Source organism: Undibacterium sp. Di26W (genome assembly GCF_049340265.1).
Lineage (GTDB): Bacteria > Pseudomonadota > Gammaproteobacteria > Burkholderiales > Burkholderiaceae_D > Undibacterium.
Genome location: NZ_JBMPOR010000013.1, coordinates 1 through 57671, shown reverse-complemented (window position 1 = coordinate 57671; position 57671 = coordinate 1). Strand labels below are relative to the sequence as shown.

Genomic DNA, 57671 nt, shown 5'->3' with positions numbered 1-57671 from the left:
GTATTGTGAAATGAAACTGTGTATCTGCACAAAATATTTTTCTCATTCTAAGGGGTGTTATTTCACATCGCAAAAAACATATTTTAAGTATTTGATTTTAAACGATTAAATATTTGTTATATGTCTTATATAAGACCTTGTTGCTACGCAAAAAATACCCTATTATTTCTCTCAACGGATTCACTTTTTTATTTGATTTGCCCACAGGAGAGAAACATGACAACTCGCGCACAACAAGTAGCAGAATTGCAAAAAGACTGGGATACCAATCCACGCTGGAACGGTATCAAGCGTAACTACACGGCGGAAGAAGTAGTTCGTCTGCGTGGTTCCATGAAGGTTGAGCACACCATCGCCAAAAACGGCGCGATCAAACTGTGGGATCTGGTCAACAACGAGCCTTTCATCAATGCTCTGGGTGCACTGACTGGTAACCAGGCTATGCAACAGGTAAAAGCTGGTTTGAAAGCCATCTACCTGTCCGGATGGCAAGTCGCAGGTGACGCCAATGTTGCTGGCGAAATGTATCCTGATCAATCCCTGTATCCAGCCAATTCTGTACCACTGGTTGTCAAACGCATCAACAACACACTGACACGCGCTGACCAGATTCAATGGTCTGAAGGTAAAGACGACATCGACTTCTTCGCCCCTATCGTGGCGGATGCGGAAGCCGGTTTCGGTGGGGTATTGAATGCCTTTGAATTGATGAAAGCCATGATCGAAGCAGGCGCATCTGGCGTTCACTTTGAAGATCAACTGGCTTCCGTCAAAAAATGCGGCCACATGGGCGGCAAGGTCCTGGTGCCTACACGTGAAGCAATTGAAAAATTGAACGCAGCACGTCTGGCTGCCGATATCATGGGTACATCCACCGTGATCCTGGCCCGTACCGATGCTGAAGCAGCTGATTTGCTGACTTCTGATGTGGACCCCAACGACCAGCCTTTCTGCACAGGTGAGCGTACTGTTGAAGGCTTCTACAAAACCAAACCAGGTCTGCAACAAGCGATTTCACGCGGCCTGGCTTATGCAGAATATGCAGATTTGATCTGGTGTGAAACCGGCAAACCTGACCTCGAATTCGCCAAGGCATTTGCTGATGCTATCCATGCCAAGTTCCCAGGCAAATTGCTGTCTTATAACTGTTCCCCATCATTCAACTGGAAGAAAAACCTGGACGATGCAACCATCGCCAAATTCCAGAAGGAGCTGGGCGCAATGGGCTATAAATTCCAGTTCATCACACTGGCAGGTTTCCATGCATTGAACTACGGCATGTTCAACCTGGCCCACGGCTACGCCCGTCGCCAGATGTCTGCCTTCGTTGAATTGCAAGAAGCTGAATTTGCAGCGGCAGAAAAAGGCTTTACCGCCGTTAAACACCAGCGTGAAGTTGGTACTGGTTACTTTGATGCAGTCACACAAACCATCCAGCAAGGCAAGTCTTCCACCACAGCTTTGCATGGTTCTACAGAAGATGAACAATTCTTTGATGCAAAAAAAGTAGCGTAAATACCAGTAGTAAATTCAGTAGTAAATAAGCTCCCCAAAAAAACCGCGCAGACAAGAAACTGCGCGGTTTTTTTATCGTCTAGCCTGTTGTGTTCCGGGATTACCTGTATCGATGGTTCAGCGCATCTGCTTTTGTATTTTTCTCTCGCGCAGCAAGAGTCCGACAAAGCGCCAGGCTTGCGTCGTGTAACGTTGCCACAGACGGCGTGGTTCACTGGCCAGGCGCCAGAACCATTCCATGCCTATCTTTTGCATCCATAGCGGCGCACGTTTTTTCTGCCCCAGCGCAAATTCCATGGCAGCACCGACGCACAATATCAGCGGTACATTGTCGCTAGTAAATTGCTCGCGATAGCGAAACGCCAGTTTTTCCTGCTTGGGCATGCCCAGGCAAATGAAAAGGATATTTGCTTGCGCTGCTTGTATACGCTGAATTGCCAGATCACTTTCCGTACCGTCAGCAGTAAACTGCATGGAGGGGCAGAAAATATCAAGCTTTAGTCCGGGGTAAGTTTTGGCGAAGGATTCCAGCAACAGGCTTTCTTGCCCAGGCATGCCACCCAGCACAAAAATAGATAAATTTTTCTCTACGCAGCCACGGCACAGCGACACGAACAGATCCGCACCTGTCACACGTTCCGGCAAGGGCAGGGCGCACATCTTGCTGGCCCAGACGATGGGCATGCCATCGGCAAAAATATAATCAGAAGTGGCGTACAAGGTCTTGAATGCAGGTTCATATTCCAGCTTGGTCATATGATCCACATTTGGCGTCACCACTACTCGACTGGGGTGGTCACGACTGACGGCCACATCCAGCAAATGCTGATTGGCTTCTGCAAAGCGCATATTGCAGATATCTAATCCAAATAGACGAGTGATGAGCGGTTTTGTCACAGATGGATCCATGGCGTATATGACTGAAACGGTAATTGATTATCGCATGCTTCAATAGCTTGATTGGGTGATGATGACGAATTCAGGCATGGCTGGCAAATCGGCAGGCCATCATTTTAAAGGCATGGCAGCGTAGCATGATAGCAAGTATTTGCGATATTATCTGCATGTGTTTGCATCGCTGTTCTCACAGATATTCTCACCGATATTCTCACCAACAACACCATCACCCAAGGACCATATGGAAAATCATCACGCCAATAATGCTATCTACACCAGCGCCACCGAGCTCAATGCCATCGTCAAGACCAATCTGGGCGGTGGCGACAGTTTGCGGGTTATCGTGGCCGATGCAAAATCACCACGCGGCATCGCCTTTGATGCGGCAGGCAATCTGTATTTTGCTGATTCTGGTTCACATAGCATACGCATTATTGATGACAATGGCGTCAAGACTTTTGCCAGCGGTTTGCGCTATCCGAATGGGTTGGCAATAGACGGTGCAGGTAATATCTACGTCGCAGACAGGGGTTCGGATACGATCAAGGTGATCGACCCGCAGGCGCGGGTGCGCGATTTTGTCAGCGTTGCCAAACCCCAAAGCCTGAGTCTGCAGGGCGACAAAATTATTGTCTGTTCAAGCGATGGCATCATCAGCAAATTCAAGCTGAGCGGTGAAGGAAGTGTTTTTTACAAAATGGATCGCCCATCAGATGGCATGGCTTGCGATGCCCAGGGCAATATCTACGTAACTTCTGGCTGGGATCAACACGATCGCGCCCTGATGAGTAAAATCGATACGCAGGGCCGTCCATCCCATTACCTGACCCATGGCTCACGAGGTGGCAAATACACCATTCTTGGTTTTACTGACAATGGTTACCTGCTGTACTCAGAGTTTCCTAATTCCATCACCGTATGGAAATCGAAGGAAGATTGCATCGTCAGAGCCAGTGCTTTTCCTGCTTATTCTGCAGTGACACGGAATTTTGTGCTGGGGTAATGTGTAGGGCCTTGCTATTGACCAAAGCTTGAAAAATAGAACTTACGCAAAATCTTCCCGTAGCGTTGCAGCTCCTGCATTTACCAAGACCATGTACTACAGTACTGTCTTCGTCGCTGAGACCTTGCTGGGATAATTTTGCGTAAGTCCTAAAAAAGCTTGTTTGGATCTTGCACCAGGTTTTAAAAAATATAAAAGAGATATCAACGCATCCCGGATCAGGGTAAAGTCAGTGAAACGTAGTAACTTTCTTTAAAGTTCAAAGGTAGTTCAATGCATTCCAGAACCAGAATAAAAATTTGCGGTTTAACCCGGGCGCACGATGTGCGCTTCGTTGTCGCGGCTGGGGCTGATGCCCTGGGTTTTGTGTTTTACCCACCCAGCCCACGCTATGTCACGCCAGAGGCTGCCGGTGCCTTGTTGCGTGAAATTCCTCCTTTTGTGATGTCGGTTGGGCTGTTCGTGAATATCGATGAAGCAGGCTTGCAGGATGTCATCAGCAAGGCTTCCTTGCAATTACTGCAATTTCATGGTGATGAAACACCTGAGCAATGCGCCCGCCTGGCTGCCAGCGTGAATCGTCCTTTTATGCGTGCTTGTCGCGTCAAACCTGACACAAGTGCAGCGGATTTGCTAGAATGTGAGCAGTCTTATCGTAAGGCTAGTCCTTTATTCAGTGGTTTATTGCTTGATACCCATGTTGATGGGTATGGCGGTAGTGGAAAGGTTTTTGATTGGTCTCTCATCCCAAAAGAGCTCGCGCCTCGGGTCGTTTTAAGTGGTGGCTTGAGCGTACAGAACGCGACTGGCGCAGTTAGTCAGGTTCGCCCGTTTGCGGTCGACATCAGCAGTGGTGTGGAAGCGGCAAAGGGTATCAAGGATGAATCCAGCGTGCGTGCATTTATAGCTGCAGTGCGTCTGGCAGACAATCAGGAATAGGGTGTCACCTGGGGAAGTATTCCCTCGGGGCATTGCTTCCAAGCCAGTTTGAAGGAATGAAAATGAAAGAACTCCAGTCTTTGGATGCTCAGTTCGAGCGCCAGCCTATCGCCAGCCAGGCAATTTATCAGTCAGCCGACTACCATTTACCCGATGCGCGTGGTCATTTTGGTCAGTTTGGGGGCACTTTTGTGTCCGAAACCTTGACCCATGCACTGACAGAACTCAAAGAGGCCTATGCCAAGTTCCAACATGATCCCGCGTTTCTGGCCGAGTTCCGCAATGAATTGAAGTACTTTGTCGGCCGTCCATCGCCTGTGTATCACGCCAGGCGTTGGTCTGACCTGATGGGTGGCGCGCAAATCTATTTCAAGCGCGAAGACCTGAATCATACCGGTGCCCACAAGATTAATAATGTCATTGGCCAGGCTTTGCTGGCCAAGCGCATGGGCAAGCCGCGTGTCATCGCCGAGACTGGTGCTGGTCAGCATGGTGTCGCTACCGCCACTATCTGCGCCCGTTTTGGTCTGGAATGCGTGGTCTACATGGGTTCTGAAGACGTCAAGCGTCAGGCACAAAACGTGTATCGCATGAAGTTGCTGGGGGCAACCGTGGTGCCGGTGGAATCCGGTTCCAAAACTCTGAAGGATGCCTTGAATGAAGCCATGCGTGACTGGGTGGCGAATGTGGATAATACGTTTTACATCATAGGCACCGTGGCTGGCCCGCATCCTTACCCCATGATGGTTCGGGATTTTCAATCGGTCATTGGTGAAGAATGCTTGTGGCAGATGCCAGAGCAAACCGGGCGCCAGCCAGATTATGTGGTGGCTTGTGTCGGTGGTGGCTCGAATGCCATGGGTATTTTTTACCCGTATATTGATCACAAACAAGTGCAACTCATCGGTGTGGAAGCCGCAGGCGAGGGGCTGGAAAGCGGCAAGCATTCGGCGTCGCTGACGGCAGGCTCGCCCGGTGTCTTGCATGGTAACCGGACCTATTTGCTGCAGGATGAAAATGGTCAGGTCATAGAAACCCATTCTGTTTCGGCGGGCCTGGATTATCCTGGTGTGGGGCCAGAACATGCATGGCTGAAAGAAAGTGGCCGGGCACAATACGTGACCATTACCGATGATGAGGCACTCAAGGCTTTCCACGATTGCTGTCGCATCGAAGGCATCATTCCGGCACTGGAATCCAGTCATGCCCTGGCTTACGCAGCCAAGCTGGCAGCGACTTTGCCCAAGGACAAGATCGTTTTGGCAAATCTGTCTGGCCGGGGTGACAAGGACATGCATACCGTGGCCGAGCGTGCCGGGCTGAAGTTCTGATTCGCCATCGCCGGTAATACAGGCATACGGACATACAGGCAAAGCTGTCTGTATGTCTTCCCTAGCAAGAATTGAGATTGATGCCATCTGATTGCAGACAGCGCATCAAATGAGGACCGACAAGATGTCAAGAATTCAAAATACCATGGCTGCTTTGGCGGCCAGCAATAAAAAAGGTTTGATCCCTTTCATCACCGCAGGTGACCCTGCACCTGATTTAACAGTACCTTTGATGCATGCCCTGGTCGAGGGCGGGGCCGATATTATCGAGCTGGGCGTGCCGTTTTCTGACCCGATGGCGGACGGCCCTGTCATTCAGCGTGCCTCTGAAAGGGCACTGCAATTTGGAGTTGGTTTGCGGGATGTATTACAATTCGTCCGCGAATTCCGGCAAAGTGATCAAAAGACACCGGTGGTGCTGATGGGCTATGCCAATCCCATAGAGCGCATGGGGCAAGATGCCTTCATCGCCAAGGCAGCCGAAGTTGGTGTGGATGGTGTGCTGGTAGTGGATTACCCGCCGGAAGAATGTGAAGAATTTGCAAGAAAAATGCAGCAACAGGGCATGGATACCATTTTCTTGCTGGCACCGACATCGACCGATGAGCGTATTGCCCAAGTTGGCAAAATTGCTAGTGGTTATGTGTATTATGTGTCGCTGAAGGGGGTTACCGGGTCTGGTGCATTGGATCTGGATGCTGTGGCGGCCATGATCCCGCGTATCAAAAAGCATGTCACCGTGCCGGTGGGAGTGGGGTTTGGCATACGCGACGGGGCCACGGCCAGAGCCATTTCCACAGTGTCGGATGCGGTGGTGATAGGCTCGCGCATCATCCAGGAACTGGAAAATACCCCGCGTGAAAACGCTGTTGCTGCAGTGAAAAGCTTTATTTCTGGTGTCAGACAGGCGTTGGACGAGTAAAATACGCGCCTGACTGGTTCTTTTACCAGAATGAACCTGATGCCAGGTTGTTAAAAAGATAGCCTGGCGGACATAAGGAGAAAACATGAGTTGGTTAGAAAAACTGTTGCCACCGCGTATACAACGCTCGGAATCTGCAAATCGTAAATCGATTCCCGAAGGTTTGTGGGTCAAGTGCCCGTCTTGCGAAGCGGTGCTTTACCGTTCTGATCTGGAAGCCAATATCCATGTTTGTCCCAAGTGCAGCCACCATTTGCGCATCGGTGCACGTGAACGTCTGGATGCCTTGCTCGATGCAGGTGGCCGTTATGAAATCGGCCAGGAAGTCTTGCCTATCGATACACTGAAGTTCAAAGACAGCAAGAAATATCCTGATCGCCTGAAAGACGCGCTGGAAACCACAGGTGAAACGGATGCCATGGTTGTCATGGGCGGTTCCATCATGGCGGTGCCGGTCGTCGCAGCTTGTTTTGAATTTGAATTCATGGGTGGTTCCATGGGTTCCGTAGTGGGTGAGCGTTTTGTTCGTGGTGTGCAGGCAGCGCTGGAACAAAAAGTGCCGTTCCTGTGCTTTACCGCGACCGGCGGCGCCCGTATGCAAGAGGGCTTGCTGTCCCTGATGCAGATGGCCAAGACCACTGCCATGCTGACCAAATTGTCAGAAAAGAAATTACCCTTCATCTCCGTCCTGACTGACCCTACCATGGGTGGCGTATCCGCTTCTTTCGCCTTCCTGGGTGATGTGGTGATTGCAGAACCCAAGGCCCTGATCGGTTTTGCCGGTCCGCGCGTGATTGAAAACACTGTGCGTGAAAAATTGCCGGAAGGCTTCCAGCGTTCTGAATTCTTGTTGCAAAAAGGCGCGATAGACATGATTGTCGATCGTCGCAAGATGCGTGAAGAGATTGCGCGTTTGCTGGCTTTGTTGCAAAACCAGCCCGCTGAAGCAGTATCCTCCTGATTTATAGTGAATAGCCAATAAGCCCGAAGCATTTTTTGTTCGGGCTTTTTTTATCTTATGACAAACTTACCTGCCACTATGGCTGCCTGGTTGGCCGTACTTGAAACCCGCCATTCCAAAGAAATCGATATGGGCCTGGACCGCGTTGCTGCGGTCAAAAACAAGCTGGGGATTCACTACGATTGCCCTGTCATCATGGTCGCAGGTACGAATGGCAAAGGCTCTACCTGCGCCATGCTGGAAGCCGTGTTGATGCAGGCTGGTTACCGTGTCGGCTTGTACAGCAAGCCACATTTCCTGGATTTTAATGAGCGCGCCCGCATCAATGGCGAAATGGTCAAGGATGATGTTTTCATATCCACCTTCAATGCCGTTGAAGAAGCGCGTGGCGACATTTCGCTGACGTATTTTGAATTTACCACGCTGGCAATTTGCAAATTACTGGCCGATGCCAAACTCGATGTCGTGATACTTGAAGTCGGCCTGGGCGGACGTCTGGATGCTGTGAATGTCATTGATGCCGACGTGTCCATCGTTACCAGCATTGATATCGACCATATTGATTACCTGGGGGATACCCGCGAAAAGATCGGTTTTGAAAAGGCCGGTATCTTCCGCGCCGGCAAGCCGGCAATTTGTGGCGACCCTTTGCCGCCGCAATCGCTGATTGATCATGCACAAGCCATAGGCGCTGATCTGTGGCTGTTTGGGCGTGATTTCAACTATAACGGCGACAAGCAGCAATGGAATTTTGCCGGACGCAGCCAGCGCCGCAATTCCCTCGGCTACCCCAGCCTGCGTGGTGCCAACCAGTTGTTGAATGCATCTGCCGTACTGGCAGCACTGGAAGCCTTGAAGCTTGAATTGCCGGTAGGTGCGCAGGAAGTGCGTACCGGCCTGGTGATGGTGGACTTGCCGGGTCGCTTCCAGGTCATGCCAGGCCGCCCGACGGTGGTGCTGGATGTGGCGCATAATCCGCATGCGGCGGCCACCCTGGCGCAAAATCTGGACAATATGGGTTTTCATGCCTATACCTATGCCGTGTTCGGTTCCATGCTGGATAAGGATATCGACGGTGTGATTGCAAAATTGAAAGATAAAGTGGATCACTGGTGTGTCACGGCCTTGCCTTTGCCGCGAGCGGCCCCAGTTGATGTATTGAAAGACAAGCTGATTGCTGCGGGAGTGCTGGCTGATGCTGAAAAAACAGTCACCAGTTTCGATACGCCAGAGCAGGCCTATGCGGACGCCATCAGCAAAGCGGGCGAAAATGATAGAATAGTGGTCTTTGGATCCTTCTTGACGGTCGCAGGTGTGATGCGCGCCCGTCGTTCGGCACTCCATTGATGTTTTTTGCAGGCCGGTTTGGTCGTCATGGACCGGTTTGCTAACCAACCAGAAATTTGCACATGGGTTTGCTCTCGCGTTTTACACAGAAGCAGGAAACATCCGAACCTCAGGATAGTGGCGAATTCCGCTCTCGCGCCGAAGAAGAGAGTATTCAGACGCGTTCGCGCACTAAAAAGACTGAATCCAGGCGTAAGACCAAGACAGATGATCCCATCCTGCCTGAGAAAAAGCGTGCCAGACGGCGCCTGATTGGTGCGGTTGCGCTGGCCCTGGCAGCCATCATTGGCTTGCCCATGATCCTTGATTCTGACCCCAAACCGCTGGCTGACGATGTCAACATCCGTATCCCGTCAAAAGACAAAGCTTTTGATGGCAATGCAGCGGCTTCCGCCCAGACAGTGACGCCAAGAGCCAAGAATCTTGCCGCCAATGAACCGGTGGAAGAAATTATTGAAGTGGCACCGTTGCCCAAGAACAAAACAACAAACAATGCGGCCAATGTGCCTGCGGCCCCTCCGCTAGTTGCTGCGAAACCGGCCAAGCCAGAATTAAAGCCAGAAGTCAAAACTGAAGCAAAAGTTGACACTAAGCTTGACAATAAACCTGACAATAAGCTTGTCGCCAAATCAGACACTAAACCTGAGTCAAAAACTGAGGTCAAACCTGTCACCGTTACGGCAAAACCTGCGGAAAAAGATTCGGCAACTGCAAAAGCTGAAGTGAAAACAGAAGCCAGGGCGGTCGTTGCCAAGCCCGGTAGTGCCGATGACGAAGCCGCACGTGCGCTCGCCATACTGGAAGGAAAAACACCGCCCAGGCCGCCAGTCAGCAAGCCGGCGGAGGCTGTTGCCAATTCATCGTTTACGGTACAGGCAGGCGCTTTTTCTACACAGGCCAAGGTGGATGAAGTGCAGGCCAGGCTGAAAGCTGCTGATATCAAGTCCTATACGCAAAAGATAGTGACGACCAATGGCGAAGTGACGAGGATACGGCTGGGGCCCTTTGCTTCGAAAGAAGAAGCAGATAAAATGCGCGCCAAATTGAGCAAGCTGGGTATCAATGCCAGCATACCGACGAACTAGGCTAGATCTGCAATGACCCTGTTTGATTATCTCGTCATACTGGTGCTGGTTTGTTCTATCGTCATCAGTACCTTGCGCGGATTGATCAAGGAAATTTTGTCGCTGGTGAGCTGGGTAGTCGCTTTTGTGGTGGCAAATGCCTTCAGTGAAACACTGGCCGGCTGGCTGCCAGATGCAGTGCCCGGGCAGATATTGCGCCTGATCGTGGCCTTCATTGCCCTGTTCATCGGCGTGCGCCTGATGATGGCGCTGATCATCATGGCATTTGATGCCGTGATCAAGGCTAGCGGTTTGACGCTGGCAGACCGTGGCCTGGGTGGATTGTTTGGCCTGGCACGCGGCTGTGTGCTGGTGTTGGCGGCTGTATTGGTATGCGGAATGACATCCATTCCCAAGCAGGCATTCTGGACCGGGGCAGTGCTCAGCCCGATAGCAGAAGCCGCTGCCCGTGCCATTCTTCCGCTATTGCCCGAATCCATATCCGGGCACGTAAAGTTTTAATTGTTTTTTTTAGGAGTCCACCATGTGTGGCATCGTAGGCGTATTCTCAAATAATCCTGTCAATCAATTGATTTACGACGCACTGCTGTTATTACAGCACCGCGGTCAGGATGCTGCCGGTATCGCAACCAATCATGGCAATAAATTCGCCATGCATAAAGCGAACGGTCTGGTACGTGACGTTTTCCGTACCCGCAATATGCGTTCCCTGCCGGGCAATGTCGGTATTGGCCAGGTACGTTATCCAACTGCTGGCTCCACCAGTGAAGAAGAGGCGCAACCTTTCTATGTCAATGCCCCATTTGGTATTGTGCTGGCCCATAACGGCAACCTGACCAATGCGGTAGAGCTGAAAATCGAATTATTTAAAAATGACCGTCGTCATTTGAATACTGATTCTGACTCTGAAGTCTTGCTGAATATCCTGGCGCATCAGATTCAGGAAGTCACCAGTGGTTATTCGCTGGACCCGGAAGGCTTGTTCCGTGCAGTTTCCATGCTGCACAGGCGCGTGCGCGGGTCGTATGCCGTAGTCGCTCAAATCTCTGGCTATGGCTTGCTGGCTTTCCGTGATCCTTTTGGTATCCGTCCTTTGTGTATCGGTGTTTCGCAAACCGACAGCGGTGCTGAATACATGATCGCAAGCGAATCGGTCGCTCTCGAAGGTCTGGGCTTCAAGTTCTTGCGTGATGTTGAGCCTGGTGAAGCCTTGTTCGTCGACATGGATGGCAAATTGCATACCCAGCAATGTGCTGATAATCCTAGCCTGAACCCTTGCGCCTTTGAATACGTCTACCTGGCCCGTCCAGATTCCATTATCGATGGCGCATCGGTTTATCTGACACGCCTGAAAATGGGTGAATACCTGGCAGAGAAAGTACGCAACCAGTTCCGCGATGGCGAAATTGATGTGGTCATGCCTATCCCTGATTCTTCCCGGCCATCAGCGATGGAACTGGCATTGAAATTGAATCTTGATTATCGCGAAGGCTTTATCAAGAACCGCTATATTGGCCGTACCTTCATGATGCCCGGTCAGGCCGTACGTCGCAAATCGGTGCGCCAGAAGCTGAACGCCATCGTTTCTGAATTCAAAGGCAAGAGCGTGTTGCTGGTCGATGATTCCATCGTCCGTGGCACAACCAGCCGTGAAATTGTGCAAATGGCGCGTGAATCGGGTGCCAAGCGCGTGATTTTTGCTTCAGCAGCACCGCCAGTACAATTTCCTAACGTCTACGGCATCGACATGCCGACACGCAGTGAATTGATTGCCTATGGACGCAGCGAAGAAGAAGTCTGCCGTGAAATCACAGCCGATGCCCTGGTGTATCAGGATGTCGCTGCCATGAAGCGTTCCATCTCTGATGTGAATCCTGTATTGAAAAATATAGAAGCATCCTGCTTTGATGGTTTCTACATCACAGGTGATGTGACAGCCGGTTATCTGGACAAGCTGGAAACCGCACGCAATAACCCGCGTGCAGAACCAGAAGATTTGTTGCGTTCACAGTTGAATTTGAACCTGGCGACTGCTGACTAAGAACGTGATTGAGCAAAAAACCTGCCCGTCTGAACAGCGGGCAGGTTTTTTTACGCCTGATTTACATCTGATGGCAAGCAAGATTGTGCCAGTAAGCCACAGTTTTGTTTCATGCTTGCTGAAAAAGCATCGAATGAATTACCATTGCCGACATCCGTAATCTCTACTTCAAGGATGTCTGCCATGACCACACCCCTGCTGGATGTGCGCAAGCTGAGTAAGACCTTTGGTACGCGCAAGGTTGTTGATGATATTTCTTTTTCGATTGCACGCGGCCAGACCCTGGGCTTGCTGGGCCCCAACGGCGCTGGGAAATCGACGACCGTCGGCATGATCTGCGGCTTGTTACAGCCGGAGCAGGGTAGTGTGCAGCTTGATGGGCAAACCATGGGGCCGGGCAATAATGCCGTGAAATTCAAGATTGGCCTGGTGCCGCAAGATCTGGCCCTGTATGAAGACTTGCCTGCCAGGGAAAACCTGAAACTCTTTGGCGCGCTGTATGGCATGTCGGGCAGCAAGTTGCAGCAACGCTGTGATGCAGTGCTGGAACTGGTCAACCTGTCTGATCGTGCTGCCGACAAACCATCCACTTTTTCTGGCGGCATGAAACGGCGTTTGAATATCGCCGCCGCCTTATTGCATGATCCCGAATTGCTGATTCTTGATGAGCCTACTGTTGGCGTCGACCCGCAAAGCCGGAATGCCATTTTCGACAGCCTGGAAGTGCTGAAAAGCCAGGGGCGAACCCTGATCTACACCAGCCACTACATGGAAGAAGTGGAAAGACTGGCTGACCATATCGTCATTATTGACCACGGCAAAGTCATTGCCAATGAAACCCCGGCCGACCTGTACCGGCGTCTGCCTGCCAAGGCGGCCCTGTCAGTCGATCTTGCCAGGGAAGTGAGCGAGCTTGATGTGGCAGCGCTCAGCGTCCTGGACGGTGTCAATAGCGTACTGGTGGCAGATCAGGGCAAGCGTCTTGAAGTGACCCTGGTTGAGCATGATGTGGCACTGGTCCTGCTGGACTGGCTGGCCAAGCAGGGTTATAAAACCACCCATTTTGCGACAGCCAAAACCAATCTGGAAGGCGTATTTTTAACCCTGACTGGTCGCAGCCTGCGTGACTGATGCGTGTCTGGTTTCTAAATAAGCTCTCCTTGCTTCAATTTTTAAGGAATAAACATGACCGCTTTGCTCGCTCTGATCAGGAAAGATCTGATACTGTTTATGGCAGATCGCCGTGCCTTGATGCTGAATTTGCTGATGCCCATTTTGTTAGGTGCTTTCTTTGGTTTTATCACTGGTGGCACCGGCTCAAAAGATGCAGCCAAGATAGAGGTGGCATTGGTCGTGCAGGACAACCATCCCATCAGCCAGAAGATCGTCAAAGGACTCAAGGAAGAAGCATCGCTGTCAGTCAAGGAAATGCCGCTGGAAGAAGCAAAGGCGATGGTGCTCAAAGGCAAGATCAATGTCGCCATCGTACTGCCTGAAAAGTTTGGTGAGCTTGCTGGTGCTGCCTTGTTTGGTGCCAGAGCCAAACCGGAATTGCCGGTATTTTATGATCCATCGCAGAGTGCTGTTTTGGCCATGGTCAAAGGCATGTTGACGCAGCAGGTCATGCAAAGTGTCAGTGCCGAAATGTTTGCCGGCAAAAGCGGGGTGAGCTTCCTGGATCAGAGCATGCAGGAACTGGAAAAAAGCAGTCAGCAGAGCCCCGACAAGGCAGAGTTGCGCGATTTTCTCGGTAGTGTCAAAAAGTTCCAGTCACGTCAGCAAGCGGAGCTTGCAGCAGGAAAAGACGGCAAAACAGAAAAGGCTGACATGCCAGCAGGGGGTCTGAGCATGCCTTTCACCACCAAGGATGAAGCCATGATCGCGGGTGATGCCGCTACCAGCAAATACAATGGCTATGCACATTCCTTTGCCGGCATGAGTGTGCAGTTTATTTTGTTCATGGCGATTGACGCTGGCATCGGTGTTTTGCTGGCCAGGCGCCTGGGTTTATGGAATCGCCTGCTGGCTGCACCCGTGGGGCTGAATACGCTGTTGATTGCGCGTGCCTTGTCGTGTGCATTGATTGCTTTTTTTCTCATCAATTTTATTTTTGCTGTGGCTGTCGTGGTGTTCAAGGTGAATATTGCCGGCAGCTTGTCGGGATTTATTGGTGTCGCGATTTCATTTTCCCTGATGACAGCCAGCTTCGGTTTATTGATCGCAGCCTTTGGTAAAACGCCAGAAGCTGCGCGTGGTATTTCAGTTTTTGCGACGCTGATCATGGTGATGTTAAGCGGTGCATGGATGCCATCTTTCCTGTTTCCGCAATGGCTGCAAAGCCTGACCCTGATCGTGCCAACCCGCTGGGCCGTTGATGGCCTGGATGCCATGACCTGGCGTGGATTGGGCCTGGAGGCTGCTTTGCCAGCCATCGGCGTGCAATTGATTTTTACACTGTTGTTCGGTGCGCTGGCTTTGTGGCGTTTTCGCAAAGCCTGAATCAATTCAATCAAATATTTGATCGGATCTGCATCTCTAATTCGTATCTCTAATTTGTGTCTCACATACCCGCGTTGCGTCATGGTCTTTGGTGACTGTGGCGCAAGCCCGGATTCCCTCCATTTCTCTCTGCTCGCGTCGGGTATCGCAAAGTAACGGAAATGCCTTCCTGTTTCATTTCAATACAATAAATGCACGGCCATTGCTAGCATTCAGCCTTGCTTAAAAATACAATCTGCCCAGAGTGCAAAATTCCTTGTGCCATGGCAGTAGCTTATTTTTATATGTTTGAAACTTATGTATCCCAAATTTAAATGTAGTAGTTTGACGCTGGCGATTGCAGGTGTGTTTTCTATTGCACCTTTTGCTTATTCGCAATCAACACCGCCGGAACCACAAAAAAATACAGAAGAAACAAATCCAAACGCGAACGCCAAGGAAAAGGCCGCAGTAAAAAAAACGGAAGCTGCCAGCAAGGATAATGTCCAAAAAGTAACCATCAACGGTGGCCGTACTGATCTGGAGGAGCGTCGTCAATCTACCGCTGCCAAGATGATTTTTGGTCGCGAAGAACTGGATCGCAATGGCGACAGCAGCTTGGGTGAAGTCTTGAAAAGATTGCCTGGCGTAACCGTCGGTGGCCGGCCGGGTCGCGGTGGTGATATCCGCATGCGTGGCATGGGTAACGGGTATACCCAGATATTGATCAACGGTGAACGTGCACCGCGTGGTTTCTCCATGGACAGCCTGACACCTGATCAGGTGGAACGCATAGAAATCATGCGTGGCCCGGTGGCGGAATTCAGTACCCAGGCGATTGCTGGCACCATCAATATCGTGCTGCGTGAAGAGTACAAGCAAAAAAATATAGATCTTAAAACTTCGCTGGGGTTTGAACAGGGGCGTATTGCCCCGAACGTGTCTGTGACCGTACCGGGTGAAATTGGTAGTTTGTCGTATGCCCTGAGTGGTTCTGTATTCCAGAACCGCCAGCATGATGATGGCAGCACTTTTACCAATTCTTATGATCACGGTCCACAGCGTGATCCTAAGACTTTATCTGAGACTTTAATACAGAATCAATATGATCAAACCAACCGAAAAACTACGGGCATCCATTTAACGCCGCGTTTTAATTATAAGTTTGAAAATGGCGACACCTTGACGGTGCAACCATTCCTGATGAATTCGCGCAGTGATTCCAGCACCCGAAGTGATGTCAATTTGATCGATCACTACGTAACTAAATTAGATAACACTAAGGAATCTGTCAATAACGGGGATTTTGCAGTGGCGACAGGATCTGCGCATGCGGAAACAACATTCTTGCGCGGCTTTGGTAATTGGCAGCATAAGTTTGAAGGTAACGCCAAATTGAATATCAAATTTGGTGGCGGCCTGGGCAAGATGGATAGCAATTCCTTGCGCTATCAGTTTGATAAAATTGGTAACCAGATCGACGTGATCAGCGATGTCAATAATACCCGCGACAGCAGTCTCAATACCGGTGGTAAATTTACTATGCCTTATGGTGAAGGGAACACGCTAGCCGCGGGTTGGGATCTGGAAATGGGTAAGCGCAACCAGACCCGTATTTCACTGGATAATGGAAAGTCGCAGTTCGCCGAATCTGGCGATAACCTGGATGCAAATACCCGTCGCGTGGCTGTTTTTGCTCAGGATGAATTTGATATCAATCCACAATTCTCCGCTTATGCAGGTTTGCGCTGGGAAGGCATCAGAACCAGCAGCACTGTAGGGGGCAACCCAATAGAAAATACTAGCAGCGTCTGGAGCCCGCTTTTGCATGGCGTCTGGCGTATTCCTGGTGCTGGTAAAGACCAGGTCAGAGCCAGCCTGACTGAAAGTTACCGTGCGCCAGCGTTGAATGATTTGATCGCTGTGACCAGCGTTTCCAATCAAAATAGTTTTTACCGCCCTGACCGTACAGGCAATCCGTTTTTGAAGCCGGAATTATCTAAAGGCATTGATCTCGCCTTTGAACATTATCTGACGCGTGCTGGCATCATCAGCGCCAATTTCTTTGTTCGTGATATCAATAATCTGATACGCAGAAAGACAGAGAACGTGCTGCAACCTGATGGTGTAACTAAGAAGTATGTGTCTTCTCCTGTCAATATCGGCCACGCAAATACCAAAGGCATAGAGCTGGAAGCAAAATTCCAATTGCAGGAATTTTTCCCTGATGGCCCGGCTCTTGATGTGCGCAGTAACTATAGTCGTTTTTGGTCTAGTGTGGATGATATTGTGGGACCAAATAATCGCCTTGATCAGCAACCAAAGCAGACTGCAAATTTTGGCCTGGATTATCGTCCAGCCGGTATTCCGCTGACTGTCGGCGGCAGTATTAACTGGACACCAGCCTACGTTATACAAAGTAGTGATGCGCAACTTAATTTGACAGGTATTAAGCGCCAGCTGGATTTTTATGGCTTGTGGAAATTCAATCCGAATTTGCAAGTGCGTCTGTCTGCCAACAATTTGCGAGCCAATGACTACCAGAGCGGTAGCATAGTTAATTCTGACTCACTCAACCGTATTGATTACAACACATCCAAAACCTACACCACCTGGACCTTGCGCGTAGAGATGAAGTTGTAAGGAAATAAACGGGAAGGGCAGGTGATCGTGCAGTGCAGCACGATCACGATTGCCGGAGTACAATAGCTTCACAGGTCGATGTTTGCCTGGTTCGCTGGCTCGCCCGCACCATTTCCTTTTTGTTTATCATGTTATCTTCAGAACTCAACGCCGATCTGCATAGTCATTCCATCATTTCTGACGGCGTGCTGGCACCGGCACAACTTGCTGCCCGTGCCAAATCCAATGGGGTGGAGCTGTGGGCGCTGACAGATCATGATGAAGTCAGGGGCATCCCCGAAGCGCGTGCCGCTGCCCATGATCTGGGCATGCGGTATATCCCTGGCGTCGAGATTTCCGTTACCTGGGCTGGCAAGACCATTCACATCGTCGGCCTGAATATTGATGAAACCAGCCAGGGCCTGGTAGATGGCCTGGCAAAAACCCGTTCTGGTCGTGAAAGCCGGGCGCGCGATATGGCCGCAGAACTGGCCAGCCGTTCCGGTATTTTGAACGCCTATGAAGGCGCGCTGAAATATGTGGGTAACCCGGACCTGATTTCACGTTCCCATTTTGCCCGCTACCTGGTTGAAATAGGTGCCTGTGCCACTGTATCGGATGTATTTAAACATTATCTTGCCGAAGGCAAGCCTGGTTATGTACCGCATCGCTGGGCCACATTGAGTGATGCAGTGGGCTGGATACGCAATGCCGGTGGTACAGTGGTCGTCGCCCACCCGGGTCGTTATGACTTGACCCCGCTAGCATTTGATGCTTTCTTTACAGAATTCAAGAATCTTGGTGGTCTGGCAATTGAAACGGTCACAGGCAGTCATACTGTTGATCAGTACGAGGAATACACTAAAGTTGCTGCCCAATACGGGTTTTTGTCATCGCGCGGGTCGGATTTCCACTCCCCGCAAGATGCGGAAATTGATATTGGACACTTGCCCGTCTTGCCATCCATGGCGAAACCGGTTTGGGAAACATGGGTGTGACTTGAATTTCCCGGGATTGGCCTTATTTGCAGGACATGAATTTTGCAGTTTCCTGAGTGAGGTGAGTCATGAAGCGTATCGTACTATTTTTAGTGACTAATCTGGCGGTGATGGCCGTCATGTCTATTGTGTTGTCCTTGCTGGGCGTGAACCGGTTTTTGACGGCGAACGGCCTGCAACTGAGCACGCTGATGGCGTTTTCCCTGGTAGTCGGATTCACAGGCGCCATTTTTTCCCTGCTGATCAGTAAACCCATGGCAAAATGGTCAACCGGGGCCAGGGTGATAGACACGCCGTCGAATTCCACCGAACTATGGCTGCTGAATACGGTCAAAGCCTTGTCTGGACGGGCTGGTATCGGTATGCCGGAAGTTGCGGTATACAATGGCGAGCCAAATGCTTTTGCCACTGGTGCCTTCAAAAATTCTGCCCTGGTTGCGGTTTCCACCGGTTTGCTGGAAGGCATGACCAAAGAAGAAGTCGAAGCCGTACTGGGTCATGAAGTTGCGCATATTGCCAATGGCGATATGGTCACCATGACGCTGATACAGGGTGTGGTGAATACTTTTGTGGTTTTCCTGGCCAGGGTGGTAGGCTATGCAGTGGACAAGGCAGTATTTCGCAATGGCGATAATGATCGCCCCGGCATCGGTTACATGATTACGGTTTTTGTCTGCGAAATCCTGTTCGGTATAGCGGCATCGATGATCGTTGCCTGGTTTTCGCGCCAGCGCGAGTTTCGTGCAGATGCGGGTTCGGCCCAGTTGCTGGGTAATCGCCAGCCCATGATACATGCACTGGCCAGACTTGGTGGTATGGCACCTGGCGAATTGCCAAAGTCTATGGCGGCTTCCGGCATCAGTGACAAACCGGGCTGGGGCGCTTTGTTTTCCACACATCCACCAATGGAAGAGCGTATCGCTGCATTACAGAGCATGCGCTGATTGATTGAACCAATGTTAGTGGCGGTAGCACAGCTACCGCCTTTCTTATTTTTATGAGCCAATTTTTTCAAATTCATCCTGACAATCCGCAACTGAGATTGATCAAGCAGGCAGTGCAGATTATCGACAATGGCGGCATCGTGGCCCTGCCTACGGATTCCTGCTATGCGCTGGTTTGCCATCTGGATGACAAGGATGCGGTAACGCGTTTGCGCAAGATTCGCAATGTCGATGAAAAACATCATCTGACCCTGTTGTGCCGTGATCTGTCCGAAATCGCGCAATATGCCAAAGTTGATAATCGCCAGTATCGCCTGCTGAAAGCAGCAACGCCAGGACCGTACACTTTTATTCTGGAAGCGACCAAGGAAGTGCCGCGCCGCCTCAGCCATCCTTCCCGCAAGACCATAGGTTTGCGGGTGCCGGAAAACAGTATCACCCATGCCTTGCTGGAAGAATTAAAGCAACCCTTGCTAGGGACAACTCTGATTTTGCCGGATGAAGCAGAACCTTTGACCGATCCCGGGCAGATACGTGAGCGTCTGGAAAAGCTGATTGATCTGGTGATTGATGGTGGTGCCTGCAGCCTGGTGCCTACCACGGTGATCGATATGACGGCAGACTCTCCCGAACTGGTGCGCCAGGGCAGGGGAGATGTGGCCCTGTTTGGTCTGTAATACCTGTTTTCCCTTTATTTGCCAGTGACCTCTTAGAGCTAATTCATGAATGAACTTATACAAACCGTATTGATTTACGCCCTGCCGGTGGTGTTTGCCATCACCTTGTATGAGGCAGCGCGTGGATATGCGGCGCGTCATTTTGGCGATACCACCGCACAGGCACAAGGGCGTCTGAGCTTTAACCCCCTGGTGCATATTGACCCTCTGGGTACCATCGTCATTCCCGCGGTGCTGTATCTGGCGACCGGCGGTGCCTTTCTGTTTGGTTATGCCAAGCCCATGCCCATTAATTTTGGGCAGTTGCGGGATCCCAAGAAAAACCTGAAGTGGATCGCCTTGTCCGGGCCGGCGGCAAACTTTGCCATGGGTTTTGCCTGGCTGTTGCTGTTGGTGATTTTGCAGGCAATGAAGGTGGAAGAAACTTTCTTTTTGCAAATGGCGCGCGCCGGCACATGGACTAACCTGGCCATGTTCGCTTTCCACCTGATTCCTATTCCACCGCTGGCAGGCGGGCAGATTTTGCTGAGTGTGCTGCCGCATCAAATGGCGTATAAATTTGCCAAAGTAGAGCCATATTGCTTTTTCATCGTCATGGGCCTGGCTTTGCTGCATTTGCTGCAATACTGGATGTTGCCCCTGATGGTGGTGGGCAATATGATCTTGCAGGTCCTGATTACACCGTTTCTGCTGTTGCTGGGCTAAGTGGATGGCATCATGAGTCAGCCTTCTGCCTGGTTGCACAGACATATAGGCTTATTGCCTGCCGGACTGGTGCTGGACCTGGCTTGTGGTGCAGGCAGGAACAGTTTGTTCCTGCTGGAAAAAGGCTGTCAGGTGCTGGCGCTCGACAAGGATGCTCAAGGCTTCGTCGCGCTTGAGGCTGCCGGTGCCCGCACCATGCGGCATGATCTGGAGGCGGACATTGAACACGGCAACTGGCCATTTGCAGAAAATGCTTTTGCCGCGATCCTGGTCTGCAATTACCTGCACAGGCCCTTGTTTCCGGACATGCTGGGCAGCCTGGAGCCGGGTGGTTTGCTGATCTATGAAACCTTTGCTGCCGGTAATGCGCAGTTTGGCAAACCGTCAAATCCTGCCTTTTTATTACGGCAAGGCGAACTTCTTGAGCAAATCCGGTCTAATCCCCAGGTGGCAATGCAAGTGATTGCCTATGAAGAAGGCTATGTCGAACAGCCCAAACCAGCAATGATCCAGCGTATTTGTGCCAGAAAAACCGGAAAAACCAATGTTTTGGACAGGCTTTGAAACATTCTCCTACAAGTTTAAAGGCTTATTCCAGCTATTTGCGCCCAGATTATCAGCGTATCCGCTACAATCAGGGTTTTACTTTTTTCTTGCATTAACATGACAAAGATTCAGGGAAGTCTGGTTGCAATCGTAACCCCCATGCATGCAGATGGCAGTCTCGATTTGCCTTGTTTGCGCAAATTGATAGACTGGCATATCGCCGAAGGTACGGATGGCATTGTCATTGTCGGGACAACTGGTGAATCACCGACGGTTTCTGTAGAGGAACATTGCGAATTGATACGTGTGGCGGTAGAGCATACCAACAAGCGTATTCCCATCATCGCCGGTTCTGGCGGCAATTCGACGGCAGAAGCCATAGCTCTGACCAAATTTGCCAAGCAAGCAGGTGCTGATGCATCCCTGCAGGTGGTGCCTTACTACAACCGTCCTACCCAGGAAGGCATGTACCAGCATTTCAAGAAAATAGCGGAATCGGTAGATATTCCTGTCATTCTGTATAACGTGCCTGGCAGAACGGTTGCCGACATGTCGAATGAAACCATACTGCGTCTGGCCCAGGTTCCCGGCATCATCGGCGTCAAGGACGCGACTGGCAATATCGCCAGGGGTACCGACCTGATCCGTCTAGCACCTGAATCTTTTGCGGTCTACTCGGGCGACGATGCAACTGCCATGGCCCTGATGCTGTGCGGTGGCAAAGGTAATATTTCGGTGACTGCCAACGTCGCACCGCGTGCCATGCATGAGCTGTGCGTCGCTGCCATGGGCGGTAAAATCAAGGAGGCGATTGCGATCAATAACCGCATGCTGCCCCTGCATAATAAATTGTTTGTAGAACCTAATCCTCTGCCGGTAAAGTGGGCGATGATTGAAATGGGATTGATCCCTGCCGGGATTCGTTTGCCGCTGGTTCCCATGGCTGCGCAATATCATGAAACCGTTCGTGCTGCTTTGCGCGAGTCAGGTGTATTACAATGATCTCCCCTGAACCGGCAGGTATCCTGTCAGTTTGCTTCATGCAGTTTTAATTGATAATAATTCGTAGGGACTTTCACATGGCAAAAAGCTTTGTTGCTAAAAACGGGATCATCGGCGCGGTTGCGCTGGTAGGTTTGACTGGCTGTAGTTCAATCAGCAACATCCTTGAACCGAATCGCATTGATTACAGAAGTGCCAGTAAGGCAACGGCTGCATCCCTGGAGGTGCCGCCAGATTTGACCCAGATTCGTCGTGATAACCGTTTTTCTATCCCTGAAGCCAATAAGAGTAGTGCAACAGCATCCGGCTACAACCTGGAAAGAGGCAACAAGGCCGCTGCCAGTGCAGGTAGTGGTGCCGTTGCTGTCAAACAAGTACAAAACATGCGCATAGAGCGCAACGGTACGACGCGCTGGCTGGTGGTCAAGGATACACCTGAAGCCCTGTGGCCACAGTTGAAGGATTTTTGGCAAGAGCTGGGTTTCCTCATCAATGTGGAAAACCAGGAAACCGGTGTAATGGAAACCGACTGGGCTGAAAACCGCGCAAAAATTCCTCAGGATATTATCCGTAATACGCTGGGCAAAGTATTGGATTCCCTGTATTCAACCGGTGAGCGTGATAAATTCCGTACCCGTATCGAACGTGGTGCGAATGGTGAAGTAGAAATCTACATCAGCCATCGCGGCGCGCAAGAGGTGCTGGTTGGCTCACAAAAAGAAAGTACAGTGTGGACGCCGCGTCCAGCTGACCCGGGCCTGGAAGCTGAATTCCTGTCGCGCCTGATGGTGCGTCTGGGTTCGGATGGTGAAAAAGCCAAAGTCGCAGTAGCGGCAGCGGCACCAGGCACGCCAGCCGTTGCCCATGCTAAATTGCTGAAGGCAGATGGCTCCACTTACGTGGAAGTGGATGAAGCCTTTGATCGCTCATGGCGCAGGGTTGGTCTGGCACTGGATCGCATCGGCTTTACAGTGGAAGACCGGGATCGCTCGCAAGGCCTGTATTTTGTCCGTTACATTGATCAGGACATCGATGCCAAAACCAAAGGTGCCAGCGAAGGCTTCTTCTCCAAATTGTTCTCGTTCGGTTCTTCCAGCGATGCAGCCAAGAATGCACAGAAATACCGTATTCTTGTGAAGAATGCACCGAATGGCGAAGTCAGTCATGTATCGGTACATGGCAATGACGGCAAGGTCGATACTTCTGCTGTTGCAGAGAAAATCCTGCAATTGCTGAATGATCAGTTGAAGTAATTCTGCTGTACAGACATGAAAAAAGCGAAGCTGATGCTTCGCTTTTTTTATTTGCTCCCGGTTTTACCCGAGCCTGTTTGCTTGCGGGATGTCGGATAGGCGCTTAGCTGCAGCGCTTTTTCAGCGCATCGATATACGCCTGCCCATCCGGTGGCAGGCCGGTTCTTTGTGAGTTCCATATCATTTCGCCCAGGCATTCCATGATTTCATGATGGGCTTCATGTTCGGAATTGTTTCTTCTGGCCAGTATCTGAAACGCCTGCCTGATGCCGGGTGGCTGGTCCACCGAGATTTGTTCGGCAATCGACAAATGCATGGACAGATGCAGGAAGGGATTGGTTTGTCCCTGGTCAACGCTGTAATTGGTTTCCAGGGCCGCTTCGACGTCACTCAGAGCTTCGGTATATTCCGGGTGCTGGCTGATCCAGTCGGCAGCAATGATTTCCAGTGGTGTCAGCACCAGGCTTTCACGGCTTTTACGAAAGGTTTCACAAAAAAAACGGCGTACATCGTGCTGGCTGGGGGTGAACATGAACAGGTCCGAAATAGTAAGTGCCACTATTGTAAAAGGTATTTTATTTTGCTGCCCTGAAGCTTTTGGCTACTTCGGTTATGATCCACGCATTATTTGAAAGGAAATCCCATGCTTAGCAAAGAATCACTGGATCAACTGTTCACCAATGCCCGTACCCACAATGCCTGGCTGAACAAAGCTGTCACTGACGCACAGTTGCAAGACATTTATGATTTGATGAAGTGGGGTGCCACTTCTGCCAACTGTTCTCCTGCGCGTGTCATTTTTGTAAAGTCGGCGGCAGAAAAAGAAAAACTGCTGGCTTGTGTATCCCCAGGCAATCTGGAAAAAACCAGAGCAGCGCCCGTGACTGCCATCATCGGCATGGACATGGAATTTTATGAAAAATTGCCACAACTGTTTCCTCATGCAGATGCGCGTTCATGGTTCGTGGGTAACCAGCCTATGATCGATGATGCGGCTTTCCGCAATTCATCGTTGCAGGGGGCATACCTGATGCTGGCAGCACGCGCAGCAGGCCTGGATTGTGGCCCCATGTCAGGTTTTGATGCCGACAAACTGAATGCCAGCTTTTTTGCCGGCACCAGCGTCAAGGCCAACTTCATTTGCAACCTGGGCTATGGCGATGCACAACAATTGTTCCCGCGTTCACCGCGCCTGGCTTTTGATGAGGCTTGCAAGATAGTCTGATCATCTTATCTGGTGAAGAGTCCCGCAAGGGGACTCTTCACCGTGTACTTGTTTCACGGGTGCTTCAAACGGTGTCGGGCACGGGTGTTTTTTGCTTGAATTCACACAGATCGGCGATCATGCAATTCCAGCACTTGGGTTTTCTGGCGATGCAGGTATAACGCCCATGCAAAATCAACCAGTGATGGGCATCCTGTTTGAATTCTGCGGGAACAAACTTCAGTAATTTTTCTTCGACAATATCCACATTTTTGCCAGGCGCAATGCCGGTGCGATTGGACACGCGGAAAATATGCGTATCGACCGCAATGGTAGGTTCGCCAAAAGCCGTATTCATCACCACGTTAGCAGTTTTTCTGCCTACGCCTGGCAGCGCTTCCAGTGCTTCGCGCTGGCGTGGAACTTCACCATGATGTTCGGCCATCAGTAGGCGGCAAGTCTCGATCACGTTCTTGGCCTTGGTGCGGAACAGGCCTATCGTCTGTATATACGGGATCAGACCATCCACGCCCAGTGCATGTATCTTGGCAGGTGTGTTGGCGACCGGGTACAGCCGCCGCGTGGCCTTGTTGACCGAGACATCGGTTGCCTGCGCTGACAGCAGGACGGCGATCAGCAATTCAAACGGCGTGGTGTATTCCAGTTCGGTGGTCGGATGCGGATTTTGCTGCTGCAGGCGGGTGAAAATGGCGTGACGTTTAACCGCATTCATTCTTTATTGTCCTCGGAGTCGGTTTGCAATTTTTTCAGGCGCGCTCTTTCGATGGCGGCAGCGATGATGGCCTTTTTGCGTTCCTTGCTGGCGATTTCTTCTGCGCTCAGAGCCGGTTCTGCTTCCAGCGCAAGCAGTTTGGCGGTGGCCTTGGCTGTTAGCCGTTCGTCATTTTCCTGTTTTTCCCTCAACAGGCGCTGTTGCCGGAGATGGAATTGCTGGCGTGCCTGGCTGGCCAGGTCTTCACTCCAGGCGTCCCAGCCGGTTTTTCCTGGTGTCACCGGCAGCATGCTGATGCAATCGACCGGGCAGGGTGCCACGCACAGGTCACAACCTGTGCACAATGCCGGGATAATGGTATGCATTTGCTTGGGTGCACCGATGATGGCATCTACCGGGCAGGCCTGTATGCATAGCGTACAGCCTATGCAGTAGGCTTCTTCTATCACTGCGACCGGGCGTTCGCGCTCGCGGCCATGGCTGCTGTCCAGCGGTAGCAGGGGTTTCCCCAGAATATGTGCCAGGCGCTGCATGCCTTCTTGCCCGCCCGGTGGGCATTGATTGTAATTGGCCGTGCCATCGGCAATGGCTTCTGCATACGGGCGGCAGGCCGGATACCCGCATTTTGTGCACTGGGTTTGCGGCAATGCATTTTCTAACTGATCGGCAAGGGAGAGGAGTGGCACGGGCATCACAAAAAAACGGGGAGAGCCGTGATTATCCGCCGAAAGCTGTATGTCGACAAACAAATGTCGACAAACAAAAAAGCCACTGGCTTTACAGACAGTGGCTTTGCTTGCTATGGATGCGTGCTGCGATCAGGAATGATCCTTGATGAATTCGCCAATTTTCGGGCAGATGATATCGCGCCAGCGGCGGCCCGAGAAAATACCATAGTGACCAGCACCTGGTGCCACATAATCCTGTTTCATGTTGGCCGGTATGCTGCTGCATAAATCATGCGCAGCCTGGGTTTGGCCAGCGCCAGAAATATCATCCAGCTCACCCTCTACCGTGAACAGTGCAACAGTCTTGATGTCCTGTGGCCTGACCAGCTTGCCTTCCACTTCCCATGTGCCGGTTGGCAGGCGGAATTCCTGGAACACCGTTTTGATAGTTTCCAGATAGTATTCTGCGGGCATGTCCAGAACGGCATTGTATTCATTGTAAAATTTGCGATGCTGCTCTGCCGATTCATCATCCCCCTGAATCAGGTGCTGATAGTAATCCCAGTGGCTTTGTGCATGGCGATCCGGGTTCATGGCGACGAAGCCGGTATGCTGCAGGAAGCCAGGATAGACCTTGCGGCCATAGCCAGGGTAATTGGCCGGGACGCTGTAAATCACGGTATTTTCAAACCAGGAGAATTTTTTCTCTGTCGCCAGATTATTGACCTGGGTCGGTGATTTGCGCGGATCAATCGGGCCACCCATCATCGTCATGGTCTTAGGCAGCATCGGGTCTTTCGCCGTTGCCATCAATGAAATCGCGGCCAGTACCGGGACGGTTGGCTGGCAGACGGAAATGACATGCGTGCCCACACCCAGAAAGCGGATGAAATCCTGGACGTAATAGATATAGTCATGCAGATGGAAAGGCCCGGCAGACAGGGGCACCATGCGTGCGTCTGTCCAGTCGGTGATATACACATCATGGTGGGGCAGCAGGCCGCGTACAGTGTCGCGCAAAAGTGTCGAGTGATGGCCTGACAGTGGCGCTACCAGCAATACCTTGGGCTGTTTGAGCTTGGTGATTTCCTTGTCGCTCAAGGCTTTCTTGAAGTGCAGTAATTTGCAGAAAGGTTTGATGACCGCTGTGCTTTGCGCAATTTCGACTTCCTGACCATCTATGGTGGTGGAGGTAATGCCGAATTCCGGTTTTTCGTAATCTTTACCCAGGCGGAACAGCAATTCATAGCCAGCTGCAATTCTCTGCGCATAGGGCGTGTGTGCCAGTGGCGACACCGGGTTGGTAAACAGTTTGGATGATGCTTCTGCCCACTGCGTCAGTGGGTTCAGAAATGCTCGATTGAGCTCATGAAATTGATAAAGCATAGTGAATCTTTCGAATAGGGTGCCATCGATCATTTCTTGCCACAGGGTTCGCTGTCGCTGAAATACGGTGGCTGAGAAAAAACACTTAAGTCAAACTGTTGCAATGCATCATAAACCAGTTTTAAAAATTTGTGGCCCGCCAAAGGAGTTGCCTATCTTGATGTTGTGAATTAGTGTTAAATTATTGATCTATGTACAATAATTCCTTGTGGAAAAGTTGAAATCCAAGTTATTTTTTCAAAACAGCAGGGAAATAGGGTGAGGATGCTGGAAGGAATTTGCGCCGTCAGCAATCGTGTGGCGTTCATTGAGTGCGTCGATGACCGCGGCATTGATGACGCACCGATGACGCATTGATGACAACACCGGCTGGCAAGCCAGGCTGTGTCATCAACAGGATTAATTTCCAGGCTGATGCCGATGCGCAGATGCCAATGAAGCGACACATATAGGGAAAAAGATGCAGATAATGAGTTTGTCTTGCAGATATACAAATACAATGTCATATCGCCCTGTATTTACTGCGCTTGATACTTTTGGCCGCATTGGGAGTTTGGGCAGGTAAATGACACTATCGAGCCTGGCAAAATGCCCGGTCTCCTCCAATTTTAGATGGCATCAATTTTTTCTGAAGAGCTGAGCAGAATGAGTAAAGATAGTTCTCTAACAGAAATCCACTGGCGCGAACGTTGTCTTGATGCGCTGGACCTGATGCGTGATGTTCCTGCGGATGGTCGTAAAATGGCGGCCGAGATGCGCCGCCAGGAAAGCATGAGAAGCAGCCCCGCATCATTGATTGCGGCTGATCTGATCGATGCCTTTGCCGATTATTTTGATGATCGCCTGGAACAGGCGGCACCCGTCTTTGAACGCGCCGCCACCCTGTTTGAATCAGTCGATGAGCATGAAGGCATGGCATTCGCATTATTCGGCACGATTGCCGTCTGGCGCAGGCGTGGCAATGTGCAGGATGCCTATGCCCTGTGCCATGCGCGCATCGTGCCTGCCTTGCGCATGCGTGCCAGCCGCATTTCGATTGTGGTGTACAACATGCTGGGCATCCTGTCGCAGGAATTGGGCTATACCGAAGAAGCCATCCGTCATTTTTACACTGCCCTGAATGATGCGCGCAGCCTGCAGATCCCCAACCGGGTGGCGCAGGTAACGGCCAATCTGGGTGAAATTTTCTACGTCAGCGGTAATGCGGAAGATGCCGAGGTCTTGTTGCAGGAAGCCAGGGATATCGCCATCCATTCCAGTGAACGCTGGCTGGCTCCTTTCGTGTCCACCATGCTGGCCTTGTGCAAGGTATCGCTGGACAAGTATGAAGAGGCATACCAGACCATCGCCTGCTACATAGGCGATATCCAGACCGGTCATAATTCTGACACCGCCAGCCGCACCTTTTGCCTGTCGGTAGCCGCCTATACGCTGGCCATGCGCGGTCAACTGGATGAAGCAGACAAGCTCAGCGAAACAGCCATGGCTTTGCTCAGCAGTTTTGAAGACAAGCATCTGAAGCCGTACAGCTGGTGGGTCAGCGGGCATTTGCACAGGCGGCACAAACGTTACCCGGAAGCCATTCGTGATTTGCGGCATGCCGTCAATGAAGTCGGTGGCAATGGCTATATCTACATGCCGCTGCGTGCCATCAAGGAACTGTCAGAAATCTTCAACGAGATGGAAGACTGGAAAGAAGCCTACAACGAACAAAAACGCTATCTTGATTTGTTCGCCAAGGCCCAGGGCCTGGCTACCCGTGTGCATGTACAGACCCTGCACATCCGCAATGAACTGAAAGAAGCTGAGCTGGCCCGGCGCATGGCTGAACGGTCCATGGTCGAAAGACGACAGCTTGAAGATGAACTCAAGCGCATGCTGGCCGAGCGCGAAACCGTGCTGGAAAATTCTATCGTTGGCATGGTCTTCCTCAACAATCAGGGCCGGGTTCAATGGGTGAATACGCCGCTGTGCCAAATCTTCGGTGTCGAGCGGGACAAAGTGCTGGGCGCATCGCTGGAACCTTTCTACGAGTCGCGCGAATCCTATCTGGAGTCAGGCGCTGCCGTCAATCAATCGGTCTTGCGGGGTGAAGCCTACGAGACTGAATTAAAAATGCGGCGCAGTGATGGCGACGTGTTCTGGGTGCATTTTTCTGGCCGTGCGGTGGACAAGGACAATCTTGCGCACGGTACCGTCTGGGTGGTGATGGATATCTCTGCCCGGCGCCAGTTGGAAGAAGACCTCAGCAAATCCGAACAGCATTATCGCCAACTGATCAATAATGTGACCGAGGGTATCCTGGTCGTGCAGGATGGCCGTATCGTATTTGCCAACCCCCGCGTACAAAGTCTGACGGGCTATGGTGCCGAAGAACTGGCGCAACTGTCGTTCATCACGGCGATTTATCCAGACGACAGGCCGATGGTGATAGACCACCATACCCGGCGTTTGCGCGGCGAAAGTGTGGAACAGTATTACCATTTCCGTATACAGAATCACACCACCAAAACGATTATCTGGGCCGAGCTTTCTGCCGTCCTGATCGATTGGGAAGGGCGGCCTGCCACCCTGTCGTTTGTATCCGATATCACGCAGCGCAAGTTGCTGGAATCACAGCTCAAGGAAAGCATGGCAGAGCAGATGCGTTTGCAAACACTGCAAATGCAGAATGAGTTGAAAGAAGCAGAAATGGCACGTCGCCACGCAGAAGAAACGACAGAAGCCAAGTCCATGTTTCTGGCCAATATGAGCCATGAAATCCGTACGCCCATGAATGCAATTATCGGCATGGCGCATCTGGCTTTGCGCACAGACTTGAATGTCAAGCAAAAAGACTATGTCGATAAAATTCACAAGGCCGGCATTTCCTTGCTGGGCATTATCAATGACATCCTGGATTTTTCCAAGATCGAGGCCGGCAAATTAAGCATGGAACAGGTTGATTTTGACCTGGATGAGGTGCTCAATAATATCTCTGCCGTGACCACCGACAAAGCCGATGAAAAAGGCCTGGAATTTTTATTCCGCGCACCGCCGGATATCCCACGGTATTTGAATGGTGATCCTTTGCGCCTGGGCCAGGTATTGATCAATCTCATCAATAACGCCATCAAGTTCACCGAACAGGGAGAAATCTTCGTCACCTGCCGCTTGCTGGAAATGCTGAATGGCCGGGTGAAACTCAAATTCGAAGTGCGTGATACCGGCATCGGCATGACTGAAGAGCAGTCGGATAAATTGTTCCGCCCGTTCAGTCAGGCAGATGAATCGACCACCCGCAAATTTGGCGGCACCGGTCTGGGGCTGTCCATTTCCAAAGGCATGGTCGAACTGATGGGGGGAGAAATTGCCCTCACCAGCGAAGCCGGTGTCGGCACCTGCGTACATTTCACCGGCTGGTTTGGCATTGCCCAGCCTATCGTCCAGCGCCAGGTCATACCCGCAGCGATCAACGGTATGCGTATTCTGATCGTGGATGATAATCTGGCCGCGGCAGAAATCTTGCAAGAGATATTGTCAGAACTGCCGGTGGATATTGACGTCGTCACCAGTGGCGCTGCTGCCTTGCAGGCAGTACGGGACTGTAATCTGACACGCCCCTATGGCATCATATTTACCGACCTGCGCATGCCGGAAATGGATGGGCTGGAATTGATTACCTATTTGAAGCGCGACGGTTCGCTGCAACCGACACCCCTGATGGTCTTGGTCAGTGCGCATGGCAGGGAAGAAGTCAGCTATCGTGACGACATTGCGATACCAGATGGCTTCCTGACCAAGCCCGTCAATGCATCGACCCTGGTTGATTGCATGGTTGAACTGTTTTCCAGCACCAGTTACGCCGTCCCCAGTGCGCATGGCGTGCTGATACCCAAGTACAACGATTTACGCGTGCTGTTGGTAGAGGACAATGAAATCAATCAGCAAATCGCCATGGAATTGATGGAAGCCGCAGGTATTGCCGTCGATGTCGCCAACAACGGCAAGATAGCCGTGAATACCCTGCGCGAAGCCGGGCCTGATTATTATGGTGTGGTGTTCATGGATGTGCAGATGCCAGAAATGGATGGGCATGAAGCGACCAAACTGATACGTGCCGACAAACGCTTTGATGTGTTGCCCATCGTTGCCATGACGGCGCACGCCATGGTGGAAGAGCGCGAGCTTTGTTTTGCATCCGGCATGAACGCGCATCTGGCCAAACCCATCAACCCCAAAGAGCTGTATCACGCCATATCCCACTGGTGCCAGGACCATGTGTTCGGGAATAATTTTGATACCGTGCAAGTGCCTGCGCAGGATGCCAGCAATACTCTGTACATCGATGGCGTAGACACTGAAGAAGGTTTGAGCCGCACGCTCGGTAACCGGGCTTTTTATCTGGAATTGCTGTCGCGGTTTTGTGATGACCAGCGCGTGGTGGTGGAACAGATGCGGACGGCCTATGCCAGCCGCGACAATTTGCTGGCAGAGCGCCTGGCGCATACCCTGAAAGGTGTTGCCGGCCTGATCGGTGCCAAACAGATACAGTCACTGGCTGCCGAGCTGGAGTTGATGTTGCACGAGAAGGTAGACCTGGCGGTGCTGGGGCCGGTGCTGGATGACTGCGAGGCCAGGCTGCATGCCACTATTGCAGCGATTGACCAGGTTTTGACGCAAGAAAAATCACTCAATAAGACGGAAGTGAAAACAACTGAGCTGGTACCGGTTGACCATGACGTCATGCAGCAACTATTGGTGAAATGTTGCAATTTGTTGCGAGATTACGATGGCGAGGCGGTGGACTTGCTGTTAGAGTCAGGAGAGATGATTGCCAATGCATTTGGTGTTGACGTGCACAAGCAGATTATGCGGGCGGTCAGGCAGTTCGATTATGACCTGGCACTGAATTTATTGAGTAACAGCGCAAAAAATCTAGGGTATGAAATACTTTGATTTGATCAATCAATCCGGAGTCACCTGCTTCGTTGGAAGCAGTTCTAGCAATCGGGGTAAAACATGAATGAAATGTTCGACCATAATGCGAAGCAGGTAGTGTTGATTGTCGACGATACACCCGACAATATTTCCCTGCTGTCGGGTTTGCTGAAAGACCAGTACAAAATAAAGATTGCCACCAATGGCCTGAAAGCCTTGCAGATAGCATCCAGCCTGCCCGGGCCGGACCTGATACTGCTGGACGTCATGATGCCGGAAATGGATGGCTATGAAACCTGCCGCCGCCTGAAGGCGGACCCGGCTACGGCGGATATCCCCATCATCTTCCTGACCGCCAAGAGCCAGGTGCAGGATGAAGAAATGGGCCTGCGACTGGGGGCAGTGGATTACATCAGCAAGCCCATCAGCCCACCCATCGTCCTGGCGCGCGTGGCAACCCAGCTGAATCTGGTGCGTGCCCGCCATTTGCTGCAAGACCAGAACAAACATCTGGAAAGCCTGGTGCAGGACCGTACCCGCAAGCTGGGCAAGATGCAGGACGCCATCATCATGGCCATGGCTTCACTGGCTGAAACTCGCGATAATGAAACAGGCAACCATATCCGGCGCACCCAGAACTATGTCGCCGCCCTGGCGCGCAAATTACAGAGTCATCCACGTTTTCATGCTGATTTGACAGATGAAAATATAGATTTGTTATATAAATCTGCACCCTTGCATGATATCGGCAAGGTCGGCATACCAGACAATATCTTGCTGAAACCGGACAAACTCACGTCTGAAGAATTTGAAGTAATGAAGTTGCATACCGCCTATGGCCGCGAAACCATCATATCGGTAGAAACCTATCTGGGCGAAAGCAATGAATTCTTGCGGTTTGCCCGTGAGATTACCTATTCGCATCAGGAAAAATGGGATGGCTCAGGCTATCCAGAAAACCTGGCAGGCGATGCCATACCGCTGTCTGCGCGTTTAATGGCGGTGGCTGATGTCTATGATGCCCTGATCTCCAAACGCGTCTATAAGCCCGCATTCAGCCACGAGGAGGCCATCAGCATCATGCGCAAGGGGAATGGCAGTCATTTTGATCCAGACATCCTGGAAGCCTTCCTGCAGATCACGGATGAATTCAACCAGATTGCCCATAAGTTCAGAGAATCAGAATCTTATGTACCGATAAACTGAAGACATGTTATTGAAGGGGGCTGCATGTGGCTGCATCTGACTGTTTAGCGATGCGCAACTGCGGACAGGTCGCCATCCTTAAAAACAAAAAAGCGCAAAGAATTTCTTTGCGCTTTTTGTTTGGCTGGCCGTCGATTTAATCGAAAACCGGTGTTTCCACACCCAGAATCTTGTGCAGCTTCGGTGACGTCGTGGTGTACTGCATGTGGATTTTCTTTTCAGGGAAAATATACGGTGCAGCACCAAAAGCCGCCAGTGCAGCTTCATGGAAGCCGGACAGGATGAGTTTTTTCTTGCCAGGGTAAGTATTGATATCACCTACCGCAAAAATGCCGGGCACATTGGTCTCGAATTTTTCAGTATTCACGACCTTCAATTGCTTGCGCTCTATGTCCAGACCCCATTCGGCGATAGGGCCGAGTTTTGGTGACAGGCCAAAGAAAACCAGCAAGTTGTCCAGTGGCATGCGGCGCGTGACGCCATCTGCACCAGTGACCTTGATTTCAGACAGCAGATCGTCTTTGGTCTCAATACCTGTAACCTGGCCTATGGTCAATTGCATCTCATAGTTGTCGCACAGTTCTTTCATCTTGGCGACAGAGGCAGGCGCAGCGCGGAAATCTTCACGGCGGTGCAGCACGACGACAGATTCAGCCTTGCCGACCAGGTTCAGTGCCCAATCAAGGGCAGAGTCACCACCACCGCAGATCACCAGATTTTTGCCATGGAACTGGGTAGGGTCTTTGACACGGTAGAAAACCTGTTTGTTTTCAAACGCTTCTATACCTTCAACTTTCAAAGTACGCGGCTGGAAGGAACCAACGCCAGCAGCAATGAAAATGGTTTTGGTGATGAAACGGGTGCCAGCCGAAGTTTCCAGGTCAAAGCGGCCATCTTCACGGCGTTCAACCAAAGTCACTTCCTGACCCAGATGGAAGCTTGGCTCAAACGGTTCTATCTGCTTCAACAGATTGTCTGTCAGTTCCTGGCCGGTGCAGACCGGTACGGCAGGGATGTCATAAATCGGTTTGTCAGGATACAGCTCAACACACTGACCGCCGACCACCGGCAGGGAATCAATGACATGGGCCTTGATTTCAAGTAAACCTAATTCGAACACCTGGAACAGGCCAACCGGGCCCGCACCTATGATGACGGCATCTGCTTCAATGGCGGCGTTAGCCGCGGTAATTTGTTTGTTTTCCATACGACGGGATGATTCCTGATATTGCGGTTTGTTTGAGCTGGTTAGCTGCTGCTCTGTATTACTGCTCTGCTTTACTTTTGCAGATACTGCAATTTATCTTTGACATCTTTCCAGTCATCGGCATCTGGCAAAGGCGTGACTGTTTTGGTAATCGAAGGCCAGTTACGTGTCAGATCAGCATTGATCTTGATGAATTGCTGTTGGTCTGCGGGCACGTCTTCTTCTGCAAAAATGGCGTTGGCAGGGCATTCTGCGACGCAAACGGCGCAATCGATGCATTCATCCGGGTCAATGACCAGGAAATTCGGGCCAGCACGGAAGCAGTCCACCGGGCAAACATCCACACAATCAGTATAGCGGCAGCGGATGCAGGATTCGGTCACAACGTGGGTCATAACAGTCCAATCTAAAATTCAATATTTAGGCACAGCCACAGCGCAAAAATAGGCACAGGGCTGCAAAGCCTTGTATTTTAAGGCAATTTAGCAGTTCCCACAAATCAGGCTTATATAGTTTGCGCATAAGCAAATGCAGGCCCGCTGCCGCGGTTTCCCAGGTGGGTAGCGGTCAAGCTTGCAAGGCAGGTGCGCCATGCTGACAGATGGCGCAAGAAATGGTCTTGATATGCATCATGTTTCTTCTGCAAATATCCAGCTCAGGCCAGTATTGGGACAGGCAACTGAAATAGGGTCATTTTTGCACCAATGAGCAGGTACAAAGGGCGTATTCACCAGCATGCCAGCCACCATGTTGTCATTCAGTTAAAACCATATGAAGTGGTCACAGGGCCCAAAACGATCACTGTGACGCCAGAGAACGTCGGGCATTGAGCAGGGTAGTGCGCAAATTTTCTACCTGCGTGTCAAGGCGGGCATCAAAATCACCAACAGCCGTTTCAAGAATAACCCCACCCAAGGCAATGTTGCTATCAGGCATCCAGGTAACTGCATCGCTTGTTTGTGATGGAAGTATCCTATCCAGGGCGCCGCCCTGTTGCAGCGTGTCAAAATCCAGGGGGTTAATCCTGATAGTGAGTTTTTCTTTTACACTGACTCTGCGTGCCACTTCGCGCACCATGCCTTGCACGCCATCCAGAGACATGGCGCTACTGCCCAGAATCTGGCAAACAGACTCAAATACGATGGCAATAGCCAGATCTTCCACGCCCTTAATATTGGTTTCTAGCGCGTTTTGCAAATTTTCTGACAGGGATTTAACTTGCGCAAATTGCACCCTGAATTCAGCTTTCGCTTCCTGCATTCCCGTTTGATGACCTTCGCGCAAGCCTTGCTGACGCCCCAATTCACGCGCTGCCTCAGCCTCATCTTTTATTTGCGCCATGACAGAACTGCGTGCTTGCTCAATGAGTTCGTTCATGTTTCTGCCCACCTCAGGCGAAGCAGCCACCGCCTCAACCTGTCCGGGCACGTTAACGCCAACATTAGCGGGTTCCACTGGCGGAACAGTGTCGGGAGCAGTGCCGATTTGAGCATTTTTCTCTTTTGATGCGCGCGTTGCGAGTTTTCGTGTTTGCGCAGAGAGAGTAGGGGAGCGAATTATGGATGCCATGGCGTTTCTACAAAGTTCGATGCGGAATGATACTGAGGTTCTCCCAGAGATTTTAACCTTATTAACCCAAAATTAATTACACCCTCAATTTGAGCGCCAATCATTTGACTTTTTGATAGTTCTATCACTCATCAGGAGCGTAAAGATTTCAATGGAAATTCAATTATTGATACACACTCATTTGTATTATTTTTATTGTCAAAGAAAATATATTTAATTCCGTCAATATTAATCTCTTTGTACTGAAATAGTCCTTTATTTGAATATTCTGCCCTTTCATAAGTCTTCTTTTCACTTTTTGGGATTTGAACCAATAGTTCTGCGTATAAGCCTGAAGTTCCAATCAATATTTCTTTTGGAGGGAGGGCAAAAAAAGTATCAGTAGATGACTCATCATTCAAAAACGCCCGCTTTAAAGCCGCTGGGGAAGTAGCCCAGCAAACGGCTGTGACAAACGGAGCCAATGGATCATTAGTTTCAAGATTTTTATTGGAAATTCGAGTTCTAACGTAAATATTTATGCCAACTCGAAAAAAACCCGGAAAAATAGGCTCAGCGGTTTCACCAATTTGTGACAATGGCATTAATCGCTGTAAACTTAAGGCTTCATTCAATTCCATTATTTTTTTTCCTATTTGGACCATTTAAAGATTTCAGGTTTTACTTTACCGTTATCAATCGTATTTAAAATGTGAGTACTTTAAAGTACTGTCTGGCCAGCTTTCAACGGTTGATTTAACTTCTTCAGTCCATTTCTTAAGAATTTCGCTTGATACGGAAGTTGGATAGGTTCCACCTGGGCCGCGATATTTGGCATCGGTAACATACACTACACCAGCCGGTGTAGGTGCGAATAGCTCTGCGTATTCGCACGCATATTGAACGTCAAAATGCCGATAAACATTTCAAAGCCATGTTTGACACGCCCCACATTTATCAACCATGTTTCGTCAGGAGCGACACGACATTATTTTTCAAGGGCGCAGATGACTGATACTGTCATGCGTGCGAATACGCAGAGCTTTCGCACCTACGCGGGCTGTTCAATTTAGTGTTTACCTGAACCAAAACATCCGTCATTTTCTGCAAAAAATGCAGATCAGGCGGAATGATTTGGTTTAACTGAACGCTGCACAGGGCAAGATCTATCTTCTTCTATTTAGGGTAGGGCAACGCTATCTTTTGTTCCCGACACACCGATTCATAGTCAGTCAACACAGCAGCCATATCTTCACAAATTTCACCCAGTTCAATATTTAGATCTTCAATACAATTACTATTTAATAATAATTGCAATCTTTGTAATTTTTTGACCAGGCTATGTAAACTATCTCCCTGAAATACAACACCTGGATATTTTCTTTCTAAAAGCTGTACTACAGCAAAATTTGTCGGCTTACTCAGTAGCTTGACATTCTCATTCATTTTTTTGGCACTCCTGGTTTAAAAGTAATATATGGCTGATTTTGGTCGGAGCCTAACTTACACAGTTATTTTTACAGGCTCCAAGAAATCTTTGGCAAACAGATATCGGATCAATTTTCTCGATCACGGGATTTGGCAAGGAGAAGCTCAGTCCATCTAGACTATTGTTTATTATTTCCAAAATATGTTTGCCACATTTAAAAGCGCTAACATCTCATCATGGTTTTGTTTGGTGAACGATAAAAAAGACGAAACGCACGCTTTGTCATCTTCAGTTAGGCCGCGTTTTAATTGTCGGTTAACAATTTTTTTTAAGACATTGTATTTTGCATCCATGATAATGACTTCCCTGGTATTTAATCTTTTGCAGCATTTACGATCACCTTAGTCGGCACATCGGAATAAATTTTTTATCAAGGGGGACGTCACAGTCCAGTCGCCTGGCGATCTCACGTATGGAATCTAGTCATGATGGTAATTTGGCTGCAAATACGATAGGAAGGAGGCACGCCAAACATTAGCTACTCGTCTTTTAGTAATGACGTCTAGTTATCTCCAAGATTGTTAATAAATTCATCTAAACGCATTTTCCCGCTCAAAACGTCATATACATAACCGCGGGCATAAGAAGAAATATCTGGCGTGAGGATATAGGACAAATATGCCCATGCCACAATTGAAGAGTTTTTCAATTTTTCCAGATCTTCGTGATTTTGTTCCGACAATAGCCAGAGCGAAGATACGCTACCTTCTTCTTCTTCAGTAAGTACTCTCTTTAGGTTTTGATCTACAGATTTTTTTAACGTTGCATAGTGAACATCAAGCATAATTAGACCTCAACTTATTCTTTGTAAGCATTAACTATTATCCTTATACAAGGAAGCCGCTCTGGCCATACCATATGCATCGACGGGCGTCTGCGCGCAGTCTATGTCTGTTGCAGAGAATTCGGCTGTCGGTGTGATGTAAGCCCGCGTAGGTGCGAATAGGTCCGCGTATTCGCACGCATGTTGCGCGTCAAAATTCCAATATGCATTTCAAGACCATGTCTGACACACCGCACATTTATCAACCATGTTTCGTCAGAAACGACACGACATTGTCTTTCAAGGGCGCAGATGACTGCTACTGCCATGCGTGCGAATACGCGGAGCTATTCGCACCTACGCGGGCCGTGCCCCCCAATGCTCACAAAAAATCTGTGCCCCCCAAGGTTCATCGAGTGTATTCCAGTTTATTTATCATCTAAATGCCTGTTAATAAATTCGTCTAAACTTGTGTTGCCAAGTAAAACGCCATATACATACTCAAGGGAATTACAAGCAAGATCTGGAGTGAGAATGTATGACAAATACGATGACGCCAAAATAGGAGAAATCCGTAACAATTCCGCCGTTTCCTTGTGATTTTGATCGGATAACAAATAAAACGAAGGAACGCTCTCCCTTTCATCATCTGTAAGCACTCTTTTTAACTCACGGCTAACCGTGGTTTTAAAGAACTTATAATGTATATCGTGCATTTTAAACATGATTATTACCTAAGTTTATGCTTTAAAGGCCTTAACAATTATATTCATAGCCCGCATAGGTGCGAATAGCTTCGCGGGTTCGCACGCACGTCGAACGTCAAAATGCCGATAAGCATTTCAAAACCATGTCTGACACGCCCGACATTTATCCACCATGTTTCGTCAGGCACGACATGACATTATTCTTCAAGGGCGCAGATGACTGCTACTGCCATGCGTTGCGAATACGCGAATCTATTCGCACCTACGCGGGCTGCAAGCCATCTACAGATGCACCATCTCAATTGCCGTAGAAATCGAAGCTGTGCCAGAAAAGCAGTTATGTAACCGAGTGTCGCAAGATGCCTTTGAGAGGCTTGAGCCGTGTGGATCGAAAGACCCTGAATGATTCTTACGGGGACATGCGCGGGTAACCGCATATGGCTACCCGACCGCCACGACACTCACGACGCTGCTCGCGCACGAGCTCGAAAACTGTCTACACAAAGTTCTCGATATTCGCTAAAAATGTAAATCATTAAATAACATCTTTATATTTGGGTCGCAACGTGAATCTGTTTTTAACAATTCAATCAATTCTTCCCATGTTGCTTTTCTCGATATACAAAATTTCTCACTTTTATGTTCTTTGAACATATTTAGCATTGAGCGAGCGAATGCGTTAAATCCTTCTTTTTGCTGCTTATCTAAATAGACAAATGTGCAGTCTTGTTTGTCCATCTGCTCATATATATCATCGGCGAAGCGTTTATCATCTCCTTGAAAAAAATCCCTCATGTTTTCAAGCAAATAGTCGAAAGAAATTGTGCTAATGGTGACACTTTTTTGTTCAGATATAAATATTGTTCCACTCATAATATGGTTACTTCAAGGAATAAATATAGAATCACCGGGCAGCTGCCCAGCCATAATTGGATGGTGGACACAGTCTAATTTTTCTGAAAATGGCCAATTAGCGTAAATCGTTTTTCCATCGATAAAAAGCAAAGTGCTCCTTTGATTTTCGACACCAGGCATAAACTTTGATTCATCATTAGCTACAAAAAATGTAACTCCTTTAGCTGATGTGAGCAAGTCTGAATTTATATATGTAATTACGCTTGAAATTAATAATTCCTCATTCGAACCACCGAGAATAACCTCCGCATGCATTTGCGAAAAATAGTCATACATAAAGCTGGCTAGGCTTGCATTTCTTTCCCGTAGATAATCATGTATCAATTCAATTTCTGAATTTAGAAATTGAATGACGCCAATTATCCTTGCGTTGTTTTGCACAAACCCGATGGTAAAACCAACTCCGCCGTGCCCCTCCCAATATTGAATCAGCCCATTGCTAATTTCAGGTGGAAGTTTTGCCAATTGTTCGGTTGAGCTAACGACATTTTCATTTTCTTTGTCACGTAATGTGTTTTTCTCTAAGAAATAGGAGAAACCACTTGGAAGGAATTTAAAGCCATATCTTTCAAAATACGTATTCTGATTCGCCAAGTTTGGCTGAGAACCCTCGGGAAACACTACATATAGTAAATGATGAACGCCCATACATACCTTATTCAATTATGTTGAAGAATGTCACTGCATCTGCCCACGTAGGTGCGAATAAAGGATTATTTTTTACAGATTCTTTCGATTAAATTCAGGCAGAAGAAACTCATCAATTCTTTCATCAGGGATTTCCCCACTTGCCCATCCGGGAATCGATAAAACCTGTCCTAATGAGAAATCAAAAGCTTCTCTAAAATATTTCATACCCATCAATCCAAGACCTCCGTTATCCGGACATTGACTCTTAAGATAGTGAAGCAACGCCGAAGGATTTTCGCCCGACATTCTGCGTTTTCTTAACTCTTCAATTACTTCAGGATTTAAAATTATCATCGACATTTCATTATGGTTTCTTAAACGCAGCATTAACTCTCGTATAGTTCACAAGTGAGCCAGAAAAATCTATGGTTTCAGCACACAGGCTTTGTCGTCTGCAATTAGTGAACGCTGTTGCCATTGATCGCTAACGCAGGATGACGTTGGCCTTAAATTCTTCCTCCAGAAAGCAGATATGTTCGTCTTTGTTTTGTTGTTGGTATTGCAGGTTTCACTATATTTTCGCCATCAAATCGCCTCGATGACCTTTGATGCCGTTTCTAGAGTCTTCTCATTCAAACGGATGGTTAATGTTGAGCCTTGCCAAGCATAAATAATTAACGAATTTTTTGTAAACTCAAGCTGTAACCGAGCATTCGCAATCGGGCTAAATCCCACCACATATACTTTGTCTCCTTGCTTAATCGCAATTTCCTCTGCCCAGGGCTCAATTGCTAATGTAGCAATATTCTCAGGTATATTGTCTATTAAAATATTTTGTTCGCTCATTGAAGCATTTTTTTCAATCATTTTTTACCTCCAAGCCCGCGTAGCACGCACGTTGAACGTCAAAATGCCGATAAGCATTTCAAAACCGTGTCTGACACGCCTCACATTTTTCAACCATGTTTCGTCAGGAGCGACACGACATTATTCTTCAAGGGCGCAGATGACTGATACTGCCATGCGCACGAATACATGGAGCTATTCGCACCTACGCGGGCTGGATAACGTGAGCCTTGAATCCTTCCTCCAAAAAACAGATATGCCCCCGCGTAGCTAAACGCATCCAATAATAGAACTGCGTACTGGTAATTTGCTGCCATTGCATAGACAGATTCCATTTTTCCAAATAGTGCGTGACGATCAGCATTGCCATTCTTTGATTGGCGTTAACAAATGGGTGAATGGCTAAAAAGTCAGAAAACAATCTGGCAGCAAACTGCACTGCTGCTGGTACGTCACTTGGATGATGTTCACGTGCGATGGCAAGCAAGGTATCCACAGATGCTGGCAACGCTGTATGTTGCACAAACACGGTATCACCACGCTTCAAATTGAAATCACGGTAGCAGCCATAATATTGCGGGCGCGTCGGACAAATGCTTGCGTGTGATGCCATTGAAGCAGGAACAGTCAGTGTTGTCAGCGCTTGCGGTGGAAAGAAAAATACCCGGGACAATTTTGCAGTCTGCGCTTCATAAGCTAATAACGCACTTCTATCATAAACACCACGATAGCTGTCTTGCCAAGGCAATAAATACAGCTTGGGATGACGCTCCCCTTTGGGCACCACTGGTCCCAAATGAGGCATGCGTACGGCATAGGCAATAGAAGGCTGCTGCAAGAGTTTCGCATTAAAAGGAACTTTACAAACCTGCTCTGCATAGCCCGGCAGGGCAGCCACAAAATGATCACGCTCGGTTTTAAGCAACAGAAAACAAAAACCGGATTCACACAATACAAGCACAGGCCAGGACGCCAGCGCTGTCGCCAAATCTTCTTTGACGACAGGCATGGTCTGCATGCCTAACCGCCGGGTTAGCACCAGTAACAATTTTTCTGACATCTGCCCTCGAGCCAACGGAGCCAGACCCAGCAAGTGCGTAAGTCTGACTTTGACGCCCCATAAGTTCAATAAAACGGAGAGGCAAGATAGAAGGCTGGTTTCGTTTTCGCGGCATTCTACATGGTCATACAAATTGCGAGAATTTTGATGCTCCATTTTTCCTGGATTCTGCCTCTTGGTTTCTGAACAGCTTTTAGAAAAACCTTTAAGCCCTCTATTTCTTGTGACTCAGCAGAGATAAACATCATTCCACCATCATCCATGGGAGAGTATATTTGTCCCATAAATACTTTTTCTGAATCGCTAAATCCTGAACGCACTCGTTCAGTAAGATAATCAAATTGCTTCGTGCTAACCATAGAAATCTTCGAAAATGCGTTCAACATGCTCACCCACTTGCGATAGTGGTGTCCATGCATGCAAATGTAAAACGTCATTTCATCACATTTTCCTTATTGCGGCCATTTGAAAATTTCCGTCCGTACATTGCCTTTGGAATGATTTTGTTTAACTGAACGCCGAACAGGGCAGCAGCAGATGTATCTCAGTCAGCCGGGCTATGTTCCGTACAAAATCGCTCGAAGTTTATTCTGCACCTCTGCTGTACGCTGATCGCTAAAGCTGTTTTCTGATGCCCGCACATGCAAAGTATTGTCATTCACAGTCTCGACATTCAACCAGTTGACTGACTTCACGCGCTCTTTGCGGTCTGCGCCAACACGTTCCCAAAAGGAGTCGCCAAGCCACATTGTCGCGCCGATGGCTTCAACGTAACCAGATTGTAGCGACCAGCGACCAGGATTATTCGTCGTGTCGATAATTTTCTGTTCCAGCGGGGGCGGCAATCCATTTGAAATCATTGGCAGTTGAGAGTAATCACGCCCTACAGCCGTATATTCCAGGATGTCTTTCGCATTTTGCCAATGATCGTATTCAACGTCTGATACCCATGCCTGGACAAAGCCAGGAGCGGCCAAAAATGGTTTAACCCATCTATCCCAGCAAATTGCCGCGCCTGCCACCTGCTCCTCAATAAGGATGAAACTGTGATCATACAAACCCACGGCACCAAATTGAAATGATAAATTATTAGATTCTATTTGTGTCCACTTACCTGTCTGCGCAACCCGTGTCAAAAGAGCTGTAGTGGAAATAGTTTTTTCCTGAGTCTTAAATTTTACTTCCATCCCTAGCTGTTGCATTATGTCGTTAAGCATTTGCAATGCCTCAACGGGAGCAATTTCACCATTTCTGGCTTGCCATACAACGGTGGATTTCCCCATCTCAATTTTTTCTGATTCAAATTTCGGCTTTAGCGGGAACACAAGCTTAAGCCTTTCAATTCTATTATTCTTCATTATGGGTATTCCTTAATAATAACGGTGACTCCGCGAGCCGCACCATAGTTAACCAAAGGTTGTGCGGCTGCACTTCCTCCAGGTTGTACCCTAATATCAAGTACCATATTGGCGAGTTGCCCATTGACGGTTGCCCCATTGGTTCCAAGATTGTCGATTTCATTTTGCATCCGCCCCATCCATGACGTACCCGTCGTATCAACGGATTTTAAACTGACTAACGTATTACCTTTCTGGAAATCGATCAGCGGGAATTTTCCGTTATTCAATTGCCCGGCATTGAACCAGTCCGCATACTCTGTCTGTGCAAGATTTGCTTCAATCGCAGTGCCTCGCGCTGTTGGAGTAAGACCCCAAACACTAGAAAGGTTTCCTGCACTATTTGCCCCTGCTGAATAAGCCCCTTGCCCCTCTACAGATGTTATTGTACCCGTAGTGTTCGGAAGACCTGTAGCAATATTCTGCCCAGTTGTAGTCGTATAATTGGCGTTAATATAGCTGTTGGCATATGTATTTCTTGTACCTGAGCCAACGTATGTCGCTCTGTTGGCAGCAAACGATTCAGCTGTTTGAACAACGCCTTCCCTGGCAACCCCATACGTCCCAAAGGACAACAAAGTCAACCCGGCATTACCTAAAGAGCGCATCCCATACAATGCAGCATAAAGATAATTATCATTATTGTAGCTGGCAATCGCATGATTAAAATCTGCGCCACCTATTGCGCCATTAACAAAATTCGCAATACTAGTGCCGGCATTGTTGATAGTTTGCCTGATGTTCATACCAGCTACTGTTGAATAGGTTTGCCCAAAAGTTGCCATGACTCCCAAACTGGAATCGTAATTTATCAATCCGTTTACAAAATCGTCTACACCGGATGTGATGGCACTGACCACAGATATGGTAGTGCCTTCTATCCTGGTTGATGTATGGGTCCACGATATATAGTCATTGCTGGTCCCAGCAGTCGTTGTACCTGTATTTGTCCCAGAATTTTGCCCGCCCCCAGTAGGATCATTACCGCTAACTAAAAGACGTGTGCCATTATTTAAGTTGGGGTAACCTTGCTCAGACGGGGTTAGCCCCCAATTAGTTGTCGTGGGGTTGGGCGTTCCCGCAGCCACTTGAATATCGTTAGGATTGATCAAATCGTTTACATTGGCAACAGTGGTCGTGCTGATACTTGAACCCACCACTACAGCGGTAGTAGCGTTGTTCGTCGCAAAATCAGAAGTATCTGGCTGTGAACCACTGAGCAAGGCAGTGAAGTAATCGACATAATCACTGAAAGACATAGCGCCATTGTTATTGTCTTCAATGACAGTAGGCGACAAGCCGAATCCAAACTCATCGTTCAGACTGCTTCCACCTCCATTACCACCAGCGCCACTAAAACCGTCGCCAACTCCACCACCAACTCCACTACCATCATATCCACGTCTGACGTTTGTTCCTGTCCCTAAATAATCGTTGTGCCCACGATTTCTATCTTTCATCTCCGCATCGTAAGCTTCTTTCGCCAATTGTTGTGGTGTTTTTCCAGACGGATCTAGCGTCTGAGTGGTAGTGCCGGTTCCCGATTCTGCTTGCAAACTGCCAGTATCAGTGGAGGTCAACGCAGATGTCCTGGCCTGCGCCGTCGTCACATTTCCCAGCCCCAGCGTGTTCTGATTGCTATTCACGGTACCGGTGACATTCGCATTGGTCGCATTAGCCGTGTTGGTCGTCGTCACCGTCGTTTTAAGCGAAGCACTGGCGGCTGTTGCGGCAGCCAGTGTTCCTGCTGGTGCAGGCGGTGTCACTGGTGGGTTGACCGGCTGCAAGGCCGTTATTTGTGTATTGATACTGGCCATCTGCGCTTGCAAGCCATCGATATAGGCTTGCCATGCCACCAGCGTCGCTGCGGCTGTTGGATTGGATGCCGTCAACTGTTGCAACTGCGTGGTGGCCAGTGTCAAATTATAGGTACGCATGTTGAGCTCAGTTTGCAAGGTGCCCAAGTCATTTGATGTGACAGGTGCGGGCAAAGCGGGTGGTTGCGGTAAGGTTGGCGTGGTTGGATTACCAGGGTCCGTCGGCGTTGTTGGATTCGTTGGATCCGTTGGCGTCGTCCCTCCTCCTTGCCATATGGCTACTTGTGCTCTAAGACCGTTAACCAGACTTTGCATGCCAGCAACATAGACTTGCCAGGCATTAATCACTTCGGCTGGCGTAGCCGGGTCTGCTGCCATCAATTGCTGCAACTGAAACGTCGCTCCCGCGAGCCTACCAGTATTTATGCCTAATTCTGCCAGCAGCGTAAGCATATCTGTCGGCGGGGCTATGGACGGTATTTCAGGAGGCATGTTGGCACTGGACTCTGCGCTCGCATCCATGGCTTCACTCATCATCATCGGTGCAAAGCTGACGTTGTCCTCTGCCTGTGTTTCCATCGATACGTCGCTATCCACTGAATCCGTGGTATCCATGAAGACCGCTGCTGCACCTGCCTCACCATCACTCAAAGCCATTGCACTAAACATAGCCCTGGTAGCAAACAAAGCCGCTGTTGTTGGTGCCGGTGCAGGCGTGGCCCAGGTATCTGTTTTACCTGTACCATTGCCACTATTGGCGACGAAGTTATTGTGGTTTGCCCCTGTCCAGCTATTAAATACCTGGCGATTGACGATCAGGTTGCTGGTGGCAATACCTGCCTGTTCACTCAGCACCACCTGGCCACGGGCATCGGTGACCTGGTGTTTGACGCTGTGGGTGTCGGTACCATTGCTACTATTGGTGATGTTCACCTGCATCAATTGACCATTCACGTCATAACTGCTTTGTTGCGTTTCCGCGCTATTGAGCGAAGACCAGTCCGCATTGGTGTAGGTAGACTGAACCTGACTTTGCAAATAGCCTTCACCCAAGGTTTGTTCCAGCGTGACGTCAACGTGGTTGCCCACATTGTCGTCGCTGCTATAGCCACGCAGATGGCCTGCTGTGTCATAGTTGGTGTAGTCAGTCTGTTGAACGGTTTGCCCCAGCACATTGTTGCGTGTATCTTTTCTGATGAGGCCATTGGCATCATAGTAGTGAGCATCCTGGGTTGTCGTCTCTGCATAGGCGGCCAGTTGACTGTCCTTCAACGCCTCCAAATAACGTTGGTCCATCGTGCCGTTGTAGACACCTTGCTGCAGCAGGCGACCAGCCCCGTCATACATGCGCTGGTCCACGACCGACGCCAATTCCCGTTGCAGACGGTTACCTTGTGGGTCATAGCTGGCTACCGCAATACTGGTGACACGGTTGGCCGCGTCATACGTGAAGTAACGGGTGATCAGGCCTTCACGCACGACATAGACGGTGGTCGGCCAGCCGTTCGCATCCGTCTGTATCTGCCCCACCAGTTCCTTACCCCAACTGGTATCACTGGTCACATTACCGTTCTTGTCATAAGTCAGCAGATGGCCTTGCGTGCTGTTTACATTATTGGCGTCAGCAGCATTGTTGTTATTCGCCCCTTCAACCAATATCTGCCTTTGCATACTGTCATAGGCATAGTTATTGTTATGCACAAAAGAAGTGCTGGCCACCGTTTCATGGCTGACGGTATGCATGCTGCCACTGATACTGACCTGACGGCTCGTCGTGCCTGCAGCCTGTGTCTGTTGCACATCGCTTTCATGTGAGAGGTTACCGGCCTTGTCATAACCAAGTGCAGTGAGATAGCCATCATCCAGTGCTTCAATCAGGGATATCTGGCCCTGGGCGTTATAAGTGAGGCGGGTGTTTTGCAGGCTGATATCGGCCTGGATGGTTTGTTCCCGCGTGTGTTGTCCGGCCAGGTTGTAGCTGTACAGCGTGGTCTTGTCAGTAGCGAGGTCGCGGATCTGAGTGACTTGGCCAGCTTCGTTGTAATGGTAGTTGAGGTTCTGGCCACGGCTATTGGTTTGTTGCAGCAATTGTCCGGCACTGTCATAGCGGTAGCTATAGGTGGCACCGCCAATGTCTTTGTGGCTTTGTAACTGGCCCTGTGCATTGAACTGCCAGGTGCTGATGTTGCCGTTGGCATCGCGATAGGCAATTTGATGGCCCTGGGTGTCATAGGCATATTGTTCAAACTGGCCCAGTGGTTTCTGGCTGAACACGACATTGCCGCGCAAGTCATATGTGTAATGCATCGTTTCTGCGTTGGCATTGCTCCTGACGGTGACCCGTCCGGCCTGGTCATAGGTGATGCGACTGACCAGGCTTTGGGTGCTGCCGGTGACATAGCCAGTGCTGAAGCCGTACAGGCCAACCGGATCGCTGCTGGTCTCGACCAGGCGACCCATATGGTCGTACTGATAGTGGATGTGGTTGCCATTGGCGTCGGTCAGCGTGATCTGGTTACCAAAGGCATCATAGGCATGGCTGACGATACCACTATCTGCATGGGTTTCCTGAACCAACTGACCGTTGGCATCATAGCGTTGGCGATTGACATTGCCATTGGCATCGCGGGTAGCGATCTGGCGACCGGCGCGATCATAATAGAAGGCCGTCACAGCGCTGTTGGCACTTTGTTGTCCTGCCGCATCCGGGCTGCTTTGGCGGATCAACTGGTTGCTGGCATTGTACTGATAGGTGGTCTTGCCGTTAAACCCATTCAAGTCACTGCGGCTGGTGAGGTTGCCCCAGCGATCAAAGCTTTGCTGGATGACTGGTGTTTGCCCATCACGGGTAGGCAGGGTCAAAGTAATGGCACGGCCCTGTGCATCATACTGCGTAGTGCTGCGGCGCAGGCCAGACAGGTAATTGGCTTGTGCGGCGCTGCTGATACTGGCCAGTGGGTCGCCATTACCCAGGTTCAGGCTGGCGGTGCTGATACCGGCACTGCTTAAAGTGACGGTCTGGTGGCCTTGTACATCATATTGCATGACCCTGGTGACACCACCGCTGTTACTACGCCAGAGATGACCGGTGTTGTCATAGTCATAGTGGGCGACTTCGTGTCGCACAACGCTGAACAGGGCAGCTATCAAGGCACCTAGTTTGATTCAAAATGCGACGGTAACAAGGCACACAATAAGAATTTTTTACAGCTTCAAAAAATCTGGACGTACTATATGGGGCATATTGTCATAAGCTTTCAGTATCGTTTCAAGTGGCGATAACGAATCGGCAAAATGCCAATAAACAATTTTTAACCAAGTCGCAGCACGCAAATATTGCCCGCCACCTAGCCAAGTTTCTTGCAAATTTGCTTGCAACATTTTTCGACCAGCTTCAAGCAATTCATTTTCATCAAATTGCTGACGTGCCAATCTGTGTAAGCACAATGCGTAGGCGAATTCTCGAGGTTTCAGTATTTTAGAGAGGGATACTCCTTTTTGGCCTGTCCAACGCTCGAACATGTCGACGCCAGCCTCAAAGCCATCGTTATATTCGCCACCCTGGTAAGCAAAGGCCATATAATCATCAAGTCCTGATTTGATAATTTCATTGGTTGGCCATGGTCGTTTTTCATAGCGCCACCGAGCCTCTTCAAATATGCGTGCATTGTCCCACAACCCCTCACTATTGACTCCATCTAACATCCATTCACCGACGGCTTTTGTCCAATATAAAGAAGTAAGATATCCGTTCTGGTCAATACCAAATTTTTCATCTCTTTCAAACGCTTTGTCTATCCATTGTAATGAACGCGGAATGATGTTTCCAACTTGTTCATCTTGTCCAACAAGCCATGCAGAAACAACATCTGATAACATATGTTGAGCAACATTGCCCATCGGGCGATTTGCGTCATATTCGGTTCTTAGGACACGAGCCAGATTACCTTCCTCATTGACTTGGCGCTTTCTTGTTGGGTTATACAACATAATTTCCTCACAATTATTGCGGGGGTACCGTGAATATATCGTACTGTAGTTGAGTTTGTAGTCCGCGTAGGTGCGAATAGCTCCGCGTATTCGCACGCATGTTGAACGTCAAAATGCCGATAAGCATTGCAAAACCATGTCTGACATGCCCCACATTTATCAACCATGTTTCGTCAGGAGCGACACGACATTATTCTTCAAGGACGCAGATGCCACTGCCAGGCGTGCGAATTGCACGTACGCGGGCTTGTGAGTTTTTATATTGTCGGCGTACCGGCATAAAAAAGCCCGGTGCAATGCCAGGCAAGAAAGTCAATTTTTTGATACTGCCATCACAAGCTTTGCCCTACTTTCATAAACCTCTCGCAGCCGTCTTCCAGTTTGCCCACCACTAGCGATACCATTTGCAAATACATGTGCAACTCTCACGGGATTGGTCGGGACGAAATTTCCACCAGCTACTACTGGTTGCCCATAATCAACCATCTTTTTTTTGCCAGCCATTTGAACCGATTGCTCCCATTTCAGTAACGGATTATTTTTGATTGCAACTTCTCCATAGTACATCCCAACATAAAGCGCCAAGGATTTGGTCTCATCAGTCAGAGTCCAAGTTTGGATTTCTATCGGAGAAATCAATGTGGCTTTGATTGCTTGTAGCTCATCTTGGCTTAACTCTCTGGTTTCGACTTGCATCGCAAACCAGTCACCCAATCCATTTAATGAATCTGGTGAATCGTCTGCATTCCAATCTTCAAAACCGGGCGTGCCCACAACCAACTGCATCAATTCTTCAAGGCAATAGGGCAAGCTGCTCATAAACCATTCATAAAATTCTTTGAGTTGGTTTTTATCCATTGCCCAAAAAATCCCTGGGTTTGGAGAGTAAGTACTTCCTGGGCGCGGAAAATAGTTAGGTGCGAATTTCATAGTTAATGGATCACCACATTAATACCAGCATTGTTAAGTGCGTTAAGCAAGGATTCGGACGGCCCACCAAGACCCGTAACAGGGCTTACGTAAAAATGCCACGTTACGCCATTGACTGCACCTGTCCTCAGTAGTTCGGCATCTTTAGCAACTTGAATCTCTGTCACCGCGTCAAGAGAAGTGTAGCCTACTTTTGACTCATGGGCGATGTTGCTTGAATCAAGTTGATCGACAATACGTGCTCCCCGGGAAGTTTCAAATGGAACTTGTGACGCTCCTCCAAGCGACTGAAGTGCATCTTCACCAATCTGACCCGTCGCACCGATACCCGATGCTGGATTAGGCGACGCAATCCTAGTTGCTCCATTTGATGTCAAGGTGTAGTAGTTACCGGTGTGATCTATAAATATCGAGTTACCATTGCTATCCAAGGTACCTGTTGGCGAATATGTGCCGCCCCTTGGCCCCGTAATCGTACCGTTTGGATTTCGAACATAGCCCGAAGGTACAGCGGCATTCTCAGCCCCCACAACACCTGGAGAAGAATTCCCCCTTACTTGAAATGTCGCCCCGCCATCCCCATTAACATTATCCGGCAGTAAATCATCACGAACAATTTTTCTATCAGCAGTACTCGTAACAAGGTCAGCAGGAGTTTTTTCCACAGCAGTATTAACAATAGACTCTACAATACTTTCTAATCCCGTTAGACCAAGTATCCCCCTCCCAAATGCTCCCAATGCATAAGCCAGATCGTTGACGTTATCGGTGAGAGAGTACCTCCCAAGCGATTGTCCTCCGAGGTGGAAGTTATTAACAGCGTTCAGAGCTTCAACGGCAATTGTTTCAACTAATGCAAAAGGAATAGCGCCAGTAGCAGCAAGCAAATTACCAGCATTTTCAACATATGTTGAATTTGGATCATTTAATCTATCAACAGAACGTCCGTAGATGTCACCAAAAATTCCGTGTACCGGAGTGTAAAGATTCGTTGGATCAGGCAAGTTAAGAGTTGCTGTATTTGGCGTGGTTTGTGTATTGGTGGTTGTGTTGACATTTGGCACCGCATTAGTTGTTTGGTTAGGAAATTCAACTACCAATCCATTGCTTAGCTTAACAGCAGGAATTGTATTGCCATTTGCATCAAGTGAGACGCCTCTAGTATAAATTGTCCCCGCCGGGAAATATCCGGCTGGATAATCAGGCGTTGTGTCTGTTGCTGTGAAGCCACTGTTTCCTGTGCTTACAAGCTTTATTCCCAAAGTGGTACTGCTATTTGTATTTGTCGTTGTTGTAGAATTTTGACCGCCCCCAGTAGGATCATTACCGCTAACTAAAAGACGTGTGCCATTATTTAAGTTGGGGTAACCCTGCTCAGACGGCGTTACTCCCCAATTGGTTGAATTGGGGTTAGCACCGCCAGCCACTTGAATATCGTTAGGATTGAGCAAATCGCTGATATTCCCAACATTTGTCGTGTTGATACTTGAACCCACCACTACAGCGGTAGTAGCGTTGTTCGTCGCAAAATCAGAAGTATCTGGCTGTGAACCACTGAGCAAGGCAGTGAAGTAATCGACATAATCACTGAAAGACATAGCGCCATTGTTATTGTCTTCAATGACAGTAGGCGACAAGCCGAATCCAAACTCATCGTTCAGACTGCTTCCACCTCCATTACCACCAGCGCCACTAAAACCGTCGCCAACTCCACCACCAACTCCACTACCATCATATCCACGTCTGACGTTTGTTCCTGTCCCTAAATAATCGTTGTGCCCACGATTTCTATCTTTCATCTCCGCATCGTAAGCTTCTTTCGCCAATTGTTGTGGTGTTTTTCCAGACGGATCTAGCGTCTGAGTGGTAGTGCCGGTTCCCGATTCTGCTTGCAAACTGCCAGTATCAGTGGAGGTCAACGCAGATGTCCTGGCCTGCGCCGTCGTCACATTTCCCAGCCCCAGCGTGTTCTGATTGCTATTCACGGTACCGGTGACATTCGCATTGGTCGCATTAGCCGTGTTGGTCGTCGTCACCGTCGTTTTAAGCGAAGCACTGGCGGCTGTTGCGGCAGCCAGTGTTCCTGCTGGTGCAGGCGGTGTCACTGGTGGGTTGACCGGCTGCAAGGCCGTTATTTGTGTATTGATACTGGCCATCTGCGCTTGCAAGCCATCGATATAGGCTTGCCATGCCACCAGCGTCGCTGCGGCTGTTGGATTGGATGCCGTCAACTGTTGCAACTGCGTGGTGGCCAGTGTCAAATTATAGGTACGCATGTTGAGCTCAGTTTGCAAGGTGCCCAAGTCATTTGATGTGACAGGTGCGGGCAAAGCGGGTGGTTGCGGTAAGGTTGGCGTGGTTGGATTACCAGGGTCCGTCGGCGTTGTTGGATTCGTTGGATCCGTTGGCGTCGTCCCTCCTCCTTGCCATATGGCTACTTGTGCTCTAAGACCGTTAACCAGACTTTGCATGCCAGCAACATAGACTTGCCAGGCATTAATCACTTCGGCTGGCGTAGCCGGGTCTGCTGCCATCAATTGCTGCAACTGAAACGTCGCTCCCGCGAGCCTACCAGTATTTATGCCTAATTCTGCCAGCAGCGTAAGCATATCTGTCGGCGGGGCTATGGACGGTATTTCAGGAGGCATGTTGGCACTGGACTCTGCGCTCGCATCCATGGCTTCACTCATCATCATCGGTGCAAAGCTGACGTTGTCCTCTGCCTGTGTTTCCATCGATACGTCGCTATCCACTGAATCCGTGGTATCCATGAAGACCGCTGCTGCACCTGCCTCACCATCACTCAAAGCCATTGCACTAAACATAGCCCTGGTAGCAAACAAAGCCGCTGTTGTTGGTGCCGGTGCAGGCGTGGCCCAGGTATCTGTTTTACCTGTACCATTGCCACTATTGGCGACGAAGTTATTGTGGTTTGCCCCTGTCCAGCTATTAAATACCTGGCGATTGACGATCAGGTTGCTGGTGGCAATACCTGCCTGTTCACTCAGCACCACCTGGCCACGGGCATCGGTGACCTGGTGTTTGACGCTGTGGGTGTCGGTACCATTGCTACTATTGGTGATGTTCACCTGCATCAATTGACCATTCACGTCATAACTGCTTTGTTGCGTTTCCGCGCTATTGAGCGAAGACCAGTCCGCATTGGTGTAGGTAGACTGAACCTGACTTTGCAAATAGCCTTCACCCAAGGTTTGTTCCAGCGTGACGTCAACGTGGTTGCCCACATTGTCGTCGCTGCTATAGCCACGCAGATGGCCTGCTGTGTCATAGTTGGTGTAGTCAGTCTGTTGAACGGTTTGCCCCAGCACATTGTTGCGTGTATCTTTTCTGATGAGGCCATTGGCATCATAGTAGTGAGCATCCTGGGTTGTCGTCTCTGCATAGGCGGCCAGTTGACTGTCCTTCAACGCCTCCAAATAACGTTGGTCCATCGTGCCGTTGTAGACACCTTGCTGCAGCAGGCGACCAGCCCCGTCATACATGCGCTGGTCCACGACCGACGCCAATTCCCGTTGCAGACGGTTACCTTGTGGGTCATAGCTGGCTACCGCAATACTGGTGACACGGTTGGCCGCGTCATACGTGAAGTAACGGGTGATCAGGCCTTCACGCACGACATAGACGGTGGTCGGCCAGCCGTTCGCATCCGTCTGTATCTGCCCCACCAGTTCCTTACCCCAACTGGTATCACTGGTCACATTACCGTTCTTGTCATAAGTCAGCAGATGGCCTTGCGTGCTGTTTACATTATTGGCGTCAGCAGCATTGTTGTTATTCGCCCCTTCAACCAATATCTGCCTTTGCATACTGTCATAGGCATAGTTATTGTTATGCACAAAAGAAGTGCTGGCCACCGTTTCATGGCTGACGGTATGCATGCTGCCACTGATACTGACCTGACGGCTCGTCGTGCCTGCAGCCTGTGTCTGTTGCACATCGCTTTCATGTGAGAGGTTACCGGCCTTGTCATAACCAAGTGCAGTGAGATAGCCATCATCCAGTGCTTCAATCAGGGATATCTGGCCCTGGGCGTTATAAGTGAGGCGGGTGTTTTGCAGGCTGATATCGGCCTGGATGGTTTGTTCCCGCGTGTGTTGTCCGGCCAGGTTGTAGCTGTACAGCGTGGTCTTGTCAGTAGCGAGGTCGCGGATCTGAGTGACTTGGCCAGCTTCGTTGTAATGGTAGTTGAGGTTCTGGCCACGGCTATTGGTTTGTTGCAGCAATTGTCCGGCACTGTCATAGCGGTAGCTATAGGTGGCACCGCCAATGTCTTTGTGGCTTTGTAACTGGCCCTGTGCATTGAACTGCCAGGTGCTGATGTTGCCGTTGGCATCGCGATAGGCAATTTGATGGCCCTGGGTGTCATAGGCATATTGTTCAAACTGGCCCAGTGGTTTCTGGCTGAACACGACATTGCCGCGCAAGTCATATGTGTAATGCATCGTTTCTGCGTTGGCATTGCTCCTGACGGTGACCCGTCCGGCCTGGTCATAGGTGATGCGACTGACCAGGCTTTGGGTGCTGCCGGTGACATAGCCAGTGCTGAAGCCGTACAGGCCAACCGGATCGCTGCTGGTCTCGACCAGGCGACCCATATGGTCGTACTGATAGTGGATGTGGTTGCCATTGGCGTCGGTCAGCGTGATCTGGTTACCAAAGGCATCATAGGCATGGCTGACGATACCACTATCTGCATGGGTTTCCTGAACCAACTGACCGTTGGCATCATAGCGTTGGCGATTGACATTGCCATTGGCATCGCGGGTAGCGATCTGGCGACCGGCGCGATCATAATAGAAGGCCGTCACAGCGCTGTTGGCACTTTGTTGTCCTGCCGCATCCGGGCTGCTTTGGCGGATCAACTGGTTGCTGGCATTGTACTGATAGGTGGTCTTGCCGTTAAACCCATTCAAGTCACTGCGGCTGGTGAGGTTGCCCCAGCGATCAAAGCTTTGCTGGATGACTGGTGTTTGCCCATCACGGGTAGGCAGGGTCAAAGTAATGGCACGGCCCTGTGCATCATACTGCGTAGTGCTGCGGCGCAGGCCAGACAGGTAATTGGCTTGTGCGGCGCTGCTGATACTGGCCAGTGGGTCGCCATTACCCAGGTTCAGGCTGGCAGTGCTGATACCGGCACTGCTTAAAGTGACGGTCTGGTGGCCTTGTACATCATATTGCATGACCTTGGTGACGCCACCGCTATTGCTGCGCCAGAGATGGCCGGCGTTGTCATAGTCGTAGTGGGCGATCTCAATACCATTGCTGCGCTGGCTGATGGCTTCATCAAAGGCGTTATAGCTGACTTCATCACGCACCACGGCTATTAGAGCCTGGTTGATGTAATTGATGTGCATGCCATCAGCGCTCAGTTGAATATTGGTGCCGGGCGTGATGGTGGCTGTGCGACGACCCAGGGCGTCATATTCATAAGCGGTAAACAAGGTGTGCGTACTGCCATCGGCATTGGTGACGGCTTGCCATTGTTTTGCCAGATGGTTTTGTGCATCATAAGATGCAAAGTGATTGATGCCATTGGTGTCGGCGTTTTGCACGACATTGCCACGGTTATCGTAACGTGCCAGGCTGATGCGGTCATCGATGTTGCTGGCCGTACTGGTATAGCTTTGGCTGTTGGCTGTAGCGGCACCGTTGGCGTATTCGATTTTGGCGACGACATTGCCATAGGCGTCGCGGCGGTATTCTGTCAACGGTACCAGAGTCTGGCTGGCACCTGCATTGTTGGTACTATTGGCAGCAACAGCACCGGTGACAGCGCGCACGCGGCTCAGGGCATCGTAATAGCGGTAACTGCTATTGCCCAATCCATCGGTACTGCTGATGACGTTGCCCACGGCATCATATTGCTGGCTGGTGGTGACATCGCCCCGCGTGCGCTGGCCGTTGCTGATGCTAGCGGTGCTGCTGGCAGCATCACTGACATCCACATTGAGGCGGGTCTGGCTGATCTGGCGATTGGCCTTGTCATAGGCAAAGACGGTGGTGCGGTCATCGTCGTTGCTGACCGGTACAGCAAGGCTACCGTTGGTATTGACACTACTGGCATTGGCATACTCGGTCGAGCGGATCACATTACCGACGGCATCGTAGGTTTTGGTGGTGACATAACCCATGGCATTGATGCCGGCGGTTCTCTGGCCATCTTTGTCATAGAAGTACCGGCTGATGTCCCAGCTATCGGTCTCAGGATTATTGAGCACCGCTGTCTGGCTCAGATTACCAAACACATCATAGCTAAAGCGCGTCACTTTAGACACCAGTATGCTGCTGGCTCCATCTTGCCCGCTATTCACCCAGGTCGCCGCTTCAGTGGTTTCTATCACCCGTCCCAACCGGTCATAGCGGGTGATGGTGGTCCGGTCCTGGCTATGGTCTGTTGCTGCCAGCGCCGTCGTGACCTGGCTGGCAGTAGGTGCTTTACCTGCGCTGCCCGTGATACTGCTCGTATTGATGGCCGTGGCATAGCGCGTCACTGCCGTGGTATTTCCAAAGCTGTTGCGGCTATAACCAGTCACATTACCAAGCGCATCCATGTCATAACTGACACGCCCCAGCTTGTCATACGTGCGGTAGCTATAATTACCGGCCACATCACGACTGGCGATGACATTACCAAAGCTGTCATAAGTGACCGTGCTTTGCAGCGTGACCTGTCTTTCTGACGCAAACGCCAGGCTGTTGGAGCCATTCACGGTCAGCGTGTCACCCGCCCCGTCATACACAGACGTAGGTGGATAAATGGTTTTGACCTGACGACCCATTGCATCATATTCATAACGGGTGATGCGTTGTTCTGGCCTACCCGTGGCTTCGGTACGGCTAGTCAGGTTACCCAATGCATCGTAAGTCATGCTGGTGACGATGGCAGCACTGACGGTGGTGCCTGGCTGCAGGTTGCCACTGGTATCCACAGTGACACTGGCCAGGCTGACGACTGGTGATGTTTCACT

Annotated in this window: 47 protein-coding genes; 23 read left to right on the top strand and 24 right to left on the bottom strand. The window is 49.8% G+C overall.

Going from position 1 to position 57671, the window contains the following annotated elements:
- Positions 1-216 precede the first annotated feature (216 nt).
- A complete protein-coding gene (aceA, locus tag ACO0LM_RS16095; protein ID WP_423038285.1) occupies positions 217-1515 on the top strand; it encodes an isocitrate lyase in 1299 nt (432 codons plus the stop codon).
- Between the two features lie 117 nt (positions 1516-1632).
- Here the strand turns inward: aceA and ACO0LM_RS16090 are convergent, their stop codons facing one another.
- On the bottom strand, positions 1633-2412 hold the full coding sequence (locus ACO0LM_RS16090) for a WecB/TagA/CpsF family glycosyltransferase (RefSeq protein WP_423038284.1): 780 nt from the start codon (positions 2410-2412) through the stop codon (positions 1633-1635).
- Between the two features lie 241 nt (positions 2413-2653).
- Here ACO0LM_RS16090 and ACO0LM_RS16085 point away from each other — a divergent pair, with 241 nt between their 5' ends.
- From ACO0LM_RS16085 to purF, 9 genes are all read left to right on the top strand, one after another.
- The gene (locus tag ACO0LM_RS16085) at positions 2654-3415 is read left to right on the top strand and encodes a hypothetical protein (protein ID WP_423038283.1); all 762 of its coding nucleotides are present in this window, start codon (positions 2654-2656) and stop codon (positions 3413-3415) included.
- 273 nt (positions 3416-3688) lie between these two features.
- Positions 3689-4354 (top strand): phosphoribosylanthranilate isomerase, encoded by a 666-nt coding sequence (locus tag ACO0LM_RS16080; RefSeq protein ID WP_423038282.1) that lies wholly within the window; start codon positions 3689-3691, stop codon positions 4352-4354.
- A 62-nt stretch (positions 4355-4416) separates the two neighbouring features.
- The gene (trpB, locus tag ACO0LM_RS16075; RefSeq protein WP_423038281.1) at positions 4417-5685 is read left to right on the top strand and encodes a tryptophan synthase subunit beta; all 1269 of its coding nucleotides are present in this window, start codon (positions 4417-4419) and stop codon (positions 5683-5685) included.
- Between the two features lie 124 nt (positions 5686-5809).
- Positions 5810-6607 carry a tryptophan synthase subunit alpha gene (gene trpA / locus ACO0LM_RS16070; RefSeq protein ID WP_422987608.1) on the top strand — a complete coding sequence of 266 codons (798 nt, stop codon included), beginning with the start codon at positions 5810-5812 and terminating at the stop codon, positions 6605-6607.
- An 85-nt stretch (positions 6608-6692) separates the two neighbouring features.
- A complete protein-coding gene (accD, locus tag ACO0LM_RS16065) occupies positions 6693-7568 on the top strand; it encodes an acetyl-CoA carboxylase, carboxyltransferase subunit beta (RefSeq protein WP_422987609.1) in 876 nt (291 codons plus the stop codon).
- 57 nt (positions 7569-7625) lie between these two features.
- Positions 7626-8915: a bifunctional tetrahydrofolate synthase/dihydrofolate synthase gene (gene folC, locus ACO0LM_RS16060; RefSeq protein WP_423038280.1), complete on the top strand. Its 1290-nt coding sequence runs from the start codon at positions 7626-7628 to the stop codon at positions 8913-8915.
- A 62-nt stretch (positions 8916-8977) separates the two neighbouring features.
- Positions 8978-10000: an SPOR domain-containing protein gene (locus tag ACO0LM_RS16055; protein ID WP_423038279.1), complete on the top strand. Its 1023-nt coding sequence runs from the start codon at positions 8978-8980 to the stop codon at positions 9998-10000.
- Between the two features lie 12 nt (positions 10001-10012).
- On the top strand, positions 10013-10501 hold the full coding sequence (locus ACO0LM_RS16050; protein ID WP_423038278.1) for a CvpA family protein: 489 nt from the start codon (positions 10013-10015) through the stop codon (positions 10499-10501).
- Between the two features lie 22 nt (positions 10502-10523).
- Positions 10524-12041, top strand: coding sequence for an amidophosphoribosyltransferase (gene purF / locus ACO0LM_RS16045; protein ID WP_423038277.1), 1518 nt, complete (start codon positions 10524-10526; stop codon positions 12039-12041).
- A 50-nt stretch (positions 12042-12091) separates the two neighbouring features.
- Here purF and ACO0LM_RS16040 read toward each other — a convergent pair whose 3' ends face one another.
- Entirely contained in the window at positions 12092-12226 is a 135-nt protein-coding gene (locus ACO0LM_RS16040) for a hypothetical protein (RefSeq protein ID WP_423038276.1), read from the bottom strand.
- Between ACO0LM_RS16040 and ACO0LM_RS16035 the strand changes: the two genes are divergently transcribed.
- The 10 genes from ACO0LM_RS16035 (at position 12225) to bamC (ending at position 23266) form a co-directional block, all read left to right on the top strand.
- Positions 12225-13172, top strand: coding sequence for an ABC transporter ATP-binding protein (locus tag ACO0LM_RS16035; protein ID WP_423038275.1), 948 nt, complete (start codon positions 12225-12227; stop codon positions 13170-13172). The genes ACO0LM_RS16040 and ACO0LM_RS16035 overlap by 2 nt on opposite strands.
- Positions 13173-13226: 54 nt before the next feature.
- The gene (locus tag ACO0LM_RS16030; RefSeq protein ID WP_423038274.1) at positions 13227-14540 is read left to right on the top strand and encodes an ABC transporter permease; all 1314 of its coding nucleotides are present in this window, start codon (positions 13227-13229) and stop codon (positions 14538-14540) included.
- A gap of 297 nt (positions 14541-14837) precedes the next feature.
- Complete coding sequence (locus ACO0LM_RS16025) at positions 14838-17162, top strand: TonB-dependent receptor plug domain-containing protein (RefSeq protein ID WP_423038273.1); 2325 nt, start codon at positions 14838-14840, stop codon at positions 17160-17162.
- 128 nt (positions 17163-17290) lie between these two features.
- Positions 17291-18139: a 3',5'-nucleoside bisphosphate phosphatase gene (locus ACO0LM_RS16020; RefSeq protein WP_423038272.1), complete on the top strand. Its 849-nt coding sequence runs from the start codon at positions 17291-17293 to the stop codon at positions 18137-18139.
- 68 nt (positions 18140-18207) lie between these two features.
- Positions 18208-19083, top strand: coding sequence for a protease HtpX (htpX, locus tag ACO0LM_RS16015; RefSeq protein ID WP_423038271.1), 876 nt, complete (start codon positions 18208-18210; stop codon positions 19081-19083).
- 53 nt (positions 19084-19136) lie between these two features.
- Complete coding sequence (locus tag ACO0LM_RS16010) at positions 19137-19760, top strand: L-threonylcarbamoyladenylate synthase (RefSeq protein WP_422987620.1); 624 nt, start codon at positions 19137-19139, stop codon at positions 19758-19760.
- Positions 19761-19805: 45 nt separating this feature from the next.
- A complete protein-coding gene (locus ACO0LM_RS16005; RefSeq protein ID WP_423038270.1) occupies positions 19806-20465 on the top strand; it encodes a site-2 protease family protein in 660 nt (219 codons plus the stop codon).
- Between the two features lie 12 nt (positions 20466-20477).
- Positions 20478-21029 carry a class I SAM-dependent methyltransferase gene (locus ACO0LM_RS16000; RefSeq protein ID WP_423038269.1) on the top strand — a complete coding sequence of 184 codons (552 nt, stop codon included), beginning with the start codon at positions 20478-20480 and terminating at the stop codon, positions 21027-21029.
- A gap of 99 nt (positions 21030-21128) precedes the next feature.
- The gene (gene dapA / locus ACO0LM_RS15995) at positions 21129-22013 is read left to right on the top strand and encodes a 4-hydroxy-tetrahydrodipicolinate synthase (protein WP_423038268.1); all 885 of its coding nucleotides are present in this window, start codon (positions 21129-21131) and stop codon (positions 22011-22013) included.
- Between the two features lie 77 nt (positions 22014-22090).
- Positions 22091-23266: an outer membrane protein assembly factor BamC gene (gene bamC / locus ACO0LM_RS15990; RefSeq protein WP_423038267.1), complete on the top strand. Its 1176-nt coding sequence runs from the start codon at positions 22091-22093 to the stop codon at positions 23264-23266.
- Positions 23267-23369: 103 nt separating this feature from the next.
- On the opposite strand, the gene ACO0LM_RS15985 is transcribed toward bamC, so the two are convergent.
- On the bottom strand, positions 23370-23798 hold the full coding sequence (locus ACO0LM_RS15985; RefSeq protein ID WP_423038266.1) for a DUF1841 family protein: 429 nt from the start codon (positions 23796-23798) through the stop codon (positions 23370-23372).
- A gap of 111 nt (positions 23799-23909) precedes the next feature.
- Between ACO0LM_RS15985 and ACO0LM_RS15980 the strand changes: the two genes are divergently transcribed.
- Positions 23910-24491 (top strand): malonic semialdehyde reductase, encoded by a 582-nt coding sequence (locus ACO0LM_RS15980; protein WP_423038265.1) that lies wholly within the window; start codon positions 23910-23912, stop codon positions 24489-24491.
- A 64-nt stretch (positions 24492-24555) separates the two neighbouring features.
- Here ACO0LM_RS15980 and nth read toward each other — a convergent pair whose 3' ends face one another.
- The 3 genes from nth to ACO0LM_RS15965 all read right to left on the bottom strand — a co-directional run bounded on the left by nth (position 24556) and on the right by ACO0LM_RS15965 (position 27257).
- On the bottom strand, positions 24556-25203 hold the full coding sequence (nth, locus tag ACO0LM_RS15975) for an endonuclease III (protein ID WP_423038264.1): 648 nt from the start codon (positions 25201-25203) through the stop codon (positions 24556-24558).
- Entirely contained in the window at positions 25200-25895 is a 696-nt protein-coding gene (gene rsxB, locus ACO0LM_RS15970) for an electron transport complex subunit RsxB (protein WP_423038263.1), read from the bottom strand. The genes nth and rsxB overlap by 4 nt, the downstream gene beginning before the upstream one ends.
- Positions 25896-26021: 126 nt before the next feature.
- The gene (locus ACO0LM_RS15965; protein ID WP_423038262.1) at positions 26022-27257 is read right to left on the bottom strand and encodes a polyhydroxyalkanoate depolymerase; all 1236 of its coding nucleotides are present in this window, start codon (positions 27255-27257) and stop codon (positions 26022-26024) included.
- Positions 27258-27902: 645 nt separating this feature from the next.
- Between ACO0LM_RS15965 and ACO0LM_RS15960 the strand changes: the two genes are divergently transcribed.
- Complete coding sequence (locus ACO0LM_RS15960) at positions 27903-32195, top strand: response regulator (protein ID WP_423038261.1); 4293 nt, start codon at positions 27903-27905, stop codon at positions 32193-32195.
- Between the two features lie 63 nt (positions 32196-32258).
- Entirely contained in the window at positions 32259-33383 is a 1125-nt protein-coding gene (locus ACO0LM_RS15955; protein ID WP_422987631.1) for a response regulator, read from the top strand.
- A 136-nt stretch (positions 33384-33519) separates the two neighbouring features.
- Here ACO0LM_RS15955 and ACO0LM_RS15950 read toward each other — a convergent pair whose 3' ends face one another.
- From ACO0LM_RS15950 to ACO0LM_RS15865, 18 genes are all read right to left on the bottom strand, one after another.
- On the bottom strand, positions 33520-34590 hold the full coding sequence (locus tag ACO0LM_RS15950) for an NAD(P)/FAD-dependent oxidoreductase (RefSeq protein ID WP_423038260.1): 1071 nt from the start codon (positions 34588-34590) through the stop codon (positions 33520-33522).
- 71 nt (positions 34591-34661) lie between these two features.
- Positions 34662-34985: a ferredoxin FdxA gene (gene fdxA / locus ACO0LM_RS15945; protein WP_422987633.1), complete on the bottom strand. Its 324-nt coding sequence runs from the start codon at positions 34983-34985 to the stop codon at positions 34662-34664.
- A gap of 403 nt (positions 34986-35388) precedes the next feature.
- Positions 35389-35967, bottom strand: a complete 579-nt coding sequence (locus ACO0LM_RS15940) for a FliH/SctL family protein (protein WP_423038259.1) — start codon at positions 35965-35967, stop codon at positions 35389-35391.
- 323 nt (positions 35968-36290) lie between these two features.
- A complete protein-coding gene (locus tag ACO0LM_RS15935) occupies positions 36291-36779 on the bottom strand; it encodes a hypothetical protein (RefSeq protein ID WP_423038258.1) in 489 nt (162 codons plus the stop codon).
- A gap of 535 nt (positions 36780-37314) precedes the next feature.
- Positions 37315-37584: a DUF6959 family protein gene (locus ACO0LM_RS15930; RefSeq protein WP_423038257.1), complete on the bottom strand. Its 270-nt coding sequence runs from the start codon at positions 37582-37584 to the stop codon at positions 37315-37317.
- Positions 37585-38129: 545 nt separating this feature from the next.
- Positions 38130-38411 carry a hypothetical protein gene (locus ACO0LM_RS15925; protein ID WP_423038256.1) on the bottom strand — a complete coding sequence of 94 codons (282 nt, stop codon included), beginning with the start codon at positions 38409-38411 and terminating at the stop codon, positions 38130-38132.
- 407 nt (positions 38412-38818) lie between these two features.
- Positions 38819-39115, bottom strand: a complete 297-nt coding sequence (locus ACO0LM_RS15920; protein ID WP_423038255.1) for a hypothetical protein — start codon at positions 39113-39115, stop codon at positions 38819-38821.
- Positions 39116-39616: 501 nt separating this feature from the next.
- Positions 39617-39970: a hypothetical protein gene (locus ACO0LM_RS15915; RefSeq protein ID WP_423038254.1), complete on the bottom strand. Its 354-nt coding sequence runs from the start codon at positions 39968-39970 to the stop codon at positions 39617-39619.
- Positions 39971-39982: 12 nt separating this feature from the next.
- Positions 39983-40660: a hypothetical protein gene (locus ACO0LM_RS15910; protein ID WP_423038253.1), complete on the bottom strand. Its 678-nt coding sequence runs from the start codon at positions 40658-40660 to the stop codon at positions 39983-39985.
- Between the two features lie 72 nt (positions 40661-40732).
- On the bottom strand, positions 40733-40996 hold the full coding sequence (locus ACO0LM_RS15905) for a hypothetical protein (RefSeq protein ID WP_423038252.1): 264 nt from the start codon (positions 40994-40996) through the stop codon (positions 40733-40735).
- A gap of 231 nt (positions 40997-41227) precedes the next feature.
- Positions 41228-41509: a hypothetical protein gene (locus ACO0LM_RS15900; RefSeq protein WP_423038251.1), complete on the bottom strand. Its 282-nt coding sequence runs from the start codon at positions 41507-41509 to the stop codon at positions 41228-41230.
- 184 nt (positions 41510-41693) lie between these two features.
- The gene (locus tag ACO0LM_RS15895; RefSeq protein ID WP_423038250.1) at positions 41694-42548 is read right to left on the bottom strand and encodes a Fic family protein; all 855 of its coding nucleotides are present in this window, start codon (positions 42546-42548) and stop codon (positions 41694-41696) included.
- 116 nt (positions 42549-42664) lie between these two features.
- The gene (locus ACO0LM_RS15890; RefSeq protein WP_423038249.1) at positions 42665-42907 is read right to left on the bottom strand and encodes a hypothetical protein; all 243 of its coding nucleotides are present in this window, start codon (positions 42905-42907) and stop codon (positions 42665-42667) included.
- A gap of 198 nt (positions 42908-43105) precedes the next feature.
- Positions 43106-43906, bottom strand: coding sequence for a hypothetical protein (locus ACO0LM_RS15885; protein WP_423038248.1), 801 nt, complete (start codon positions 43904-43906; stop codon positions 43106-43108).
- Positions 43906-48912 (bottom strand): hypothetical protein, encoded by a 5007-nt coding sequence (locus ACO0LM_RS15880; RefSeq protein ID WP_423038247.1) that lies wholly within the window; start codon positions 48910-48912, stop codon positions 43906-43908. The genes ACO0LM_RS15885 and ACO0LM_RS15880 overlap by 1 nt, the downstream gene beginning before the upstream one ends.
- A gap of 54 nt (positions 48913-48966) precedes the next feature.
- Positions 48967-49752 carry a hypothetical protein gene (locus tag ACO0LM_RS15875; RefSeq protein ID WP_423038246.1) on the bottom strand — a complete coding sequence of 262 codons (786 nt, stop codon included), beginning with the start codon at positions 49750-49752 and terminating at the stop codon, positions 48967-48969.
- Between the two features lie 312 nt (positions 49753-50064).
- Positions 50065-50682, bottom strand: a complete 618-nt coding sequence (locus ACO0LM_RS15870) for a hypothetical protein (RefSeq protein WP_423038245.1) — start codon at positions 50680-50682, stop codon at positions 50065-50067.
- A gap of 2 nt (positions 50683-50684) precedes the next feature.
- Entirely contained in the window at positions 50685-57632 is a 6948-nt protein-coding gene (locus ACO0LM_RS15865; protein ID WP_423038244.1) for a hypothetical protein, read from the bottom strand.
- Positions 57633-57671 lie beyond the last annotated feature (39 nt).

Excerpts from the sequence above, each read along its gene's own strand:
- aceA (WP_423038285.1), top strand. The coding sequence starts at position 217 with ATGACAACTCGCGCACAACAAGTAGCAGAATTGCAAAAAGACTGGGAT.
- ACO0LM_RS16085 (WP_423038283.1), top strand. The coding sequence starts at position 2,654 with ATGGAAAATCATCACGCCAATAATGCTATCTACACCAGCGCCACCGAG.
- ACO0LM_RS16080 (WP_423038282.1), top strand. The coding sequence starts at position 3,689 with ATGCATTCCAGAACCAGAATAAAAATTTGCGGTTTAACCCGGGCGCAC.
- trpB (WP_423038281.1), top strand. The coding sequence starts at position 4,417 with ATGAAAGAACTCCAGTCTTTGGATGCTCAGTTCGAGCGCCAGCCTATC.
- trpA (WP_422987608.1), top strand. The coding sequence starts at position 5,810 with ATGTCAAGAATTCAAAATACCATGGCTGCTTTGGCGGCCAGCAATAAA.
- accD (WP_422987609.1), top strand. The coding sequence starts at position 6,693 with ATGAGTTGGTTAGAAAAACTGTTGCCACCGCGTATACAACGCTCGGAA.
- folC (WP_423038280.1), top strand. The coding sequence starts at position 7,626 with ATGACAAACTTACCTGCCACTATGGCTGCCTGGTTGGCCGTACTTGAA.
- ACO0LM_RS16055 (WP_423038279.1), top strand. The coding sequence starts at position 8,978 with ATGGGTTTGCTCTCGCGTTTTACACAGAAGCAGGAAACATCCGAACCT.
- ACO0LM_RS16050 (WP_423038278.1), top strand. The coding sequence starts at position 10,013 with ATGACCCTGTTTGATTATCTCGTCATACTGGTGCTGGTTTGTTCTATC.
- purF (WP_423038277.1), top strand. The coding sequence starts at position 10,524 with ATGTGTGGCATCGTAGGCGTATTCTCAAATAATCCTGTCAATCAATTG.
- ACO0LM_RS16035 (WP_423038275.1), top strand. The coding sequence starts at position 12,225 with ATGACCACACCCCTGCTGGATGTGCGCAAGCTGAGTAAGACCTTTGGT.
- ACO0LM_RS16040 (WP_423038276.1), bottom strand. The coding sequence starts at position 12,226 with ATGGCAGACATCCTTGAAGTAGAGATTACGGATGTCGGCAATGGTAAT.
- ACO0LM_RS16030 (WP_423038274.1), top strand. The coding sequence starts at position 13,227 with ATGACCGCTTTGCTCGCTCTGATCAGGAAAGATCTGATACTGTTTATG.
- ACO0LM_RS16025 (WP_423038273.1), top strand. The coding sequence starts at position 14,838 with ATGTATCCCAAATTTAAATGTAGTAGTTTGACGCTGGCGATTGCAGGT.
- ACO0LM_RS16020 (WP_423038272.1), top strand. The coding sequence starts at position 17,291 with ATGTTATCTTCAGAACTCAACGCCGATCTGCATAGTCATTCCATCATT.
- htpX (WP_423038271.1), top strand. The coding sequence starts at position 18,208 with ATGAAGCGTATCGTACTATTTTTAGTGACTAATCTGGCGGTGATGGCC.
- ACO0LM_RS16010 (WP_422987620.1), top strand. The coding sequence starts at position 19,137 with ATGAGCCAATTTTTTCAAATTCATCCTGACAATCCGCAACTGAGATTG.
- ACO0LM_RS16005 (WP_423038270.1), top strand. The coding sequence starts at position 19,806 with ATGAATGAACTTATACAAACCGTATTGATTTACGCCCTGCCGGTGGTG.
- ACO0LM_RS16000 (WP_423038269.1), top strand. The coding sequence starts at position 20,478 with ATGAGTCAGCCTTCTGCCTGGTTGCACAGACATATAGGCTTATTGCCT.
- dapA (WP_423038268.1), top strand. The coding sequence starts at position 21,129 with ATGACAAAGATTCAGGGAAGTCTGGTTGCAATCGTAACCCCCATGCAT.
- bamC (WP_423038267.1), top strand. The coding sequence starts at position 22,091 with ATGGCAAAAAGCTTTGTTGCTAAAAACGGGATCATCGGCGCGGTTGCG.
- ACO0LM_RS15985 (WP_423038266.1), bottom strand. The coding sequence starts at position 23,798 with ATGTTCACCCCCAGCCAGCACGATGTACGCCGTTTTTTTTGTGAAACC.
- ACO0LM_RS15980 (WP_423038265.1), top strand. The coding sequence starts at position 23,910 with ATGCTTAGCAAAGAATCACTGGATCAACTGTTCACCAATGCCCGTACC.
- nth (WP_423038264.1), bottom strand. The coding sequence starts at position 25,203 with ATGAATGCGGTTAAACGTCACGCCATTTTCACCCGCCTGCAGCAGCAA.
- rsxB (WP_423038263.1), bottom strand. The coding sequence starts at position 25,895 with ATGCCCGTGCCACTCCTCTCCCTTGCCGATCAGTTAGAAAATGCATTG.
- ACO0LM_RS15965 (WP_423038262.1), bottom strand. The coding sequence starts at position 27,257 with ATGCTTTATCAATTTCATGAGCTCAATCGAGCATTTCTGAACCCACTG.
- ACO0LM_RS15960 (WP_423038261.1), top strand. The coding sequence starts at position 27,903 with ATGAGTAAAGATAGTTCTCTAACAGAAATCCACTGGCGCGAACGTTGT.
- ACO0LM_RS15955 (WP_422987631.1), top strand. The coding sequence starts at position 32,259 with ATGAATGAAATGTTCGACCATAATGCGAAGCAGGTAGTGTTGATTGTC.
- ACO0LM_RS15950 (WP_423038260.1), bottom strand. The coding sequence starts at position 34,590 with ATGGAAAACAAACAAATTACCGCGGCTAACGCCGCCATTGAAGCAGAT.
- fdxA (WP_422987633.1), bottom strand. The coding sequence starts at position 34,985 with ATGACCCACGTTGTGACCGAATCCTGCATCCGCTGCCGCTATACTGAT.
- ACO0LM_RS15940 (WP_423038259.1), bottom strand. The coding sequence starts at position 35,967 with ATGAACGAACTCATTGAGCAAGCACGCAGTTCTGTCATGGCGCAAATA.
- ACO0LM_RS15935 (WP_423038258.1), bottom strand. The coding sequence starts at position 36,779 with ATGGAATTGAATGAAGCCTTAAGTTTACAGCGATTAATGCCATTGTCA.
- ACO0LM_RS15930 (WP_423038257.1), bottom strand. The coding sequence starts at position 37,584 with ATGAATGAGAATGTCAAGCTACTGAGTAAGCCGACAAATTTTGCTGTA.
- ACO0LM_RS15925 (WP_423038256.1), bottom strand. The coding sequence starts at position 38,411 with ATGCTTGATGTTCACTATGCAACGTTAAAAAAATCTGTAGATCAAAAC.
- ACO0LM_RS15920 (WP_423038255.1), bottom strand. The coding sequence starts at position 39,115 with ATGTTTAAAATGCACGATATACATTATAAGTTCTTTAAAACCACGGTT.
- ACO0LM_RS15915 (WP_423038254.1), bottom strand. The coding sequence starts at position 39,970 with ATGAGTGGAACAATATTTATATCTGAACAAAAAAGTGTCACCATTAGC.
- ACO0LM_RS15910 (WP_423038253.1), bottom strand. The coding sequence starts at position 40,660 with ATGGGCGTTCATCATTTACTATATGTAGTGTTTCCCGAGGGTTCTCAG.
- ACO0LM_RS15905 (WP_423038252.1), bottom strand. The coding sequence starts at position 40,996 with ATGATAATTTTAAATCCTGAAGTAATTGAAGAGTTAAGAAAACGCAGA.
- ACO0LM_RS15900 (WP_423038251.1), bottom strand. The coding sequence starts at position 41,509 with ATGATTGAAAAAAATGCTTCAATGAGCGAACAAAATATTTTAATAGAC.
- ACO0LM_RS15895 (WP_423038250.1), bottom strand. The coding sequence starts at position 42,548 with ATGTCAGAAAAATTGTTACTGGTGCTAACCCGGCGGTTAGGCATGCAG.
- ACO0LM_RS15890 (WP_423038249.1), bottom strand. The coding sequence starts at position 42,907 with ATGGTTAGCACGAAGCAATTTGATTATCTTACTGAACGAGTGCGTTCA.
- ACO0LM_RS15885 (WP_423038248.1), bottom strand. The coding sequence starts at position 43,906 with ATGAAGAATAATAGAATTGAAAGGCTTAAGCTTGTGTTCCCGCTAAAG.
- ACO0LM_RS15875 (WP_423038246.1), bottom strand. The coding sequence starts at position 49,752 with ATGTTGTATAACCCAACAAGAAAGCGCCAAGTCAATGAGGAAGGTAAT.
- ACO0LM_RS15870 (WP_423038245.1), bottom strand. The coding sequence starts at position 50,682 with ATGAAATTCGCACCTAACTATTTTCCGCGCCCAGGAAGTACTTACTCT.